The organism is Pseudomonas sp. v388, from assembly GCF_003935425.1.
Lineage (GTDB): Bacteria > Pseudomonadota > Gammaproteobacteria > Pseudomonadales > Pseudomonadaceae > Aquipseudomonas.
Map to the genome: position 1 here is coordinate 389186 of NZ_RHQN01000005.1, position 45822 is coordinate 435007.

At 62.3% G+C, this 45822-nt stretch carries 35 protein-coding genes and 1 tRNA gene (1 of these 36 running past the window's edge); 17 read left to right on the forward strand and 19 right to left on the reverse strand.

The window, feature by feature from the left end; genetic code table 11:
* The 3 genes from EGJ27_RS14640 to EGJ27_RS14650 form a co-directional block, all read left to right on the forward strand.
* A protein-coding gene (locus EGJ27_RS14640; protein ID WP_125831465.1) for a nucleoside-diphosphate sugar epimerase/dehydratase crosses the window boundary here: on the forward strand, positions 1 to 322 show its 3' portion. 1673 nt of this gene lie to the left of the window's left edge; 322 of the gene's 1995 nt are visible here — the last part of the coding sequence; its start codon lies beyond the left edge, outside the window; the stop codon is at positions 320 to 322.
* 161 nt (positions 323 to 483) lie between these two features.
* Positions 484 to 816 carry a helix-hairpin-helix domain-containing protein gene (locus EGJ27_RS14645; RefSeq protein WP_125831466.1) on the forward strand — a complete coding sequence of 111 codons (333 nt, stop codon included), beginning with the start codon at positions 484 to 486 and terminating at the stop codon, positions 814 to 816.
* Between the two features lie 289 nt (positions 817 to 1105).
* The gene (locus tag EGJ27_RS14650) at positions 1106 to 2383 is read left to right on the forward strand and encodes an aromatic amino acid transport family protein (protein WP_125831467.1); all 1278 of its coding nucleotides are present in this window, start codon (positions 1106 to 1108) and stop codon (positions 2381 to 2383) included.
* A 100-nt stretch (positions 2384 to 2483) separates the two neighbouring features.
* Here the strand turns inward: EGJ27_RS14650 and EGJ27_RS14655 are convergent, their stop codons facing one another.
* From EGJ27_RS14655 to EGJ27_RS14665, 3 genes are all read right to left on the reverse strand, one after another.
* Positions 2484 to 2690, reverse strand: coding sequence for a hypothetical protein (locus tag EGJ27_RS14655; protein WP_125831468.1), 207 nt, complete (start codon positions 2688 to 2690; stop codon positions 2484 to 2486).
* 131 nt (positions 2691 to 2821) lie between these two features.
* Positions 2822 to 3304: a GreA/GreB family elongation factor gene (locus tag EGJ27_RS14660; RefSeq protein ID WP_125831504.1), complete on the reverse strand. Its 483-nt coding sequence runs from the start codon at positions 3302 to 3304 to the stop codon at positions 2822 to 2824.
* 1 nt (position 3305) lies between these two features.
* Positions 3306 to 3710, reverse strand: a complete 405-nt coding sequence (locus EGJ27_RS14665) for a hypothetical protein (protein WP_125831469.1) — start codon at positions 3708 to 3710, stop codon at positions 3306 to 3308.
* A 130-nt stretch (positions 3711 to 3840) separates the two neighbouring features.
* Between EGJ27_RS14665 and earP the strand changes: the two genes are divergently transcribed.
* Together earP and EGJ27_RS14675 are read left to right on the forward strand one after the other, a co-directional pair.
* A complete protein-coding gene (earP, locus tag EGJ27_RS14670; protein ID WP_125831470.1) occupies positions 3841 to 4983 on the forward strand; it encodes an elongation factor P maturation arginine rhamnosyltransferase EarP in 1143 nt (380 codons plus the stop codon).
* Positions 4984 to 5088: 105 nt separating this feature from the next.
* Complete coding sequence (locus EGJ27_RS14675) at positions 5089 to 5658, forward strand: elongation factor P (protein ID WP_049858924.1); 570 nt, start codon at positions 5089 to 5091, stop codon at positions 5656 to 5658.
* Between the two features lie 79 nt (positions 5659 to 5737).
* Here EGJ27_RS14675 and EGJ27_RS14680 read toward each other — a convergent pair whose 3' ends face one another.
* Together EGJ27_RS14680 and EGJ27_RS14685 are read right to left on the reverse strand one after the other, a co-directional pair.
* The gene (locus EGJ27_RS14680; RefSeq protein ID WP_125831471.1) at positions 5738 to 6157 is read right to left on the reverse strand and encodes an organic hydroperoxide resistance protein; all 420 of its coding nucleotides are present in this window, start codon (positions 6155 to 6157) and stop codon (positions 5738 to 5740) included.
* Between the two features lie 161 nt (positions 6158 to 6318).
* Positions 6319 to 6792 (reverse strand): MarR family winged helix-turn-helix transcriptional regulator, encoded by a 474-nt coding sequence (locus EGJ27_RS14685; protein WP_125831472.1) that lies wholly within the window; start codon positions 6790 to 6792, stop codon positions 6319 to 6321.
* A 269-nt stretch (positions 6793 to 7061) separates the two neighbouring features.
* On the opposite strand from EGJ27_RS14685, the gene EGJ27_RS14690 reads away from it, so the two are divergent.
* Positions 7062 to 7808: a sulfite exporter TauE/SafE family protein gene (locus EGJ27_RS14690; protein ID WP_177523027.1), complete on the forward strand. Its 747-nt coding sequence runs from the start codon at positions 7062 to 7064 to the stop codon at positions 7806 to 7808.
* 1 nt (position 7809) lies between these two features.
* On the opposite strand, the gene EGJ27_RS14695 is transcribed toward EGJ27_RS14690, so the two are convergent.
* Entirely contained in the window at positions 7810 to 8664 is an 855-nt protein-coding gene (locus tag EGJ27_RS14695) for a LysR substrate-binding domain-containing protein (protein WP_125831473.1), read from the reverse strand.
* Positions 8665 to 8758: 94 nt separating this feature from the next.
* On the opposite strand from EGJ27_RS14695, the gene EGJ27_RS14700 reads away from it, so the two are divergent.
* A complete protein-coding gene (locus EGJ27_RS14700) occupies positions 8759 to 8992 on the forward strand; it encodes a DUF1127 domain-containing protein (RefSeq protein WP_125831474.1) in 234 nt (77 codons plus the stop codon).
* Between the two features lie 146 nt (positions 8993 to 9138).
* A complete protein-coding gene (locus EGJ27_RS14705; RefSeq protein WP_125831475.1) occupies positions 9139 to 10350 on the forward strand; it encodes a winged helix-turn-helix domain-containing protein in 1212 nt (403 codons plus the stop codon).
* Here the strand turns inward: EGJ27_RS14705 and EGJ27_RS14710 are convergent.
* Positions 10340 to 11686, reverse strand: coding sequence for a class II 3-deoxy-7-phosphoheptulonate synthase (locus tag EGJ27_RS14710; RefSeq protein WP_125831476.1), 1347 nt, complete (start codon positions 11684 to 11686; stop codon positions 10340 to 10342). The two genes, EGJ27_RS14705 and EGJ27_RS14710, sit on opposite strands and share 11 nt — an antisense overlap.
* Before the next feature lie 286 nt (positions 11687 to 11972).
* On the opposite strand from EGJ27_RS14710, the gene EGJ27_RS14715 reads away from it, so the two are divergent.
* Positions 11973 to 12644: a trypsin-like peptidase domain-containing protein gene (locus EGJ27_RS14715; protein ID WP_371920857.1), complete on the forward strand. Its 672-nt coding sequence runs from the start codon at positions 11973 to 11975 to the stop codon at positions 12642 to 12644.
* Between the two features lie 4 nt (positions 12645 to 12648).
* On the opposite strand, the gene EGJ27_RS14720 is transcribed toward EGJ27_RS14715, so the two are convergent.
* The 4 genes from EGJ27_RS14720 to EGJ27_RS14735 form a co-directional block, all read right to left on the reverse strand.
* Positions 12649 to 13827, reverse strand: a complete 1179-nt coding sequence (locus EGJ27_RS14720) for an HlyD family type I secretion periplasmic adaptor subunit (protein WP_371920858.1) — start codon at positions 13825 to 13827, stop codon at positions 12649 to 12651.
* A gap of 20 nt (positions 13828 to 13847) precedes the next feature.
* The gene (locus EGJ27_RS14725) at positions 13848 to 16007 is read right to left on the reverse strand and encodes a type I secretion system permease/ATPase (RefSeq protein WP_125831478.1); all 2160 of its coding nucleotides are present in this window, start codon (positions 16005 to 16007) and stop codon (positions 13848 to 13850) included.
* Positions 16004 to 17446, reverse strand: coding sequence for a TolC family outer membrane protein (locus tag EGJ27_RS14730; protein WP_256672846.1), 1443 nt, complete (start codon positions 17444 to 17446; stop codon positions 16004 to 16006). Before EGJ27_RS14730 ends, EGJ27_RS14725 begins: the two co-directional genes overlap by 4 nt.
* Before the next feature lie 124 nt (positions 17447 to 17570).
* Entirely contained in the window at positions 17571 to 30353 is a 12783-nt protein-coding gene (locus EGJ27_RS14735; RefSeq protein WP_125831479.1) for a BapA/Bap/LapF family large adhesin, read from the reverse strand.
* A 482-nt stretch (positions 30354 to 30835) separates the two neighbouring features.
* Here EGJ27_RS14735 and EGJ27_RS14740 point away from each other — a divergent pair, with 482 nt between their 5' ends.
* Positions 30836 to 31597, forward strand: a complete 762-nt coding sequence (locus tag EGJ27_RS14740) for a spermidine synthase (protein WP_125831480.1) — start codon at positions 30836 to 30838, stop codon at positions 31595 to 31597.
* Between the two features lie 522 nt (positions 31598 to 32119).
* Positions 32120 to 33823 (forward strand): DEAD/DEAH box helicase, encoded by a 1704-nt coding sequence (locus tag EGJ27_RS14750; protein ID WP_177523028.1) that lies wholly within the window; start codon positions 32120 to 32122, stop codon positions 33821 to 33823.
* A gap of 87 nt (positions 33824 to 33910) precedes the next feature.
* Here the strand turns inward: EGJ27_RS14750 and EGJ27_RS14755 are convergent, their stop codons facing one another.
* The 4 genes from EGJ27_RS14755 to EGJ27_RS14770 form a co-directional block, all read right to left on the reverse strand.
* Positions 33911 to 34168, reverse strand: coding sequence for a pyocin S6 family toxin immunity protein (locus tag EGJ27_RS14755; protein WP_256672847.1), 258 nt, complete (start codon positions 34166 to 34168; stop codon positions 33911 to 33913).
* 28 nt (positions 34169 to 34196) lie between these two features.
* Positions 34197 to 34436, reverse strand: a complete 240-nt coding sequence (locus EGJ27_RS14760; protein WP_125831482.1) for a pyocin S6 family toxin immunity protein — start codon at positions 34434 to 34436, stop codon at positions 34197 to 34199.
* A gap of 14 nt (positions 34437 to 34450) precedes the next feature.
* Positions 34451 to 35569 carry a colicin E3/pyocin S6 family cytotoxin gene (locus EGJ27_RS14765; RefSeq protein WP_125831483.1) on the reverse strand — a complete coding sequence of 373 codons (1119 nt, stop codon included), beginning with the start codon at positions 35567 to 35569 and terminating at the stop codon, positions 34451 to 34453.
* A 136-nt stretch (positions 35570 to 35705) separates the two neighbouring features.
* Positions 35706 to 36473: a class III extradiol ring-cleavage dioxygenase gene (locus tag EGJ27_RS14770; protein WP_125831484.1), complete on the reverse strand. Its 768-nt coding sequence runs from the start codon at positions 36471 to 36473 to the stop codon at positions 35706 to 35708.
* A 103-nt stretch (positions 36474 to 36576) separates the two neighbouring features.
* Between EGJ27_RS14770 and EGJ27_RS14775 the strand changes: the two genes are divergently transcribed.
* Positions 36577 to 37236, forward strand: a complete 660-nt coding sequence (locus EGJ27_RS14775; RefSeq protein ID WP_125831485.1) for a thiopurine S-methyltransferase — start codon at positions 36577 to 36579, stop codon at positions 37234 to 37236.
* Between the two features lie 101 nt (positions 37237 to 37337).
* Here EGJ27_RS14775 and htpX read toward each other — a convergent pair whose 3' ends face one another.
* The gene (gene htpX, locus EGJ27_RS14780) at positions 37338 to 38225 is read right to left on the reverse strand and encodes a protease HtpX (RefSeq protein ID WP_125831486.1); all 888 of its coding nucleotides are present in this window, start codon (positions 38223 to 38225) and stop codon (positions 37338 to 37340) included.
* 266 nt (positions 38226 to 38491) lie between these two features.
* Positions 38492 to 39703: a pyridoxal phosphate-dependent aminotransferase gene (locus tag EGJ27_RS14785; protein ID WP_125831487.1), complete on the reverse strand. Its 1212-nt coding sequence runs from the start codon at positions 39701 to 39703 to the stop codon at positions 38492 to 38494.
* 193 nt (positions 39704 to 39896) lie between these two features.
* Here EGJ27_RS14785 and msrB point away from each other — a divergent pair, with 193 nt between their 5' ends.
* Positions 39897 to 40298 (forward strand): peptide-methionine (R)-S-oxide reductase MsrB, encoded by a 402-nt coding sequence (gene msrB / locus EGJ27_RS14790; protein WP_125831488.1) that lies wholly within the window; start codon positions 39897 to 39899, stop codon positions 40296 to 40298.
* Between the two features lie 49 nt (positions 40299 to 40347).
* Entirely contained in the window at positions 40348 to 40833 is a 486-nt protein-coding gene (locus EGJ27_RS14795) for a glutathione peroxidase (protein WP_125831489.1), read from the forward strand.
* A 6-nt stretch (positions 40834 to 40839) separates the two neighbouring features.
* Here EGJ27_RS14795 and EGJ27_RS14800 read toward each other — a convergent pair whose 3' ends face one another.
* Positions 40840 to 43191: an ATP-binding protein gene (locus EGJ27_RS14800; RefSeq protein WP_125831490.1), complete on the reverse strand. Its 2352-nt coding sequence runs from the start codon at positions 43189 to 43191 to the stop codon at positions 40840 to 40842.
* Between the two features lie 89 nt (positions 43192 to 43280).
* Between EGJ27_RS14800 and EGJ27_RS14805 the strand changes: the two genes are divergently transcribed.
* Positions 43281 to 44171, forward strand: coding sequence for an ATP-binding protein (locus EGJ27_RS14805; RefSeq protein WP_125831491.1), 891 nt, complete (start codon positions 43281 to 43283; stop codon positions 44169 to 44171).
* The gene (locus tag EGJ27_RS14810) at positions 44168 to 44650 is read left to right on the forward strand and encodes a GAF domain-containing protein (protein WP_125831492.1); all 483 of its coding nucleotides are present in this window, start codon (positions 44168 to 44170) and stop codon (positions 44648 to 44650) included. Before EGJ27_RS14805 ends, EGJ27_RS14810 begins: the two co-directional genes overlap by 4 nt.
* A gap of 54 nt (positions 44651 to 44704) precedes the next feature.
* Here the strand turns inward: EGJ27_RS14810 and EGJ27_RS14815 are convergent, their stop codons facing one another.
* Positions 44705 to 45463 carry a hypothetical protein gene (locus EGJ27_RS14815; protein ID WP_125831509.1) on the reverse strand — a complete coding sequence of 253 codons (759 nt, stop codon included), beginning with the start codon at positions 45461 to 45463 and terminating at the stop codon, positions 44705 to 44707.
* A gap of 284 nt (positions 45464 to 45747) precedes the next feature.
* Between EGJ27_RS14815 and EGJ27_RS14820 the strand changes: the two genes are divergently transcribed.
* Positions 45748 to 45820, forward strand: a tRNA-Glu gene (locus EGJ27_RS14820).
* Positions 45821 to 45822: the final 2 nt, after the last annotated feature.

A 45822-nucleotide genomic window follows, 5' to 3' on the forward strand; every position in this document is an offset into this window, starting at 1 on the left:
GGGGCTGAGCATTCGTTCCGAGAAAAATCCTCATGGTGACATCTCGATCGAATTCACCGGGCTGCGGCCGGGTGAGAAGCTCTATGAAGAGCTGTTGATCGGCGACAACGTCGTGGCGACCGAACATCCCATGATCATGAGCGCCACCGAGGACTACCTGCCGTGGGACCGCCTGAAAATATGCCTGAGCCGCCTGCTCGATGCGGTGGACAATGATGATTACACAGCGGTGCGCCAGCTGCTTCGCGAGACCGTGAATGGCTACGCACCCGAAGGCGATATCGTCGACTGGATGTACCAGGAGCGGCGTCACGAGCCGTGATCCCGCCAGGCCGGCAAGGCACCTGAATGGTGTTACGGACACGCGCGGATACGGCTGGATATAAACCGATACGCTCGTTTTTTTGACAGATGGGTACGCTGAGTTAGTTTTGAGTCACGGCACTTGGAGTGCCGCTTGAAAATGACTACGGAGCTTGACTCATGCGATCCACACTCTTTTCCTCTTTGCTGTTTGCCCTGCTGACCAGTGCCTCGGTGGCCGTTACCGCAGCGCCTGCGGATAATTCCGGCAGCATGATGGCGCCAGCTGCGATGCAGGCCCAGACCCACATGGCAGGCAGGGTCAATCTCAACAGCGCCGATGCGGCCACCTTGCAAAAGGAGCTGGCCGGTATTGGCAAGAGCAAGGCAGAAGCCATCGTTGCTCATCGGGAATCCAACGGCGCTTTTACCTCGATCGATGAGTTGGTCGAAGTAAAAGGCATCGGCAAAGCCCTGCTGGACAAGAACCGTGATCGCCTGTCGCTTGAATAGTGATTGACTGATACACGCTGAGGAAGACCGGCCTTGCAGGCCATGTGAACCGCGGTTTACATGGCTCGCCTGACCGGTCTTTCTCCCGGACACACCGACTTCCGCCTCATGCATCTCGCTCTCCTCATACCGGCAACGCAGGCATCCCCAACCGGCTGGTCTGATATCTCTTTGATTTCCTTGCTCAATCCCGGACAATTGCGCCCCTGTTTTTGGGGTGGCGCCGACTGCCGAGTTTTTTGACGCGCTGCTCCTTTCTTGAAGCAACCCGGCATGGAGACCAGACCGGATGAATGATCAGGCCAATGGCGTCGTAGAACGTCTGGATGTAGCTCCCGCGAGCCTCGCCTCGTGGAACCGTAACGACACCACCTGGATGCTCGGCTTGTTCGGCACCGCTATCGGTGCGGGCACGCTGTTCTTGCCGATCAATGCCGGCATTGGCGGCTTCTGGCCGTTGCTGGCATTGGCGCTGCTGGCATTCCCGATGACGTTTTACGCGCACCGCGGGCTGACTCGGTTCGTGCTGTCCGGTCGCAACGGCGGGGACATCACCGAAGTGGTCGAAGAGCATTTCGGTAAAGGCGCCGGTGCGATGATTACCCTGCTGTATTTCTTCGCGATCTTTCCGATCCTGCTGATCTACAGCGTGGCATTGACCAACACCGTCACCAACTTTGTCGAGCACCAGTTGCACCTGAACGCGCCGCCTCGCGCCTTGCTGGCGTTTCTGCTGATTGCGGGTCTGATGGTGGTGGTGAGCCTGGGCGAGCGACTGATCGTCAAGGCCATGAGCCTGATGGTGTATCCCTTCATCGTTGCGCTGCTGTTTCTGGCCGTGTTTCTCATTCCGCACTGGACCGGCGGCATTCTGGAGACGGCGACCACGTTGCCCGAGCCTTCGAGCTTCCTGCCGACGCTCTGGCTGGCCATTCCAGTCATGGTGTTTTCGTTCAACCACACCCCGATCATTTCGGCGTTCGCGGTCGATCAGAAGCGCCAATACGGGGCAAACGCTGAACAGCGCAGTTCGCAGATTCTGGCGCGAGCCCACGGCCTTATGGTGGTCATGGTGCTGTTCTTCGTATTCAGCTGCGTATTAACGCTATCGCCTGCGCAACTGGCTGAAGCCAAGGTGCAGAACGTTTCGGTGCTGACTTACCTGGCCAACCATTTCAACAACCCGACCATCGCGTTCGTGGCCCCGTTGATAGCCTTCATCGCTATCGCCAAGTCGTTCCTGGGCCATTACATCGGTGCCAGCGAAGGCTTGAAAGGTCTGGTCGTGAAGACCGGTCGCCAGCCGGGTCCACGTATGTTGAATGTGCTCACTTCCGGTTTCATGCTGGTCGTATGCTGGATCGTGGCGACGCTTAACCCCAGCATTCTGGGAATGATCGAAACGCTGGGTGGCCCTGTGATTTCGGCATTATTGTTCCTGATGCCGATGTACGCGATCCGCAAAGTGCCCGCCATGCGTCAGTACGCGGGCAAGCTCTCCAACGTGTTTGTGGTGATCGCCGGGGTGGTCGCGATTTCCGCGCTGGTCTATTCGCTGATGCGTTAAGCGCACACAGCCAATGGCAGGCCGGCGTCTAACGCCGGCCTTTTTGTATGCGCGTTTGCTTGGGTGCCGCACAGACATACGCCATGCCAAGAGCGGCGGATCAATCCACAGGGTCAGGAAACAGCGGGCGGGAAAGCAGCATGATGCTCGCGTAGTCGTACACATACTGACGACCTGCGTGGCTGGTCGCGCGCAGTTGGTCGATCAGCATACGTTCCTTCTGGTTCAGATACCTCAACGCCGGATCTCCACTGGACTTCAGGCGATCACGTTCATGGGCGTCAGGGAAAGCAATGACGTTCGTCATGAAATATCTCCTTGGGTTGAGTCCTTGCGTGTTGCGATGCAGCCCCGTTTGCGGTGCAGGAAGTGAGGCCTCACCTTACCCATAAAAACTTCATGCGATCAACCCTGATCCCCCGGAAGGTGACGGACGCCTCAAAGCGCTCGCACTACCTCGAACGTTTCCCGGGTGCCGTTGATGACCATTTCGACCTCATCGCCCTCCAGTTTGCCCAGCAGGCTTTGCCCTAGCGGAGCGCGGGCGGTGATGACTGTCACCGCTTCATCGCCTGCCTGCACTTTCAAACCGGCAGCGTCCGGGCCAAGAAAGAAGTAGCGAACCCGCCCTGAGGCAGATTCAAGGGTAATGAGATCACCAGTCTGAATACCACGAGATTCATCGGCTGGTTTGAGCTGCCATGCTCGATACAGCGCCAGGGATTGCCGGATTTCTTCGACACGCCGTGCCTGACCGGCTGCCAGGTAAGATGCCTCCAGCCCGAGGGTGTCGTACTTGTTCTCGGCGATGTTTTCTTCGTGGGTCGCCGTTTCATAAGCGGTCTGCGCCGCCCGCCGGGCGATGTCCAGATCGGCTTCAAGCTTGAGCACGATCAGGTCGAGGACGTGCTGTTTGTTCATTTCAACCACAGTATTCATTGATATTGGCCCGACTCTTTTCGCTGGGCGCGGTCCGGTCCTGTTGCATCCAGAAATCGCATTTGGACCGGCTGTAATTGCGCTGCTGTTGTTCCTGCACCTGTTCGCGAGCCTGACGTGCTTCGCTCTCGCGCAGGCTCTGTTCGTATTTGCGGAACATCGCGGTTTGCGGGTCGTCCGCAGGTAACGGTTGCGCAGCCGGGGAGTGCGGCCTGACCAGTTCGGCGGCGGCCTGCTCCAGCACCTGGGTCTGCGCGGGTGGCAGCTGCTTGTAGAACAGCATGCCGGTGACGGCCACGGCCATGGCGCCCAGCCAGATGCCCAGGGCGATACAGAGGATCAGTTTCAAGGACACGTAGAGTTCGCGACGGCGGGCGCTGGAGGACATGGCTGGATTCCTTTCAGGACGAGTGCTGTGATTGTGCCACGCCTGGTGACCCGCAGGCAGTGCGCACTGGTACAGGCACGCGGTTCTGACGGACAATCCACGTTTTTGACCCATCTGCTCAGGAGCTGGAATGAAAGCCGCAGGCGCGAAAGCTTCTTGGGACATCTTCTGCAACGTCGTCGACAATTTTGGCGACGTCGGCGTGACCTGGCGCCTGGCGCGACAGTTGGTTGCCGAACATCAGCTCGACGTGCGGCTGTGGATCGACGACCTTGGCGCGTTTGCCAGGCTGTGCCCCGACGCCGATCCCCTGGCGGATCAACAATGGCAGGCGGGTGTGAACGTCTGTCGCTGGCCTGCGCCTTGGCAGGACACCCCTTTGCCAGACGTGGTTCTGGAGGCTTTCGCGTGCCGGCTTCCTGAGGCTTATATAGAGGCCATGCTGCGCAGCTCGCCGCGACCGGTGTGGCTGAATCTGGATTACCTCAGCGCCGAAGACTGGGTTGCCGGTTGCCATGGCTTGCCCTCGATGCAGTCCAACGGGCTTAAAAAGACATTCTTCTTTCCCGGCTTCGAACCAGGAACCGGCGGGCTGTTGCGCGAACGAGACCTGCTCGAACGGCGCCGGGCGTTGCAGGGAGATGCGGCGGCGCGTCGTGAAGCGTTGCAGGCGTTCGGCGTGCGGCCGGCCGGCGACGCACGATTGATCTCGCTGTTCGCCTACGAAAACCCGGGCCTGGGCAGCTGGCTGGACACGCTGGAAGAGGCTGAGCGCCCGACGCATGTGCTGGTGCCTGAAGGCCGGGTGCTGGGTGATGTGCAGGCCTGGCTGGGCATGCAGGCGCTGGCCGCAGGCGCGGTGCAGGTGCGAGGTGCCTTGACCGTGCAGGTTCTGCCGTTCGTCAGGCAGGAGCAGTACGACACGCTGCTGTGGAGCTGCGATTTCAACGTGGTTCGCGGCGAGGATTCATTCGTCCGCGCGCAGTGGGCGGCGCGGCCAATGCTCTGGCACATCTATCAGCAGGAAGACCAGGCGCATCTGCCCAAGCTGGAAGCCTTCCTGCAGCTGTACGCGGCAGGGCTCTCGCCGGCGGCTGCCCGGGATCTCAGGCAATGCTGGCTGGCCTGGAACGCGGGTGGCGATCTCAAGACAGCCTGGCATGCGCTCGATGCACATTGGCCCGAACTCGAGCGTCACGCGCAGGACTGGTGCCGGCAGCAGGCTGCACAGACCGATCTCGCAACGGCGCTAGTACAGTTTTGCCGAAATTAGCTATGATACGCGGCCTTGATGTAAGGCTCTGTACGAAAAGTGCCTGCGCAGGCTATTTCTCGTACAGAGCCTTTGGTTATCTCCATCCAAATTCGGATATATGCAATGAAAACTGGTAAAGAGCTGAAACCCGGTACCGTGATCCGTATCGACAACGATCCTTGGTTGGTCCAGAAGGCTGAGTTCACCAAGTCGGGCCGTAACAGCGCGATCATGAAGACCAAGCTGAAGAACCTGCTGACCGGTTACAAGACCGAAACCGTTTACAGCGCCGATGACAAGCTGGACGACGTGATCCTGGACCGCAAGGAAGCCACCCTGTCTTTCATCAGCGGTGACTCCTACACGTTCATGGACACCACTGACTACACCATGTACGAGCTGAACGCTGAAGACATCGAAGCCGTTCTGCCATTCGTCGAAGAAGGCATGACCGACGTTTGCGAAGCCGTGTTCTTCGAAGAGCGTCTGGTTTCCGTAGAACTGCCGACCACTATCGTGCGTCAGGTTGACTACACCGAAGGTTCCGCTCGCGGCGACACATCGGGCAAGGTCATGAAGCCTGCCAAGCTGAAGAACGGCACCGAGCTGTCGGTGGCTGACTTCATCGAAATCGGCGACATGATCGAGATCGATACCCGTGAAGGCGGTTCCTACAAAGGCCGTGCTAAATAAGCAGGGTGTTTTAACCCCGTTACGCAAAAAGCCCGCAGCGATGCGGGCTTTTTTGTGCCTGTGTGTCAGGTGTCGCGGGTCATACGGTCACGTGCAGGCGGACATCGACATTGCCGCGGGTAGCGTTGGAGTACGGGCAGACCTGGTGAGCGGCGTCCACCAGTTGTTGAGCGTCCGCCTGCTCCAGGCCCGGCAGGCTGATGTGCAGGTCGATATCCAGACCGAAACCGCCGGGGATCTGGCCAATGCCGACGTGGGCAGTGATCGAGGCGTCTGCGGGAATGCTGCGCTTGCTCTGGCCAGCGACGAATTTCAGGGCGCCGATGAAGCAGGCCGAATAGCCGGCGGCAAACAGTTGCTCGGGGTTGGTCGCTTCGCCGCCCGCACCGCCAAGCTCTTTTGGCGTGGCGAGTTTTACATCGAGAATCTTGTCGCTGGAAACGGCGCGGCCATCACGGCCACCGGTAGCGGTTGCAACAGCGGTATAGAGCGGAGTCATGACATTACCCTCTTCGGTATCGAATGATTGCGCAAAATATTTGCGCGCTAAGTAATTGCACGGCCAATGTAACTGCAAGATAGTTAGTGCGCAAGCTAATATTTTGAGTGCGCTTCGATACTGCCTGAACCGAGAAGCAGAACGGTCGACGACCGACCTGGTTACAGGCTGTCGTGCAGGGCGCTGCGCAACTGCACCAGCGAGTCTTGCAGTTCGCGAAGTTTTTCCAGATTCAGGCGGCTGGCCGAGAAGATGCAGCCGGGCACATTCAGAGCTTTTTGCTGCAAGGCGCGGCCTTGTGCGGTGAGGTGCAGCAGCACCACGCGTTCATCATCCTTGCTGCGCGTGCGACTGATGAAGCCTTCCCCCTCAAGCCGTTTTAGCAGCGGCGTCAGGGAACCGGGGTCGGTCAACAGGCGCGTGCTGACCTCCCCAACCGTCAGGCCTTCCTGCTCCCAGAGCACCATCATCGCCAGGTATTGCGGATAAGTCAGGCCCAGCGCCTGGAGCAGCGGTTTGTAGACCTTGGTCATCGCCAGCGACGTCGAATACAGCGCGAAGCACAGCTGGTTATCCAGCAATAGTTCGTCGCAGCCGGCAGCAGCGTCGGAAGTCGGGCGGTCGTCGGCGCTCATGGGCGGGCCTCGTGCAGGGAAAGAGGGTTAATTTAGTGCCCGTACCTTTAATGCGCCAGATAAATCCGCGCTACAAGGGCCGAAGGCTCAGGGCAAGAGCGCGCTTGCCCGCGACAACAGGCGCCCGGACGCCAGGCAGGCGGCCGATGGCTGAGCGGGTTGCGGCCAAGCACGCTTCTGCACAGGGGCAGCCATGACATTTCAAGTAACAGTTCTCCTCACGCCCAAGACTGCGTAGCATTCGGCCATTCGTTGAGCGGGGGCGCGGTGTGATCGAAGTGGTGATGTATGTGTTGCTGGGTGCGGCAATGGGCACCTTGGGGGGCTTGTTCGGAATTGGCGGCGGGTTGGTGGCGATTCCCGCGCTGGGTGTGTTGTTCGGCCTCGAACAGCAACTGGCGCAGGGCACGGCCTTGCTGATGGTGCTACCTAACGTGCTGTTGGCGCTGTGGCGTTACAACCAGCGCAACCGGGTGTCGCTGCGCAATGCGCTGATGCTGATCGTGCCCAGTTTCTGCTTTGCATGGCTGACATCGCTTTGGGCCGTGAGCCTCGACCCGCAGGCCATGCGCCTGGGCTTCGTCGGATTCCTGATTGTGCTGACGGTGTTCAACCTGGCGCAGATGTACTGGCGCAAGGAGCCAGTCGGCACCGAACTGCGTCGCGGCCAGTGGTTGTGGCTGCTGGGTGTAGGCTCCGGGATCACCGGCGGCCTGTTCGGCGTCGGCGGCGGCGTGGTGGCCACGCCGATCCTGACCAGCATTTTCGGCGCAACCCAGGTGGTGGCCCAAGGGCTGGCGCTGGCCTTGGCTGCGCCGAGCACCGGGATCACGCTGCTGACCTACGCCCTGCATGATCACGTCGACTGGGCCATGGGAATTCCGCTGGCCATCGGCGGCCTGGCGAGCATCAGTTGGGGTGTGAAACTGGCCCATTCGATGCGCGAACGCACTTTGCGGGCCTGGTTCTGTGTGTTCCTGATGTTTTGCGCCGCGATCCTCATGTTCAAGCTCTGACTCAAACCTTGAAGCCCTCGGCGATGTAGTCGGCCATGCATTCGGTGATCGGCGAGGGCGTCTTGGGGTTGCGCAACAGCACAATGCTGGCGGTCGGCAGTAGCGGCAGTCGTTCGGCGTCACCCAGAACGCGCAGCTCCGGTGTGATCAGACTTTCCAGCTGAGCGGTGACTGCCAGCCCGGCGCTTACCACGGCCATGATTGCCGCCATGCTGGCGCTGCTGTAGGCGATGCGATAGTCGCGTTCCATGGCCTCCAGCGCATTGCAGGCCCAGTCGCGGCAGAAGCAGGTGGTGTTGAACATCGCCAGTGGCAGAGGCGTCTGGTCATGGGGAGCAAAACCGATGGCCTCGGTCCAGACCAGCCGCTCCTGGCGCAAAAGTTGGCCGATTTCAGTGCCGGGCCGGCGCGTGACGATGGTCAGGTCCAAGTCCTGACGCAGCAGCAGTAGCTCGGACGGTTCGCAATGCACTTCCACTTGAATCAGCGGGTAGGCACGGGCGAACTGCGAAAGGATGCCCGGCAGAAAGCGCATGACATAGTCGTCAGGCGAGCCGATTTTCACCACCCCGACCATATGCGGTTCGCGCAGCGTGTTGAACACCTCGCTGTGCAGTTTCAGGATGCGTCGCGCATAGCCCAGCAACACCTGGCCTTCGACGGTCAGGTTGAGCATGCGCCCCTCGCGCTGGAACAGCGGGCGTTGCACCACGTCTTCTTCGAGCCGCTTCATCTGCATGCTGACCGCCGACTGGGTACGGTTCACCACTTCGCCGGCGCGGGTAAAACCGCCGTGATCGGCAATCGCCACGAACGTGCGCAGCAGCTCGGTATCAATACTTGGGTAGTTGGCCATCCATCAATCTCCCAGATGCACCACATAAGAAACATTCGTTGGATTGATCCTACGCCAGGCGCGAGACTTTAGTCATCCCCACCTGGAGGGCAAGATGATGAAAGGTCAAAAAGGGTATGTACTGGCCGGGCAACCAACAGCCGTGGCGTTTTCTTCCGGTCTCTGGACCGGTTTGAAATATCACTTCAACCGCTGGATGGAGCTGCACCGTCAACGCCGCTTGCTGGCGCAACTGAGTGATGAGGCCTTGCGTGACCTGGGCCTGAGCCGGGCCGATATCATGCAGGAGTCGGAGCGGCCGTTCTGGGATGATCCGCTCAAGCATTGAGATGCTACTTGTGGGAGCGGACCGCTCGGTCGCACAACTTCGGCGCTGCACATGCCGGAGCGCGCTTGGTCACGACACAGGCGATGACGGGACTGACAGACCCTCACCAATCGGATAGCGTTACCGTCTCACGCCCCGAGACTGGAATGCCCATGGAGTTGTCCATCAAGCAAGCACGCAGGCTGGCGCTCGCCGCTCAAGGGTTTCGCGGACGCCAGCCGCCTGCGTTGATCAAGGCCGGCCACGTCACCCGGATGATCGAGCGCTTGGGCGTGTTGCAGATCGACTCGGTCAACGCGCTGGTTCGTTCCCACTATCTGCCGCTGTTTTCAAGGTTGGGCAATTATTCGCCAACCTTGCTGGATCAAGCCGCCTGGAGTCAGGGGCGGCATCGGCGGTTGTTCGAATACTGGGGCCATGAAGCCTCGTTGCTGCCCATCGAGTTGTATCCGCTGATGGTCTGGCGGATGCGTCGGGCGGCGCAGGGCGAAGGCATCTATCAAGGGCTGTCCAGATTCGGCCGTGAACAACGGCCGGCCATCGAACGGGTGCTGCAAGCCGTGCGTGAGCAGGGCGCGCTTGGCGCAGGCAGCCTGAGCACCCGCCAGGAACGCGCCGGGCCCTGGTGGGACTGGAGCCAGGAAAAGCTGGCGCTGGAATGGTTGTTCGCCGCCGGCGAAGTCACGGTCGCCGGCCGACGCGGATTCGAGCGGCTGTACGACCTTCCCGAACGCGTGTTGCCTGCGGCCGTGCTCGACCACCCCGAGGTCAGCGAAGCCGATGCCCAGCGCGGCCTGTTGCTGCATGCGGTCCGCGCCCTTGGGGTCGGCACTGAAAAGGATTTGCGCGACTATTTCCGACAAGACCCGCTGCCCAGTCGTACGGCGCTTGCCGAACTGGTCGAAGCCGGTCAGCTGCGCCACGTTCAGGTACAAGGCTGGAAGCAGGCTGCATTCTGCCTGCCCGACAGCAAGCCGCCGGGCAAAGTCTCGGCCAGTGCCTTGTTATCGCCTTTCGATTCACTGATCTGGGAGCGGGCGCGCACCGAGCGGCTGTTCGATTTTCGCTATCGGCTGGAAATCTACACGCCGCAACACAAGCGGATTTACGGCTATTACGTGCTGCCTTTCCTGCACAACGAACGCATCGCCGCACGCGTCGACCTGCGTGCCGAACGTGCGGCCGGACGGCTGGCGGTGCATGCCGTGCATGAGGAACAACGCGGTCTGGACGAAGAGGGCATGCAGGCGCTGGGCCGGAATCTGCGCCGGCTGGCCGACTGGCTCGGGCTGGAGCAGATTCAGATCAACTGTCAGCGGCCCGGCGCCGCGCGCTTGCTGCAAGCCCTTAGCGTTTGACCTGCTTGAGGGTCTCGGCGATCAGGAACGCCAGCTCCAGGGACTGATCGGCGTTCATGCGCGGGTCGCAATGGGTGTGGTAACGGTCCGACAATCCGTCTTCGGTGATCGGGCGAGCGCCGCCGATGCATTCGGTGACGTTCTGTCCGGTCATCTCGATATGAATGCCGCCTGCGTAGGTCCCCTCGGCCTGGTGCACCTGGAAGAACTGCTTCACCTCGCCCAGGATCTGCGCGAAGTCGCGAGTCTTGTAGCCGCTGCTGGCCTTGATGGTGTTGCCGTGCATGGGGTCCGAACTCCACAGCACCTTGCGACCTTCGCGTTCCACCGCACGAATGAGCTGCGGCAAATGCTCGCCGACCTTGTTGGCACCCATGCGCGCGATCAGGTTCAGGCGACCGGGATCGTTGTCCGGGTTGAGCGTATCGATCAGGCGAATCAGGTCGTCGGTGTTCATGCTCGGGCCGACCTTGACGCCAATCGGGTTGTTCACCCCGCGCAGAAACTCTACGTGCGCACCGTCCAGCTGGCGGGTGCGGTCGCCGATCCACAACATGTGTGCCGAGCAATCGTAGAAGTCGTTGGTCAGGCTGTCACGCCGCACGAAAGCTTCTTCGTAGTTCAGCAGCAGCGCTTCGTGGGCGGTGAAGAAACTGGTTTCGCGCAGTTGCGGCGAGCCGTCCATGCCGCAGGCGCGCATGAATGCCAGGGTTTCGTCGATGCGGTCGGCCAGCTGGCTGTATTTTTCACCCAGCGCCGAGTTGGAGATGAAATCCAGGTTCCACTGATGCACCTGGTGCAGATCGGCGAAACCGCCCTGGGCGAAGGCGCGCAGCAGGTTCAGGGTGGCGGTGGACTGGTGATACGCCTGCAACAGGCGATCCGGGTCCGGCACGCGGCTTTTTTCGTCGAAACCGATGCCGTTGACGATATCGCCCCGGTACGCCGGAAAGGTCACGCCCTCGATGGTTTCGTCATTGGCCGAACGCGGCTTGGCGAACTGCCCGGCCATGCGCCCGACCTTGACCACCGGGCAACCGGCGGCAAAGGTCATGACCACGGCCATCTGCAGCAGCACCTTGAAGGTGTCGCGGATCTTGGAAGCGGAAAACTCCATGAAGCTTTCCGCGCAGTCGCCGCCCTGCAGCAGGAACGCACGGCCCTGGGTGACTTCGGCGAACTGGCGGCGCAGTTCCCGTGCTTCCCCGGCAAATACCAATGGCGGATAGCCGGCCAGCGTCTGTTCGACCTTGCTCAGGTGTTCCGCATCCGGATACTGCGGCTGCTGCTGAATGGGCAATGCCCGCCAGCTATCGGGGCTCCAGGGTTGGCTCATGGTGGCACTCTTGATGGTCATGAGAATCGGGTTCGGCATGTTAACAGTTCGCCGTACAGCCGGCGGACTATGAAGATGATTGAAAAACTTGATGGCCAAGTGACTCATGGAAAAAGAGCCCTTGCCGATGTGTAGATACTGCCAATGAGCCTGATTTTAATCCGATCAGATGGATTGTCAGACAAAAACAATCACTACGAATACTCGATGGCTGGTCCTGATGGCATATTGCTTTCATGATGTCACGATGACATATTGCGTCGACTCAAATTACCCCGTGAGCCAAATGAAATCCCTCAAGTCACTTCTGGCAGCCTGTGTGCTGATCAGCGGGTGCAATGGAATGTCCACCGCGTTTGTAAAGGATCCTGTCAAAAACCAAGCTTTTCTCGTCTACTCCGGAGCACCACTGCCCATGATGCTCATGGGAACCGCCGTGCAATGGAACGAGGATTACGCGGTAACGGTCAAGCATCTTCCCTACGTATCAGGGTCGGTGTTCGAAGGCAGGGGAGACGTGCAGTTCTTCCGTCACAAGGCGGCGCAAGCCCCACAGTGGCGTCAGTATCAGCCTGGCGAAAACGTCACGGCGATCGGCTTCAATACCTTTTATATACCGACCCAGGGCCAGGGCCAGACCCTCAAGGCCATGGTGCGTCTGGATGCCAAAGACGGCGGCGTCATGTACGGCACTCATACCGGTTCCACCGTCAAGGGTATGTCCGGCGGACCGGTGTTTGCCGAGGATGGCGACGCAGTGGGCATCAGCGTCGCCTATCTGGACAAGAGCCGCCTGCAGGATCTCAAGCGTGCCGATCTCTCCAGCCAGGCGCAGGTCAGCATTTTCCTGCCTTATGCCGAGATCAACCGCGAGTGGCAGCGCTTTACCGCGCAGATGCAGGCCACCGAAAAGCGCAAGCCTGCGCCGGTCGGCTTGTCGGTGGCGGCCTCGCAGTGAGTGACTAGCGTTCGCGCAGCGCTTCCTTGGCTCGGTTCAGCGGTTTGATCAGGTAATCGAGAACGGTCTTTTCCCCGGTGCGGATGTCTACAGTAGCCACCATGCCGGGGACGATCGCGAACGACTTGCCGGCCTTGTTCTGCAGCGTATCCGCATCGGTGCGAATGAACACCCGGTAGTAGAAGACTTCCGGTTTGGCCTCATCCTGGATCGTGTCCGGGGAAATGGTCACCACCTTGCCATCCAGGCTGCCGTAGATCGAGTAGTCATAGGCGGTGATTTTCACCTTGGCCTGCTGGTCCGGATGAATGAAGGCGATGTCGCGCGGCGCGATGCGGGTTTCGATCAGCAATTGCTCATCCTGCGGCACGATCTGCATCAACTGCCCGTTGGGTGGGATGACCCCGCCGATGGTGGTCACCTCGATATCCTTGACGATACCGCGTACCGGCGAACGCAAGGTCAGGCGTGACAGCGAATCGGCACGCCCGCGCACCACCTCCGCCAGCGAGTCGGCTTCGGCGCTGGCCTTGGACAGGTCCTGGCGGGCTTCGACCAGATAGTCCGAGCGTGCCTCGGTGGCCTTGAGTTCCAGCTCGGAGCGCTGGCGATTGAGACGGATCACCTCGACCCGGCTCGACGCGCCGATCTTCGCCAGGTTTTCCGTGATCGCCAGTTCGCTGCGCACCAGCTTCAACGACGACTCGATCCCGGCCAGGGTTTCCCGCAGGCCGCGCTGGCGTGTGTTGTACAACCCGGTTTCGGCACGCACCAGATCCGGCCAGGCGTCCAGCGCCGGTGGAAACTTCAGCGCCTCACCGCTGGCCTCGGCTTGCAGGCGGCTGACACTGGCCAGCGCGGCGCGGTACTTGGCTTCGCTTTCACCGACATTGGAGCGCGTCTTGATCGGGTCCAGCTGGGCGAGGATCTCGCCGCGCTCCACCAGGTCTCCTTCGCTGACATTCATCTGCGTGACGATGCCGCCCTCCAGAGACTGGATCACCTGTTCGCGGGAGCTGGGAATCACCTTGCCCGTGCCGTTGGACACCTCGACCACCTCGAACCACGCCGCCCACGCCAGAAAGCAGGCCAGCATCAGCGCACACATCCAGACCACACGGCTGGCGCGCACCACGGCGGACTCATCGGCGCCGTCCAGATAGGATGCCGGCGCCTTGGGCATGCGGATCGCAACATCGCCGCTCATGATTGTGCTCCTTTAGGCTGCCGAAGTTGCGCCAGCGCCGCCTCGCGTGGCGCATCGATGACGATGTGGCCGTTGTCGACCACGATGATTCGCCCGACCCGCTGCAATACGCTGAGCCGGTGAGTGGCAATGACCAGGGTGCGGCCTTCGCTCCAGAGCATCAGGTCGTCGAGCAGTTTGCGCTCGGTGACGTCGTCCAGCGATGCGGTGGGCTCGTCGAGCAGCAACACTTGCGGCTGGCGCAGCAGCAGGCGCGACAGCAGCAGGCTTTGCCGCTGGCCGCCGGACAGTCCCAGCCCACCTTCGAGAATCAGGTGATCCAGGCCCTTGGGCAATTTGCGAATGAAATCCAGCGCGCCGCTGATCGACAGGGCCGCCACCAGCTCCTGGTCACTGGCGCGCCCGGCACCAAGGGCGAGGTTGTCGCGCAAGGTGCCGTGAAACAGGCGCGCATGTTGTTGCAACAGACCGACGTCGCGGCGCAGGTCGGCGGGATCGATGTGCGCCAGGGCGATGCCATCCAGCGCCAGCTCGCCGGTGGCCAGATCCATGGCGCCGGCCAGCCCTTGCAACAGGGTGGATTTGCCGGCGCCGTTGCGGCCCAGGACAGCGATATGTTCACCGCGCCGGATGCGCAACTCGCTGACGTCCAGCACCGAAGGCGTTTCCGCGCTGTAGCGGAAACTCGCGTTCTTGAAGTGATAGTCGCCATGGATAACCGGCAGGTGCACACGCTTGCTGCCTTCAGGGTGATCCACCGGCAATTGCATCAGACGGTTGAGGCCCTGCAGCGCCACCTTGGCCTGTTGCCAGCGGGTCAGCACGTGATTGAGCTGGGCCATCGGCGCCATCATGCGTGACGCCAGCATCGACGCGGCCACCAGGCTGCCGGTGGTCAGGTCGCCGGCGATCACCATCGGCGTGCCGAACACGATCACCACCGCGAACACCGCGCTCTGCACGTTCTGGGTCCAGCTCACCAGGCCGTTGGTCAGGGTGCGCAGTTGCAGGGCGGTGTCGGCCGACGTGGCGTTGTAGTGGTTCCACTGTTCCTGGAAACGCTGTTCGGCCTGCAACGACTTGATGTCGTCCAGGCCCTGGATGCTTTCCACCAGCATGGCATTGCGCAGCGCCGACTCGCGCATGTTGGCGTTCGCCAGGCGCGCGAGCTTGCGCTGATAGAGCAGGCCGGGCAGCAGCATGACGATCAACGCCACGACAGGGATGGCCACCAGTGCTCCACCGATCAGGTAAAACACCAGCAGGAACAGGAAGAAGAACGGCAAGTCCGCCAGCGCCGTGGCGGTACTGGAAGTGATCAGGTCGCGGATCTGTTCCAGCTCGCGCAACTGAGCGATGAACGAGCCGGTGGACTTGGGGCGCACCGAATTGCGCAGGCGCAGCGCATGGCCGTAGACCAGATCCGAGACTCGCAAGTCGGCACGTTTGCCCAGCAGGTCGGTGATTTTCAGGCGCATGATGCGCATCACGAAATCGAACACCAGCGCCAGCAGCACGCCGCCGAACAGCACATACAGGGTGGGCAGTGACTCGGCCGGAATCACTCGGTCGTAGACCTGCATGGAAAACAGCACACCGGCCATGCCCAACAGGTTGGCGACCAGCGAGGCGAGCATCACGTGGGAATACGGCTTGAGGTCGCGCAGCACGATGCGCCGGAACCAGTTCTCGTCATACGGCTGAACGTAGTCGTCGGTGCGCACATCGCTCATGGGCCGCGAAGGACGCATGATCACGGTACGCCGCAGGCGCTCGCCGAGCGCCTGCAAGGGCGTGCGGTTCTGCAAACCCTGATCGCCGCTCAAGGCAATGCCGATTTCTTCGCCGTCGATGCTTTGCACCACGCCGACCTGACCATCGTGCAGCTCCACCACCAAGGGTGTGCGCCAGTGACTCAAGTCCCCGGGCACATGGCCTGCGAACTTGACGGTCAGCCCGGCCTGGCGAGCCATCTGCCGGACCACATCTTCCAGATCGCGGTCCGCGCGCTGGGAGGCGATGCGCACGGTTTCCTCGGACACCTCCAGTCGGTAATGACGGGCCACCAGCAACACGGCTTCCATCCACTGGCTGTAGTCGGGGGGCAGGGCACCTTCGTTGTTGCCGGTGCTGGGAATGATCACGGCGTCGTTCATGGCAGTATCCTCACACCTTGTAACGTACGATCTTCAAGGGCGAAGGCGCGCCGCAGGCCGCCGCTGTTGTAGAGACAGTCAATTTGCAGACGGCGCAGGTCCGCCTGAGTCGTAGCCAGATCGAAGTGCGACTGATGGATTTCCTGTTCAGCATTGAGCAGGTCCAGCAGCGGGCGGGTGCCCAGCTCCAGATATTGTCGGCCATACAGCGAGCGCGCTTCGCTGATGCTGGTCTGGCGCTGCTGCAATGCATCCAGGCGTCGCGTCAGGCCAGAGGTCTGGACCCGCGCTTCGGCCAGGCCGCGGGTGGCTTCCAGGCGAGCAGTGTCTTCGGCGGCATCGGCAGCGCTCAACGCGTACCCGGCGGCCCGGCTGCGGGCATTGGTCGCGCCGCCCTGATAAATCGGCACTTCGACATTCACATAAATGCCGGCCTGGGTGCGGTCCATGGCTGGGTTGTTATCGTTATAGCCGCTGTCCAGGTAGTGATTGACCGACGGTTCCAGGGAAATTGTCGGGTAGCCTTCGGATTTGGCGCGGGCCAGTTCCGCCTGGGCTTCGCTGCGCTGGGCGAGGGCCACCAGCACCGCGGGCAACGCCTCGATTGAGGGCTCGGGACTTGCGCAGGCCTGCGCGGTCGAGGCCGGGATGTCATCCGCCACGTCAGCGGTGGTGGCACGCCCCATCAAGGTACTCAATGCCGCTTGCCAGCGAGCGTACTGGGATTTGTACTCCTGCAGCGTCGCCACTGCACCTTCGGCACGCGATTGGGCCTGAACCACATCCGAACGGGTACTGGCGCCCATGTCGCTGCGTTGTCTGGCCAGCTCGACGATTTCCCCGACACCCTGGATCTGCTGGCGGGCAATTTCGATCAGGTTGCGATAACGCTGCACTTCAAGCCATGCGTAAGCAGTGTCCCGAGCGGTTTGGTCGACGGACAGAAGAATCTGCGCCTGGCTGCGAGCGACTTTGGCCCGGGCCGACTCGACTGCGTTGGAGACCTTGCCGAAGTCGTAGAGCATCTGCTTGAGCGAGATGCTCAGCGCCTGGGTGCTGCGATCACCCCCGTAGCCAGTGTCCAGCCCCGACTTGATCCCGCCGCTGATTTGCGGGTAGTAGCCGGCTTCGGCGACATTGATGCCTTCGGCCTGTTGATACAGCGTGCCAACCGATTGCGCGATGCTGGGGTGCCAGGCCACGGCTTGCTGCACAGCCTGATCAAGGGTCAGCGTCGGCGATGGATTCGCGGCTGCGTTCGGTGTCCGCGCCGGCTTGTCGCTGCGCTGTTGATTCTGACCCGGACGTCGGGAGCCGGGATTGGTCTTTTTCAGGTCGGTGGGACTGAGGTTGCGTAATTCGGCGGCAATAGGCTCATCGGCACCCGCTGCCGGATGGCTGACGAGCAGTACGGCCATCGCCAACAGTGCGACGGACATTTGCCTTGTGACACAGGCGTGAGCTGACTTCACTAGAATCCCTTACTGAAAAGTCCCCAGGCGATGAGAAATACCGTTACACGTACCCGGTCTCACATCGCCTGCGGCAGAGCTGTTTTCTGACTCAAACCACTTGTATGCCGGTTTGTACCCACAGATGGTGGGTCGGATCCTCCTGAGGGGTGTATTGGGTGTATTCCAGGCCGTCGGCGAGCTGGATGCCTTCGGCCGACCATTGGCCGGTCATGTGTACGCTGTCCTGCTCATTACCTTTGATAAACAGGGTGCTTTGGTCGGATTCGGTCACTGCCAGCAGATCGGACAGGCTCAGGGTCAGTTGCACCGAGCTGGTGTCGTTGAGATCGATCACTTCGATATTGCTCAACCGATCCTGCAAGTTGCCCAGGTCGATAGCGGCATCACCACCGGCCCACAGCAGGGTGTCGGAGCCCGTGCCGCCGTCGACGGACACAAAGTCCTGATCGCTGATGATCAGGGTGTCGTTTCCGGCGCCCCCTTCCAGCGTTACCGCGCCACCCTGGGAACCGTCCAGTGTGTCGTTGCCGTCACTGCCGGTGATGGTTTCGTCACCGGTACTGGCCGCGAGAGTACTGAATAACGAGCTGTCGTCGTCAACGCTGGCGATAGAGGCGCGTGCAGCGCTTGCCGGGTCGAGGTCGATGGTCAGGGTCGCGTTGTCGGTGGTGCCGTTGGGGTGCGTCAGTTGATAGTTGAAAACATCTTCCTGGCCCACCACTGCGGCAGTCAGCCCGGCTTTGAGGGTGTAGGTGTAGCTGCCGTCGGCCTTGACCAGCAAGGTCCCGTAAGTGCCTGTAATGCTGGTGCCGTTGTAGCCCGGCTGTACGTAAACCCCGGCAGCGGCCATCACGCTGAGCACGGTCAATGTCGAGCCCAGCACATCCGCGCCGCTCCCCGCAGTGCCGGTCAACAGGTTGCCGGAGACCGGTGTATAGCTGTTGACCACCTGCTGATCGGTGTGGGTCGCCGAGTTGATCAGGCCCACCGTGACACTGGTCACCAGGGCCACGCCGCCAATGGTCAGGTTGACCCGGTAAGTGCCGGGTGTCTGGTCATCGACCGTGGCGCCATAGGCTCCACCGCCCAGACTGAGCAGCGTCCCGCCCGCCCAGTTTTTCACCAGCACGTACTGATTGGTCGCAGTGTTGAGTTTGTACAGACCCAGGTTGAGCGAACCCAACAGCGACAACAGGCTGCTGGAGGACAAGGTCAGGGTCAGGTCGCTGATGTTGTTCGCGTCGACATTGAAGAAGTACGTCCCGCTGGCGCCCAGCCCCAGCAACGTATTCACGGTGCCCAGTGTCGAGGTGTTGCTGGTGACCAGATTGCCCAGCGTGATGTTGGTGCTGGCCAGATCGTTGGTCGCATCGACCACAAAGGCGGGCGCTGCCAGATTGGTCTCGCTCCAGACTTCCGTAGCTTGCGGGCTGTCGATCCGCACGTAGAGCGTGGCGGTGTCGCTCTTACCGTTGGCATGGATCAACTGATAGTTGAAGACATCCACCTTGCCCACGCTGCTGGCACTGCCATTGGCCTGGTAGGTGTAATTGCCCTGGCCGTCGATGGTCAATGTGCCATACAGACCTTGCACCGTGGTGCCCGTTCCGGCATTGACGTAGCCCGAACCGCCGTTCTGCACCCGCAATACCGCGCCATTGTCGGGACCGGTGATATCGACTGTGCCATCGGTGCCGATATCGTTGATCACGTTGCCGGTCACCGCCGCCCCGGCCGCGCTGTTGAACTGGGTGAGGCTGGTGGTGTTCAGTTGCAGGTTGCTGTTGATGGTGGTCAGCAGCGACAGGCTGTTGCTGGAGAACACGATGCGGTAATCAGCGGCCTGCAGTGCGCCGATGTCCACGCGGATGCCGGTGCCCGCCAGTACTTGCAGATTGAGCAGGCCGCCGGCGCCCGCAGTGCCCACTGTCACCCAGTTGCCGCCGGCGTCCTTGGCCTGCAGTGCGTAGGTGGCGCCGGTGTTCAGGTTCAGCAAGCCTCCGTCGGTCAGTGTCAGGCTTGAGGTGGCGGTGGTGCCGCTGGCGACGGTGAAGTTGAACGTGTGGGTGAAGCCCACGCCGAGCAGGGTCGGGAACGAGTCGAGAATGTTACGCGTGCTGGTCACCGGCGACAGGGTGACAGTGGCGCTCGTCAGGTTGTCGCTGGCCACCACTGCGCGGTCGACGTCGACGTCGGGCGCAATGAGGCTGGCGGTTGTCGACACATTGCCGCGAGGGTCCGTGACGCTGACGTTCAACGTCTCGCCGTTGATCTGCGGGCTGGACAGGTTGACGCTGAACGAGCCGTCGCCCAATGCCTGCGTGCTGCCCAGAACCGTGCCCGCAGCGTTCTTCACGGTCACCGTCGCCCCGGCTTCGGCCGAACCGCTCAGGTTGCTGCCGTTGGTACTGAGCAGCAGGGCGCTGGCCGGTACCGGCGCGGTGAGATCCGGCGCGGTGATCGGCAACGCCTGGGACACATTGCCCGCTGCATCGAGTTGAGTGACGCTCAGGGCCTGATTGTCGATCTGCGCCGGGCTGAGGGTTGCCGCCCAGGTGCCATCGATGCCTACCACCGCCGCGCCTAACTGCGTACCGGCGGCATTGCGAACCACGATTCGGCTGCCGGCAAGCCCGGTGCCGGTCATCAGCGTCCCTGCCGGGTTGATCAACGCCGTGGCGGGCGCGATGGGCGCGGTGGTGTCGGGCGCGGTTACGTTGGCCGGTAGCGACACGTTGTCGGCCGCGTCCGTGAGCCGGACGTTAAGCGCCTGACCGTCGTTCTGTACCGCATCGAGATTCACCGTGAACAAGCCGTCGGTGCCTACCAGGGCAGTGCCCAGCAGTGTTCCGGCCGCGTTATAGACGCGCGCCGTGGTGCCGGCTTCACCCGTGCCGCTGAGGGTAGTGCCGTTGGCCGCCACGCTCAGGTTGGTGGCAATCAGCGGGGCGGTGGTGTCCGGCGCGCTGGTTTCCAGAACCGGCGAAGGATTGCCCGCTGCGTCAGTCTGGATGACCCGCAGCACCTGGCCGTTGAGCTGTGGCGAAGCGAGCTGCACCGTGAACGCACCGCCGATGCCGACCACAGCCGTGCCCAGGGTTACGCCCGCCGCGTCGGTGACCTGGACGGTCGCGCCGACTTCACCGGTGCCGTTCAATTGCAGGCCGCTGGCGGCCACCACCAGATTCGCCGGAGCGATGGGAGCGGTGGTGTCTCCTGCAGTCAGCGTGGCCGCTGCGGAAATGTTCAGCGCGGCATCCTGCAGCGTGACGTTGAGTACCTGTCCGTTGGTTTGCGCCGGACTCAGGCTCAGGCTGAAGGTGCCATCGCCGTTGACGCTGCCCGTGCCCAGTACCGTGCCGCCAGCCGTGGTTACCGAGATCAAGGCACCGACTTCACCCGTGCCGGTCAGAGTTGTGCCCAGCGCGTCCAGAACCAGATTGGTCGCCAGCAGCGGTGCAGTGCTGTCCAGCGCCGTGACCTGACTGACCGGCGAGACGTTGCCGGCCGGGTCGGTCTGCACCGCGTCGAGCACCTGGCCGTTGGTCTGGGCGCTGCTCAGGGTTACGCTGAAACTGCCGTTGCTCGCCACCACTGTGCTGCCCAATGCCTGGCCCGCAGCGTTGCGGATCACCACCGTGGCGCCGGCTTCGCCGGTCCCGGTCACCAGAGTGCCGCCGTCGGTGATACTCAGGTTGGCCAATGGATCAGGATCGGTGCCGTCGGGCGCGATCACGACCACGGGCGCCGAGGTGCCTCCGGTCACGGTCGTCGCAGTTACCAGATACGTCTCACCGTTGTTCTGCGCGGGTGTCAGGGTCAGTGTGAACGTGCCACCAGGCGTTGCGGTGGTAGTCCCCAGCGAAGCCCCACCCGGCGCACGCACTTCAACCGTACTGCCGGCGACCGCCAGGCCGCTGAGGGTTGCGCCGTCGTCGGTGAGCACCAGGCCGGTGGGCGAGGCGGTTGGCGGATTGATCGGCACAATCAGCGAAGCGGTGTCGGAGACGTTGCCGCTGGCGTCGGTCTGCACCACCACCAGCTCATCGTTGGCAGCCACCACGGCTGTCAGGCTGATGGTAAACGTGCCGTTGGCTGCAACTTGCGCGCTGCCTAGAACGGTTACACCGGAGGTCACCGTGACCGTCGCTCCCGGTTCGCCGACGCCGGATACTGCATCCAGGCCGGCATTGATGGACAGCTCGGTGACTGCGAGCGGATCGGTGGTGTCCAGCGCTGTGAAAGGCAGTGCCGGCGAAGCATTGCCGGACGCATCGCTGGCGATAGCCGACAATGGTGCGCCGGTGTCCTGCGCCGGGCTCAAGGTGACGGTGTAGACGCCAAGCCCATTGGCGAGCGCGCTGCCCAGCAAGGTTCCGTCGGCCGCTCTGATGGTGACCGTGCTGCCGGCTTCGGCGGTCCCGGAAACCGCGGTTGCGGTCAGTGTGGTGGTATCGACCGTCGGCGTTCCTGGCGCCGTGACGTCGGCGGCCAGGTAAGGCGCTGGCGTCGAGGGAATGCCCGAGGCATCGGTCTGTGTCACGTCCAACTGCTGGCCATTGAGTTGCGCAGTATCGAGGGCCACAGAGAACGAGCCGTCAGCGGCGACCGTTACGATTGCGCTGCTCACGGGAACGCCACCGCTGGTCACGGTGATGGACGCGCCGGGTTGCCCGATGCCGGTGAGGGTCAGGCCGTCGGCGGTCAGCGCGAGGCTGGTCACCGGCGCCGCAGCAGTGGCGTCCGGAACCTGATACGTCGCATCGGGCGACGCATTGCCGGCCGCGTCCAGCTGGCGGATGCTCAAGGTTTGCGCGTTGAGCTGGGCGGCGTTCAGGCCGATGCTGAACGTGCCGTCCGGTGCGACGATTCCGGTCCCGAGAATGCCCTGGTTGCCATTGCGCACTTGCACGATGGCACCCGGCTCGCCGGTGCCGGTTAGGGTCAGGCCTGCGTCGACCAGCGCGAAACCGGCCGGCGCGCCAGGGATCGTGGTGTCAGGTGCGGTGACCGACGCCGACACCGACGGATTGCCTGCGGTATCGGTTTGAACGACGGTCAGTGCCTGGCCGTTCAATTGTGCCGACGTCAAGGTAATGCTGAAGGTGCCGTCTTCGGCCACCGTTTCCGTTCCCAGCGGAGTGCCGCCCACGCTGACAGTTACCGTTGCGCCCGGTTCGCCGGTGCCGGTCAGGACATCACCCAGCGGGCTGACCACCAGGTTGGCCACTTGCGCCGGCGCGGTAATGTCCGGTGCCAGGATGCTGCCGGCGTCCGAGACGTTCAGTGCAGTGTCCACCAGCACCACCCGCAGGTCCGCGCCATTGGCGCTGGGCGGTGTGATTGTCACCGCAAAGGTGCCGTCGGGGTTGACGGTGGAAGAGCCGATCAGGCTGCCGTCGGCCAGGGTGACCCTGACCTGCGTGCCCGCTTCGCCCAGTCCGGTCAACTGATCACCGGAGGCGCTGATGGCCAGGCTGGTGGGTACGGCAGGCGGAGTCAGGTCCGGCGCGATGACACCGGCCGCGTCACCGACGTTGCCTTGCTGATCGGTTTGCTGGACGGTCAGGGCCTGCAGGTTGATCTGCGCAGGGGCAAGGGCGACGGTAAAGGTGCCGTCGGCCAGGATCTGAGCGGTGCCGACTGATTCGCCGGCGCTGTTGAGCACATTCAACAGCGCGCCGGGTTCGCCGGTGCCGGTGATCAACGTACCGGTGGCATTGATCGCCACCCCCTGCAACGGTGCAGGAGGTGTCGAGTCCGGAGCGGTCAGGCTGGCAGGCAGCGACTCGTTGGTGCCCGCGTCGGTCTGGGTCAGGCTCAGCAGCTCGGCATTGGTTTGCGCCGTGTTCAAGGTCAGGGTGAATGCACCGGTGGCGTCCACGGCACCCGTGCCGATAATCGCGCCGCCGCTGTCGCGCACGGTGATCGCAGCGCCAGGTTCGCCGCGTCCGGTGACGGTCAGGCCGTCGCCGGCGATGGCAAGATCGCTCAGCGGCAATGGCGCCGTGGTGTCGGCGGCAATCAGCGGAGACGGTGCAGAGGCGTTGCCGGCCGCGTCGGTCAAGGTAACTGCCAGCTGCTGGCCGTTGAGCTGCGAGGCGGACAAATCGATCTGGAACGTGCCATCGACCCGCACCACGCCGCTGCCCAGCACCGCGCCGCTCGCATCGCGAACGGTCACGCTGGCACCGGCCTCACCCGTGCCGGACACCACCAGGCCGCTGGCATCGAGAGCCAGGCCCGCAGCCGGTGACGGTGCCAGGCGGTCCGGCGCGGTCAGGCCGACCGCGGCCGATTCGTTGCCGGCGGCATCGGTCTGAATCAAGCTCAGCTGCTGCCCGCCGATCTGGGCCGGGTTCAAGGTCGCTGCGAAGGTTCCGTCGCCGGCCACCTGCGCGGTGCCCAGCTCGACCCCGTCCTGATTCGTGACCTGCACCGTCGCGCCGGCTTCACCACGCCCGGTCAGGGTAACGCCATCACTGGCCAGCCGATATTCGAGCAGGGCCAGCGGTGCCGAGCTGTCGGCGGCGGTGATCGGCGCAGGCAGCGAGCTGAGCCCGTCACTGAAGGCGGCGCTGACGGACAACGACTCGCCGTTGACCTGTGCGCTGCTCAGCGCGACGCTGAAATTGCCGTCATCGCCGACCTGGGCGGTACCCAGTAGCGCGCCGTTGAAGCGGCGCACAGTGATAAATGAACGTGCCGTGCCGACGCCGGTCAGGGTCAGGCCATCGGCCGACAGTGCCAGGCTGGTCGGCGTATCCGGCGCAAGACTGCCGGGCGCGGTGACGGAGGCCGGCGGTGAGGCGTTGCCGGCCAGGTCAGTCTGTACCACGTTCAACACGGTGTTCGACTGCGCGGCGGGAGTGAGGCCCAGGTTGAACGTTCCGTCACCGGCGACAGTGGTGCTGCCCAGCACCACGCCATCGGCACGCGTGACGCTGATCACCGCGCCAGCTTCACCCAGTCCGGTCAGGGTCGCGCCATCGGCACTGACCGCCAGCCCGGTTACCGCAGTCGGTGCGGTACTGTCCAGCGCCGTCAGGGAGCCGGACGCGGACACATTGCCCGCTGCATCACGGGAAATGACGCTCAGCTGCTGGCCGTTGAGCTGGGCTTCGCTCAGTGTCACCTGGAACGTGCCATTGGCCGCGACCACGCCGCTGCCCAGTACACGGCCGCTGCCGTCGCTGACGGTAACCGTGCTGCCGGCTTCACCGCTGCCGGTCACCTGCAGGCCGGACGCGTTGAGCGCCAGGTCATCCGGCACCACAGGAGCCACGAGGTCGGGCGCCGTCAGGCTGACCGAAGGCCCTTCATTGCCCGGTGGGTCTTCCTGATTGATGGTCAGCAGTTGCGCATTGGTCTGCGCAGGCGTGAGGGTCACGCTGAACGCACCGTTGGCCGCCACCAGCCCGCTACCCAGGACATTGCCGTCGACGTCACGCACAAATACCGTCGCGCTCGGTTCGCCCTGACCAGTGACGGTCAGGCCGTTGCCGTTAATCACCACATTGCTCAACGCCGCCGGCGGGCTGAGGTCCTGGGCCGACAGGTTGACGTTGCTGGAAACATTCCCGGCAGGGTCCAGCTGGACGACGCCCAGGGTTTCGCCATTGGTCGGTGCCGGAGCGAGGGTGGCGACGAACTGGCCATTGCTGGCGACCAGTGCGGTGCCGAGCAGGGTGCCGGTGGCATCGCGGACTTGCACGGTAGCTCCGGCTTCACCGCGACCGACCAGGGTCACACCGTCGGGACTCAGGTTCAGCGCGCTGACCGCTGCCGGCGGCGTGCGATCGAGCGTCGGCAGGCTGGTGGCCGTCGACGTGTTGCCGGCGCCATCGGTCAGTTCCACTTGCAGCGGCGCACCGGTGAGCTGTGGCTGGGGCAGGGCGGCCTGGAAGTTGCCGCTCGGGTCCACGATCACGCCTGTGACCAGGACCTGGCCCGCGCTGTCACGAACCGTGACCGTCGCACCCGCCTCACCCGTGCCGGTGACCACGGTGCCTGCCGGGTTGATGCTCAACTGGGCGGGCGCAACCGGAGCCTGCAGGTCAGGCGCGATGAGCGTGGCATCGGGTGAAGTGTTGTTGCCCAGGTCGGTCTGATTGATGGACAGCGTCTGAGCGTTCAGTTGGGCCGGGTTCAGGGTGATGACGAACAGGCCGGTGCTGCCGGCCGTGGCACTGCCCAGCAGATCGCCGGCGGCATTTCTGACCGCAACGTTCGCGCCGGCTTCGGCCCGTCCGCTCAGGGTGCTGCCGTCGCTGCTGAGCACCAGCTCGGTCGGGGCGACCGGCACGGTGGTGTCGGCGACGACGAGGGTGCCAGGCACCGATTGCTGAACGCCGTCGGAAGCGGTGGCATGCAGGGTTTCGCCGTTGAGCTGGGCGCTGGACAGCGGCACGCTGAAGGTGCCGTCGGCGGCCGCAGGCGCGGAGGTCCCCAGAATCTGGCCGGTGGCGCCGGTTATGGTCACGATCGAGTTCGGGGTCGCGGTGCCGCTCAGGATCAGGCCGTCGGCGGAAACCACCAGATTGCTCGGGGTCAGCAGCTCGGTACCGTCAGGGCCGGACACCGTGGCATTGGGCGATGGGTTGCCAGCCGGATCGGTCAGCACCACATTCAGTGTGTCGCCGTTGATCGCCGCGGCGGACAGCGCCACCACAAAGATACCGTCGGCTCCCACGATCGCCGAGCCGAGCGGCAACCCGTTACGAGTGACGGTGACCGTCGTACCGGCTTCGCCTGTTCCGGAAACGGTCAGCCCGTCCGGACTGACCTGAAGGTTGTCGGCCGCTGCCGGGTCCAGATTGTCGGGCACGGTGTACGGCAATGGAATCGACGTACGCCCGCCATCGATGGCCACCAGCTCCACCGACTCGCCATTGAGCTGAGCGGGAGACAGGGTAATGTTGAAGTCGCCATTGGTACCGACCGGTCCTGTGCCCAGCAGCGTGCCGTCGGCAGCGCGCACTTCGATCGTGGTGCCAGGTTGCGCCGTACCGGTGAGCGTCGTGCCGGTCGCATCCACCGCCAGGTTCGCCGGTTGAGCCAGTGTGCTCAGGTCAGGAGCCGTCACCGGCACTGCCGGGGAAACATTGGTGCCATCCGATTGGCTGACGCTCAGGGCCTGGCCATTGATTTGCGCCGGGTTGAGGGCGACGGAAAAGACCCCGTTGGTATCCACCAGAGCCGTGCCGAGCACCGCGCTGCCAGGGCCGGTGACGGTGACCGTAGTGCCTGCTTCGCCGGTGCCGGTGAGGGTGGCGCCATTGGGCGTGATGACCAGATTGTCCACCGCGGCCGGAATCGTACTGTCCGGCGCGGTGAGCAGACCTGCGGCAGACGCGTTGAGCGCACCATCGGTCTGGACGACTTCCAGCGCCTCGCCGTTGAGCTGCGCCGCAGTGAGCTGCAGGCTGAAGGTTCCGTCCGCATTGACCTGGCCGGTGCCCAGCAGGTTACCGCCGGCGCCGAAGACTTCCAGGGTCGCCAGGGGTTCGCCGGTGCCGGTCAGCGTCAGGCCGTCGCCGGCCAGCGCCAGGTCGGCCGGTGCCGTCGGGGCCTGGATGTCCGGGGCGAGGAGGGGGGAAACCGGTGAGACGTTACCGCTCGCATCAGCCTGACTCACGGCCAGCGCTTGTCCGTTGGCCTGGGCAGGCGTGAGCGTGATCTCGAAGCGGCCATTGCTGCCGACAAGGCCATTGCCGATGGGGCTGCCCGTATCGTCGAAGACGGTGACGGTCGCGCCTTGTTCACCATTGCCCGATACCACCGAGCCGTTGGCGGAAATCATCACATTGGTCAGCGGGTCCGGGTTCTGTACATCCGGGGCGCTGGTGGTGACCGGGCTGGAAATATTGCCCGCCGGGTCGGTCTGCACCACTTGCAGCGTCTGGTCGGCGGTCGGTGTCGGAACCAGGGGCACGACAAACGCGCCGCTGCCATCGACCGTCGCGGCGCCGATAATCACCCCGCTGCCGTCGCGCACGGTGACCTGCGCGCCGGCTTCCCCGGTGCCGCTCAGTTGGCTGCGGTCAGCGCTGAGCGACAGGTTGGCGACCGCGTCCGGTGCCTGGGTGTCCTGGCCTGTGAACGTCACCGGTGCCGACGTTTCGCCCGAAGCGTTGACGGCGGTCACTTGCAGCGACTGCCCGTTATTCTGAGCGCTGCTCAACGGCACGTTGAACGTGCCATCGGCGCCGACCTGCGCGGAGCCCAGTACCGCGCCCGAGGCATCGGTGACGGTCACGGTGGAGCCGATCTGCCCGGTTCCGCTCAGCGTGGTGCCGGTGGAATCCAGCGCAATGTTGTCAGGCTGCAGCGCGCCGACGGGGTTGGGCGCCGTGACAGTGGCAGGCAGCGAAATATTGCCGGCCGCATCGGTAAGGGTGACTTGCAGTGCCTGGCCCTGGTTCTGGGGCGAGCCGAAGGCCACCGAGAATGTTCCGGCAGCGCTGACGACGGCGGTCCCCAGCACCGTGCCCTGGGCATCACTGACGATGACGCTCGCGCCAGGTTCACCCCGGCCGGTCAGCACCAGGCCATTGGGATTGATCAGCAGCTCGTCCGCCGGCAACGGTGCGGTGCCGTCGGTAGTGGGCAGTGGGGTTGGAACCGATTCGGTGCCGTCGGGCGCGACGGCGACCACGTCAAGCACCTGGCCGTCGATCTGCGGACTGGTCAGCGGTACGCTGAAATTGCCTTGCGGATCGACCACGGCACTGCCAAGCACGTTGCCGTTGGCGTCACGGACCTCGATGGTGGTACCGGGCGTGCCGGTGCCGGTCACAAGGGTGCCTGTCGGGTCCAGTGCCACTTGCCCTGGTGCGACCGGCCCGCTGGCATCCGGGACTGTGATGGTTTCGGCCACTGAGGACAGGCCGGAGCCATCCGCCTGGGTCACGGACAGCACGTCGCCTTCAGGCACGGCCGGGGCGAGGGTCAGAATGAAGGTGCCGTTGGCGGCCACCAGACCACTGGCCAGTACTTGCCCCGCCGCGTCGCGCACCGTGACCGTCGCGCCAGGCTGGCCTTTGCCGGCGAGGGTTGCGCCGTCCGGGCTGACCACCAGTTCACTGACGCTGGCCGGCGCCACGTTGTCCGGCGCGGTGACCTGCGCCGCTCCTGTGCTGTTGCCGGCGGCATCGATGGCGCTGACATCGAGCAGCTCACCGTTGAGCTGAGCCGGGCTCAACGCGACGCTGAACAGGCCGTCCGCGCCGACTCGCGCCTCGCCCAGGGACACGCCTGAAGCGCTGCGCACAAAAATCCTCAGGCCGGGAAAGGCTCTGCCGGTCAGCACCAGCCCATCCGCCGATACCACCAGGTCAGTGGGCGCATCGGGCTGGATATCGGGCGCTGTCACACCCGTGCCGCTCGACACATTGCCGGCCGCGTCGGTCAGGGTCACGTTCAGCGACTGCCCATCCACCTGCGCCGGGCTGAGCGTGACGGTGAACAGCCCGTCGGCGTCCACCACGGCCGTGCCGAGCAATGCGCCCGTTCCATCGAACACTTGCACACGGGCGCCGACTTCGCCGCTGCCGCTGAGCAGTGTGCCGTCGGCGCTGACGGTCAGGCCGGCAGGTGCCGCAGGCGGCGTGGTGTCGACAGGCGGGTCGATATCCGGTGCCGTCAGGCTGGCAGGCGCGGAGACATTGCCGGCCGCATCGGTCTGTTGCAGCGACAGCAACTGACCATCGACCTGCGCGCTGCTCAGGCTGACCGCGAAGGTCCCGTCCGCCGCAACCACCGCAGTGCCCAGTACATTGCCATTGGCATCACGTACCGCCACCGTTGCCCCGGCCTCGCCGGTGCCGCTCACGGTCAGGCCATCGGCGCTGATCTGCAGGTTGGCCGGGGCAGTTGGCGGGGTGACATCCGGTGAATCGACATCAGGGGCGGTGACGGGGCTTGTTGCAGAAACATTGCCTGCAGCGTCCGTCTGCTGGACCGTCAAGGCCTGGCCATCGACTTGTGGGCTGCTCAAAGTGACCGCGAAAGTGCCGTCCGCCGCCACGACTGCCGTGCCGAGCACGGTACCGTTGGCATCGCGCACGGAAACGGTCGAACCCGGCTCGCCGCTGCCGCTGAGCGTCAGGCCGTCGGTGCTCACTTGCAGGTTGGCCGGCGCTTGAGGTGCGACGACATCGGGCGCAGTAATCGGAGTAGGGGCCGACGTGTTGCCGGCTGCGTCAGTCTGATCGACGACCAGCGCCTGACCATTGTTCTGCGGCGTGTTCAGCGGGACGTTGAACCGGCCGTCTGCGCCGACCACCGCCGAACCCAGCAGATTGCCGTTGGCATCCCGGACATTGATCGTCGATCCGGCGATGCCGCTGCCCTGCAGGCTCAGCCCATCGCTGGACAGCACCAGGTCCGCCGGTGCGCTGGGCGCGGGTGCGCCGCCACCGCCGCCACCTCCACCGCCACCTCCGCCGCCCGCTGCGGCTGCGGCACCGCCCGCGCCCAACAGCCCGAGGCCGGCGAAGGCAAAGGTCTGGGTCGCGTTATCGATGACGCCGGCGTCGGCCAGCAGTGTGTCAATGGAGGCGACTTCTTCGAACGTGAACCCATTGAAGGACTCACTGCTGTACTGGGCCTGCCAGAGCGTACCGTCATCACCCTGGAAAACGATGTCACTGCGTACGTCGTCCGCGCCTGGGGTGAAGAAATTCCCGACCGTGACGCGCTCACCGGACTTGAGATTGACGATCAGGTCCTGACCGCTTCGATTTACTGAGGCCACCTGCGACGGCGCAACGGGCATCTGCACCACACCTGGCCCGGAAAGCTGAAAGTTACCCCATTCCTTGGCAGTAATTTCGGATGAAGCTTTGTCGGCGACTACGATATTGTCCATAACTACTCCTGCCGGTTCTCGGTCTCTCGCCGATAGCCTGAAGCCTGTAAAAGCTTCGTATCCGCCGCTCGGAAAGAGTAATACCTGCTCCTGAACTAACGACCGTTTGGATAGGGTCGGTATTCATTCGGATCACTTGGGTATAGCAAAGATCTGATTCAGCGCTGGCCGGCTGCGGAGGCAGGACGCCTGCATCGGGTGTGGTAAAGCGGTTGAAACAACAGCCGCTTGGCATTTGGCCTTGCAAATAAGGGGGCATAACGCCATTAGCTAGGAAAGTTACCATTCGTCGGGTAAGGAATTTCCTACGTTGGAAGTTTGGGGTGAATCGATAAAGGAACTTTTCGCTGTTTAAGCTTCCCGTCGCGCGTCTTCGACGCCCGTATGTAAGCGCTGGTGAAAGGTTGATAAGTGTGACAAAGCGGCGTTCATGAATGACAATTCGCGCTTTGCGCTCGGCGCAGGCGCAACCAGGACAGGTAATGACGGAAGAGCGAGAGCGGGTAGAGCGGATTCTGGCGGAGGTGCACGATGAGTTCGGCATGATTCGCGTGCTGGAAGTGGACGACTACCGCTTTCTGGAATTCGGCGACGCCATCGAGCAGAGCTGCACGTTCACCGCTGACCCCAGCTGGCTGGAGTACGACTACACCCGCGCCATGCTGATCGGCGCCCTGTGTCATGAAGCGCCGGAAACCGCGTTGTTCCTCGGGCTGGGCGCCGGCACCCTGACCCAGGCGTGCATGAAGTTCCTGCCGCTGGATGACGTCGAAGTGATCGAACTGCGCCCGGATGTACCTCGCCTGGCAATGGAGTACCTGGGGCTGGATGACGATCCGCGTCTTTACATACGCATTGGCGACGCCCTTGAATTGCTCGACAGCGCCGAGCCGGCCGACCTGATCTTCGTCGACCTCTACACCGATGTAGGCCCGGGCGTTGGGCACCTGGCCTGGAATTTTCTGCAGGGTTGCCAGCAGCGGCTCAATCCCGGCGGCTGGCTGGTGATCAACCAGTGGGCGTCGGACGACGGCAAGCCGCTGGGCGCGGCGTTGCTGCGCGGGCTTTACCATCGCCATTACTGGGAGCTGCCGGTCAAGGAAGGCAATGTGATCCTGTTGGTACCTGCCGATCTGGAGCAGGCGCTGTCGCTGGATAAGCTGGCCGAACGTGCGCACGAGCTGGCACCCAGGCTTGGCTATTCGTTGCAGACGCTGATCAACGACATCCGTCCGGCAACCTGAGTTCTTCATGGCCTGGAAGCGAGCCATCGCCAGCAAGCTGACTCCTACATGACTCAACGCAGGCCCGGAGCCAGTTCGCAGGCGAAAGGGCCGGTACAGTCGCAACTCGCACACCACCGGTCGTCCGAATCTGTTGATGAGTCATTTGGTCGCATCCCTCGCCGCGCTGGCGCGAGTCCAGGCGCGGATTAGTGAAACGTTTAAGCTAAAGTCCCGTCGACACGGGGCCAGCCGGGGTTCGGGTTCTCTCGAAGCACGCCTCAAGCGCCCGAAACCCGTGGACCCTGCGCATAGCTTTCGAGCAAAAAAAAGACTCACTTGCGCGTGCAATTCCGGTATAGTGCGCGCCGGCCTTAACACGGCCCTCGTCCAGGATTGCAATCTCCCGAAGCCAGCTTCGGCTGCTCGTTCGCTCTGCGAACTATCCTTGGCGATCCATTCATCAAACGTTTTCGCAAATCCCCGCCGACAAAGCAGCCAGGGTGACCTCAAGGTCGTACACGGCACGCGCAGCTTTGAAGCATGGGTCTTTGCGGATGCACTAGAGGCAGACCCATGACCCAGGAAACCGGCGGCTTCGCCGCTCTCGAACTTCATCCCAATATCGTTGCAGCTGTCGTCGCCACAGGCTACGAAGAGCCATCGGCTATCCAGCAGCAATCGATCCCGATCATCCTCGCCGGTCACGACATGATCGGCCAGGCGCAGACCGGTACCGGCAAAACCGCCGCGTTCGCTCTGCCGATCCTGCATCGTATCGACCCGAGCAAGCGCGAGCCGCAAGCCCTTATTCTGGCCCCGACCCGTGAGCTGGCGCTGCAAGTCGCCACCGCGTTCGAGACCTACGCCAAGCAAATGCCGGGCGTAACCGTTGTTGCTGTCTACGGCGGCGCGCCTATGGGCCCGCAGCTGAAAGCCATCCGCAACGGCGCACAAATCGTCGTCGCCACTCCGGGTCGTCTGTGTGACCACCTGCGTCGTGACGAGAAAGTCCTGGCGACCGTGAACCACCTGGTTCTCGACGAAGCGGACGAAATGCTGAAGCTGGGCTTCATGGACGACCTTGAAGTGATCTTCAAGGCCATGCCTGAAACCCGCCAGACCGTTCTGTTCTCGGCGACGCTGCCGCAGTCGATCCGTGCCATCGCCGAGCGCCATCTGCGTGATCCGAAGCACGTCAAGATCCAGACCAAGACCCAGACCGTCACCAAGATCGAGCAGGCTCACCTGCTGGTTCATGCTGACCAGAAGACCTCGGCTGTATTGAGCCTGCTGGAAGTCGAAGATTTCGACGCCCTGATCATGTTCGTCCGCACCAAGCAGGCGACCCTGGATCTGGCAAGCGCCCTTGAAGCGCGTGGCTACAAGGCCGCTGCGCTGAACGGCGACATCGCCCAGAACCAGCGTGAGCGCGTGATCGAGTCCCTCAAGGACGGTCGCCTGGACATCGTGGTGGCAACCGACGTTGCTGCTCGTGGCCTGGACGTTCCGCGCATCACTCACGTGTTCAACGTTGACATGCCTTACGATCCTGAGTCCTACGTTCACCGTATCGGCCGTACCGGTCGTGCGGGCCGCGAAGGTCGCGCACTGCTGCTGGTCACCCCGCGTGAGCGCCGCATGCTGCAAGTGATCGAGCGCGTAACCGGTCAGAAGGTTGCCGAAGTTCGCCTGCCGGATGCTCAGGCCGTTCTGGATGCCCGCATCAAGAAACTGACCAACAGCCTGTCGCCGCTGGTTGCCGATGCCGAATCGACTCACGGTGATCTGCTGGATCGTCTGACCGCCGACATCGGTTGCACCCCGCGTGCCCTGGCCGCTGCTCTGCTGCGCAAAGCTACCAACGGTCAGGCCCTGACCCTGGCAGCCATCGAACGCGAGCGCCCACTGGTTCCGAACAACGCCCCGCGTGGCGACCGTCCGGATCGTGGCGAGCGTGGTGATCGTCCAGAGCGTGAGCGTCGTGCTCCGGTTCCACTGGCCGAAGGTCGTGCACGCTGCCGCACCGCGCTGGGCGCGCGTGACGGTATCGCCGCCAAGAACCTGCTGGGCGCGATCCTCAACGAAGGCGGCCTGGCCCGCGAAGCCATTGGCCGCATCCAGGTCCGTGACAGCTTCAGCCTGGTCGAACTGCCGGAAGATGGCCTTGAACGTCTGCTGACCAAACTCAAGGACACCCGCGTTGCAGGCAAGCAGCTGAAACTGCGTCGCTACCGCGAAGACTGATCAACGCCTGAGTTGATCGTCTGAATAAAAAATCCCCGACTGGTTCGGGGATTTTTTTGCTTGTGTGTTGGCTTTACGAGCTGATCTTCACTGATGCGATACTTCAACCCCGATGAATAATTTCAGGTCTTTCGGAAGCTGGTAGCCGATCAGTGCCGACAACCTTTCTGCCTGCTCTACAGTCAGCGGCCATTCGCACTCGGCCAGTGTGTTCAGATTTTTATGACCAAGGAGTCGTACAACTTGCTCGTTGAGAGATTGGTTCAGATCCAACTCAAACCTGAGCGAGTCGTCGTCACTGTCGGTTAGGAATCCGCTAATGCACAGGTGCAATAAACTTCTCATCCCCGATAGGTCTCTTCCCGTTTCTCCATTACGACCGAACGCCGATGAACAGGTCCAGGTCGCGCGGCAGCAGCTCATCAATCACCGACGATATTTTTTCCGCTTGAGCGACCGTCAGCTGAAGATCGCCAGCGATTTCAGCCTCCAGGCTCTTCCAGCCCAAAACGTCCATAACGCGTGGCTCATTTTCGGGGCTTATATCGAGCGAGAACTTAATAAAGTCGTCTTCGTTGTCTGGGGGTAGGAACCCCGTGATTTCCAAGAACATCATCTTCCCCTGTATTACTTTGGTGTTGTGCGACCTGGCTCGGCATCCTTGGTTCGTTCGCCCGAGTTGGGATCAAACTCGCCTAAGTGCTTGCCCTGTTTGTCGTATAGCTCAACTCTGCCATTTTCATAGTCCCACTCGTAGATACGGCCTTTGGGATCTTTCCATCGACTGCGTTTTTTGCCGCCGCCTTTCACACTCGACATCTTTCTCGTAGGAAGCGCATCCGGAAAAGCTGTAAGCGCCTTCGGCGCCGGGTAATAACTATGGTCGCCCCCTACCGGTCGAGCAAACACCAGATAAAGCGACTTCAACCCGGAACCGGCCGGAAACACCACAATGCAGTCTTCGATTGTGATGTCGTCACCGGGAAGACCATCGATCTGGCTGTCTGTGTTTTCCGGGATCGGATGTACGAGGATCGTGGCCAGTTCGTCGCTCTTTTCCGGGTAGGTCAGAGGCGGCAATCCTAAAGGCCCTTCTCGGGGAGTCCAGATGATGCTTATATCGTTCAGCTTCGCTTCCAGGACGGTTTTTCTTTCATTCCATACGGCTTGCACCGTACGCACTGAGTCATCGCCTTTTGCGGTGGTGTGTATGCCATAGACCCTAAGTTCGCCTTCGGGGTCGAGACGAAACTGAAAGCGTACCCGTGTAGAAGCGTGGCTCAACCGGCGCAGTTGATCATCGGTGTAATGGGTGTCGTCGGCCAGCCTGGTGGGAAGCATACCTAGCACGAAGGCGCCTGCCGGACCTTTTGCCCCTCGTATGCCCCAGCTAAGACCTTTCTGCATGATGCCGCCGCCGGCCATGCGCCCAAGTCCAAGGTGGACTCCCAAGGCTGTTGCGATGGCGGTCTCTGCCGAGGGCATGAGCATGGCGCCAGCGATCATGACGGCGCCGAAATTTGTCGCAGGCTCTATAGCGGTGCCTGCATGGGTTTCGCGCCAATTCCCGGGAGTACCGGATTTGGCGAATATCAGATCTGTACGAGGTTTTGGCGTCGGCCATTTTTCCTTTTTAGGGAGAACCGGCGCCTTTTCGGCGGGTTTGTTCCAGGCTGCCCATGAAAAGCCCATTTGGGGCGGCTCGACATTCGAGAACCAGTCGTCTTCAGAATCGTTCCACTCCATTGAAATTCCCTGTAGTCAGTGTCCGGAACGGAGCTTGGCGACCTCGTATTTCAGGATCAACTGTAACCGGTTAGCAAAAATGACCGGGTGTAACCTGATTTGTATATCAGGACGCGCATTGCCGATAACCTGTCCATTACCCAAAGCGGTAAATATCCATCCCCAGCGCCCCCAATGTAAAACCCTGATGCTCAACCGAGAACTCGCCTCCGGCGCCGCGGGCGAAATACAGCGGTAGCAGGTGTTCATCGCTGGGATGGTTGCGTACTGCGTCGGGGGCGAGGTGGCGATAGTCGTGCAAGGCGGTGGTGTCGTCGGCCTGCAGGTTGTCGAGCATCCAGTCGCGAAAGCGCTTCGCCCATGGCTCGACACGCTCGGGACCGGCGTGCCAGTCCAGTTCCCGCAGGTTGTGGGTAATGCTGCCGGAGCCGATGATCAGCACGCCCTGGTCGCGCAACGTGGCGAGCGCCTGGCCGACGCGAGTCTGCAGCGCCGGGCCTTGCTGGCTGGGCAGCGAGACCTGGACCACAGGAATGTCGGCTTGTGGGTACATCAGCGACAGTGGCACCCACACGCCGTGATCGAAGGGCCGTCGGCTGTCGAGGGTTGCGGGCAGGCCTGCGGCGGCAAGCAGCTCGGCAATTTGACGGGACAACTCAGGCGCGCCGGGGGCCGGGTATTGCACGTCGAACAGTGCCTGTGGAAACCCGCCGAAGTCATGCCAGGTTTCCGGAAGCGGATTGGCGTTGACCAGCAGCGCCTTGCTTTCCCAATGGGCAGAGACGATCACGATGGCGCGGGGCTTGGGCAGCTCGGCAGCCAGGCGACGCAGGGCCGGGCCGCTTTCGCCAGGCTCCAGCGCCAGCATGGGCGAACCGTGAGAGATAAACAGGCTGGGGAACATGGTGGTGCTCCTGAAGAAATAAGATGACGTATCTTCAGCCAGATCATTGATCTGAATCTAATATAAGTTTTTCCATGTTTTGATCGAATTATCAGGAGGTTTCATGCAGGCGGAGTTTTGGCAGCAGCGTTGGGACGCGGGGCAGATCGGTTTCAACCAGACTCAGGTCAACGGTCTGCTGCAAGCGTTCTGGCCGACGCTGACGCTTGCCCAGGGCGCTCGCGTGCTGGTGCCACTGTGTGGCAAGAGCGTGGACATGGCCTGGCTGGCGGCGCAGGGCTTTGCTGTGGTGGGCGTGGAGTTGTCGCAGAAAGCGGTGGAGAGTTACTTTGCCGAGCAATCCCTGGAACCGACAATCGTGCAGCGCGGCAGCTTCAAGGTATACAGCGGCGAGCGGGTGGAAATCTGGTGTGGCGACTTCTTCGCGCTGACCGCCCAGGACATTGGCCAGTGTGATGCCTTGTACGACAGGGCGGCACTGATCGCATTGCCCGGGCCGATGCGCGAGCGCTACGTGGCGCACCTCGACTCACTGATGCTTGAAACCAGCACAGGCTTGCTCATCACGCTGGATTACGATCAAGCAAAAATGGATGGCCCGCCGTTCTCGGTACCGCCGGAGTGGGTGAACGCGCATATGTCGGCGGCCTGGGAAGTCAGTGAGCTGGCAGTGGAAGATGCATTGCCCAGCACCCCCAAAGCGTCGGGCGCCGGTTTGTCTCGTGTGGACGAAAGGGTATACCGCCTGACGCGCAGGCGCTGATCGGCACCTGCCCGGTTCTCCCTCCCGCACAATGCCGCGTGAAATTGTGCTTCAAAAAAAAAGGGCGACTCACGTCGCCCTCATTGGTTGCGGTGCAGCTATCAACCGCGGTTACGCAGCGCCTCGATACGGACTTCCAGCGGCGGGTGGCTCATGAACAAGCCGGCCAGACCGTGCTTGAGACCGCCGTTGATACCGAACGCGGTCAGGCTGTCGGGCATGTTGACCGGCACGCCCTGCTCGGAACGCAGGCGTTGCAGCGCACTGATCATGGCCGATGTACCCGCCAGACGCGCGCCGGCTTCGTCCGCGCGGAATTCGCGCTTGCGAGAAAACCACATCACGATGGCGCTCGCCAGGAAACCCAGTACCAGTTCGGCGAAGATGGTAGTGATGTAGTAGGCAACGCCCTGGCCGTTCTCAGTCTTGAAAATCACCTTGTCGACGAAATTGCCGATGATGCGGGCAAAGAACATGACGAAGGTGTTTACCACGCCCTGCACCAGCGCCAGGGTCACCATGTCGCCATTGGCCACGTGGCCGATTTCATGGGCCAGCACGGCCTTGACTTCATCGGGCGAAAAACGCTCCAGCAGGCCCTGGCTGACGGCGACCAGCGCGTCGTTCTTGTTCCAGCCGGTGGCGAAGGCGTTGGCTTCATAGGCCGGGAAAATACCGACTTCGGGCATCTTGATTCCCGCGTCCCGGGACAGTTGCTCCACGGTCTGCAGCAGCCATTGCTCATGCCGGGTACGCGGCTGAGTGATGATCTGAGTGCCGGTACTCATCTTCGCCATCCATTTGGAGATGAACAGTGAGAACAGCGAGCCGGCGAACCCGAACACGGCGCAGAAGACCAGCAGCTGATTGAGGTTGAGATCAACCCCGTTGGCCGCCATGAACCCATTGAAGCCAAAAAGGCTCAAGGTGATGCTGGCAATCAGCACGACCGCAAGGTTAGTGGCCAGAAACAGCAAAATGCGCATCATGGTCGAAACGTTCTCCTCGGAGTAAATGTGTAACCGGATGCGGGGTATATAAGGTGATGCCCGCCGCTATTCAACCGAGGGACTATTTCAAACTATGTCGTTTCGGTTGATGTGATCATGGACCGCAGCAGCTGAACGGGACCTGAGCCAACCGGGTGTGCGTGTGGCGGCCCGCAGGCCCGCCCTCGCGGGTGACGAGCGGTCCTGAAAATAAACGACCCCGACCGGAGTCGGGGCCGTGGGCAAGGCAGGTACCGGTGCCGGGATTACTGGCGGTAGCCCTTGACGAAGCTGCCGATCCGGCCGATGGCCTGTTCCAGATCGTCGACCCGTGGCAGGGTCACGACGCGGAAGTGATCCGGCCACGGCCAGTTGAACGCCGTGCCCTGAACGACCAGCAGTTTTTCCGACAACAGCAGGTCGAGCACGAATTTCTCGTCGTTGTGGATCGGACAGACTTTGGGGTCGATACGCGGGAATGCATACAGCGCACCCATCGGCTTGACGCAGCTGACGCCCGGGATGTCGTTGAGCAGTTCCCACGTCCGGTTACGCTGCTCCAGCAGGCGGCCTTGCGGCAGCACCAGGTCGTTGATGCTCTGGTAGCCGCCCAGCGCGGTCTGGATGGCATGCTGGCTCGGCACGTTGGCGCACAGGCGCATGTTGGCGAGAATATCGATGCCTTCGATGTAGCTCTGGGCGTTGTGCTTGGGTCCGGAGATGGCGATCCAGCCGGAACGGAAACCGGCCACCCGATAGGATTTGGACAGGCCGTTGAAGGTCAGGCACAGCAGGTCCGGCGCCAGCGAGGCGGTGCAGATGTGCACGGCATCGTCGTACAGGATCTTGTCGTAGATTTCGTCGGAGAACACCACCAGGTTGTGCTGGCGAGCCAGCTCCAGCATGCCCAGCAGAACTTCCTTGGAATACACCGCGCCGGTGGGGTTGTTCGGGTTGATGATGACCATGGCCTTGGTGTTCGGCGTGATCTTGGCCTTGATGTCCTGCAGGTCGGGCCACCAGTTGGCCTGTTCGTCGCACAGGTAATGCACCGGGTTGCCGCCGGCCAGGCTGACGGCCGCCGTCCACAGCGGGTAGTCCGGAGCCGGGATCAGCACCTCGTCACCGTTGTTGAGCAGCGCCTGCATCGACATCACGATCAGCTCGGAAACGCCGTTGCCCAGGTAGATGTCTTCGATACCGACACCCTCGACCTGCTTTTGCTGGTAGTACTGCATGACCGCCTTGCGGGCGCTGAACAGCCCTTTGGAGTCACTGTAGCCCTGTGCGGTCGGCAGATTGCGGATCACGTCCTGCAGAATCTCGTCCGGCGCTTCGAAACCAAACGGTGCCGGATTGCCGATATTCAGCTTGAGGATGCGATGGCCTTCCTCTTCCAGGCGTTTGGCGTGCTTGAGCACCGGCCCGCGAATGTCATAACAGACGTTAGCGAGCTTGTTCGATTTGCTGAACTGCATGGTGATTGATCCCGAAAATGGTCGTGCTGTTGCCGGCTTGCAATGAAGGTCGCAGGACCAAACGCCGTGAAAATGGGTTTGTGTGCGACAAACGCGGGTGCCAGACTGATGCCCGGCAAAGGCGCAATCATACGTGCCACCTGTTCTGCGGAAAAGACACAGATCAGGCTTTTTCAGATTCGGAGGTGTACCTGTGGACAAGCTCAACAAGACGCTCGAAGAGTGGAAGCAGATGCTCGACCCCGAGCAATACAACGTCTGTCGCCTGAAAGCGACCGAACGTCCTTTCACCGGCCAGTACAACAGCACCAAGACCGCAGGCGTCTACCATTGCGTCTGCTGCGACGAGCCGCTGTTCGACTCGCAGACCAAGTTCGACTCCGGATGCGGCTGGCCCAGTTTCTATGCGCCGATCGAAGGCAGTGCGGTGGTCGAGGTGCGCGATGTCAGCCACGGCATGATCCGCACCGAGGTGGTATGCGCCAAATGCGACGCGCATCTGGGCCATGTTTTTCCTGACGGTCCGCCGCCCACCGGCCTGCGTTATTGCATCAACTCGGTGTGCCTGAACCTGGTGCCACGGGACGCGGCGTGACGGTGGCGTGGTTACATCAAGGCTTTCTGTTCACTGCGAGGACGCTGTCATGAGCGAACCATTGCTGGGCATTCCGTGCACGACCATCAAGGGCGAGCAGAAAACGCTCTCCGACTTTGCCGGCAAAGCGGTGCTGGTGGTCAATACCGCCAGCAAGTGCGGTTTCACCCCCCAGTACAAAGGGCTGGAACAGCTCTGGCAGACCTACAAGGATCAGGGGCTGGTGGTGCTGGGTTTTCCCTGCAACCAGTTCGGCAAGCAGGAGCCGGGCAACGAGGGTGCCATCGCCGAGTTCTGCGAGGTCAACTACGGCGTCACGTTTCCGCTGTTCAAGAAGATCGATGTCAACGGCAGCGGCGCTCACCCTTTGTTCGTGCAGCTCAAGAAGCAGGCGCCGGGGCTATTGGGCTCCGAGTGGATCAAGTGGAATTTCACCAAGTTCCTGATCGGCAAGGACGGCCGGCTGGTGAAGCGTTTCTCGCCACTGACCAAACCGCAGGAGCTCGAGGGCGAGATCGAGTCGTTGCTCAAGTGACCGGTGTCAGCTGTCCTGTGTGACCGGTATCCACTGTTCCAGCACGTTCAGCAATTCCGCACGGCGGAACGGCTTTGCCAGATAGTCGTTCATGCCCGCAGCCCGGCAGCGTTCCCGTTCCTCGGGCATGGCGTTGGCGGTCAGTGCCACGATCGGCAACTGGGGCCAGCGCCCGCTGCTACGGATCTGTCGACTGGCCTCATAGCCATCCATGACCGGCATGTTGCAGTCCATCAGGATCAGGTCGAACCGACTGCGCTCCAGCTCTTGCAGGGCTTCGCCGCCATGCCCGCTGATGATGACGTCGCAGCCCAGCTTGCTGAGCATCCCCTTGGCAACCAGTTGATTGACCGGATTGTCCTCCACCAACAGGATTCTTACCGGGCGCAGGGCGGCCAGCTCTTCGCTGGGCGGCACGGCGGCGCCTGTGTCTTCGTGATGCAGCGCACGGCGCAGGGTCTGATAAAGCGCACCGCGCGCCAACGGGCGGGCCTGCTGTTGCAGCGGGGCGAGGGCGGCAACCTGTTCGCCGGGCATGAAATTGCCATAGGCCGTCACCAGCAGGATCGGCGCCGGCGTGGCCGGGCGGATGCTGAACAGGCATTCGGGGCAGTCGGTGATCACCAGGTCGGCGGCGGTGTCGTGGCCCAGATTGATGATTTTTTCATCGGTTCCCAGCCGTTTGAACGTAATGCCCCAGGCGGGCAGCAGATTGCCCAACAACTCCACCAGACCGCTACCTGCGGTGCTGACCACCGTCACCCGGCCTTTGAGTGGGCCGGGAACAATGGCAGGCAGGTGGACGGGAAGCGGCAGCTCGGCGACGAACACACTGCCGAAACCTGACTGGGACTGAATGCTCAGACGCCCGCTCATGGCTTCGCACAGGTTGTGGGTCAGCGCCAGGCCCAATCCGGTGCCGCCGAACTGGCGGGTGATTGCCGCTTCGGCCTGGGTGAATGGCTGGAAGATCCTGGCCTGGGCGTCCGTGGCGATGCCGATGCCGGTGTCACGCACTTCGATCCTGACGCGATTTTCCCGGGTATCCGCGTCGACAGTGCTGGTCAGGCGTACATCCACCCGGCCGAAGCGGGTGAACTTCAACGCATTGGACAGCAGGTTGCTGACCACCTGGCGCACTCGGGTCGGATCGCCGATGACCATGGCGGGAAAGTCCGGCGGTATCAGGCACGTCAGTTCCACGCTCGGGGCGGCATTCTGTGACAGCAGGCTGGCTGTATCTTCGACCAGATTGCCCAGGTCGAACGGAATGCGCTCGATCTCCAGGTGCCCGGCGTTGAACTTGGACAGGTCGAGAATATCGTTGAGCAGCTCCACCAGGACCTTGCCGGAGTCATGGGCGATCATCAGTTGCTGGCGTTGCTCGGCGCTCAGTGGCCCGTCCATCGACAGCGCCAACATGCCCAGCAGACCGTTGAGCGGCGTACGTATCTCGTGGCTCATGTTGGCGAGGAAGGCCGAGCGGGCCTGGGCCATGTCCATGGCGGTACTGCGTGCCAGTTGCAGCTCTTCGTTGGACTGACTCAGGCGCAGGTTACTGGCCTTGAGCTCATTGGTGCGCGCCGAGACGATATCTTCCAGCTCGTTGAGGTGATCGGTCAGACGGTTTTCCGCCTCCAGGCGCCTGGAGAATTCAGTGGACATGGATTCGATCTGGCGGTTGAACGCTTCGACCAATACGCCGATCTCGTCCTGCTCATGATGAGGCGGGCAAGTGATCTTCTGCCGGGTCGGGCTGCGCGGGTCGTGACTGATCAGGTCGCGAATGACCCGCACCAGCGGTTTGGTCAGTGTCGTGTAGAACAGAATGGTCAGGATGCCGGCCAGCGCCAGGCTGCGCACGAAACCGTTGAGCAGCGTGATCTCTGCGCGCTGCAGGAAATGACTGCCGAAGGCGAAGGTGTCGACTTCCAGGTACAGCGTGCCGATGTTTTCGCCGGGCAGATGATCCAGATCCAGGATTTCTGCGAACCGCCGGTTCTCGCCGAACAGCCAGTCGCTGAGCACGCGGTAGCGTCCACTGGCAGGCGGGCGCTCGACGCTGGAGAGCACCATATTGTTGTTGTCGGTGAGGCGGGCGCCGATCACGGCCGGCGATTGCAAAAGGCCCAGGGTCAGTTCCTGGGCCAGCTCGGCATCGATGTTGTAGGCGATACGCGAAGCGGGGTTGTGGCTGATTTCCAGCAGCGAGTTAATTTCACGATCGATGGAGGCATCTTCGCTGGCATAATCGAGGGCAATCTGCAGCAGGCTGAGCAAGGTTCCCAGGACAAAGCCGATCAGGACCGCCAGGCGAGCCTGTTTGAATGACAGCCGGTTGGTGAGCGGAATGTCCATGAATGCCTACTGCCATGTCGAATGCCCAATGCCGGCCAAGCATAGCCGATAGCGCTTGCCGGTTAATCAGTTAAATATGAGGAGAAACCGTGGATTCTCGGTTGAACGCTTTTCTGGAGAGGGCCGACGCTGTGCTGGCCCGGCTGGAACCGTTGCTCCCCGCGCTGCGCGAATCGGTCGATTGGTCGCAGGCGCTGGCTGCACGATGGGTGAGGGAAGGGCGCAGCGGGTACCTGATGCCGCTCGAGGTCAGCCTCGATATGCGCATGAGCGACCTGATCGGCGTCGATCTGCAACGCGACCAGTTGGCGCGCAACACGCGCCAGTTCCTCGACGGCCTGCCCGCCAACCATGCCTTGATGTGGGGTTCGCGTGGCACCGGCAAATCTTCGCTGGTTCGCGCATTGCTGGCAGAGTACGCCGGTGCCGGCCTGCGCCTGATCGAGATCGAACGCGATCATCTGGGTGATCTGCCGCGGGTGGTCGAACAGTTGCAAAAGCTGCCGCAACGTTTCGTGCTGTTCTGTGACGACCTGTCGTTCGAATCCGGCGAAGGCGACTATCGCGTGCTCAAGAGCGTGCTCGACGGCTCACTGGAACAGGCGCCGGACAACGTTTTGTTGTATGCCACTTCCAACCGGCGCCACCTGGTGCCCGAGAAGGAAAGCGATAACGCCAACTGGCAACAGGTGGACGGCGAGCTGCACCCCAGTGAGGCGGTGGAGGACAAGATCGCACTGTCCGATCGCTTCGGACTGTGGCTGTCGTTCTATCCATTTACCCAGGAGCATTACCTCAATGTCGTGGAGCACTGGATTACCCAGCTGGCCGAGAAGGCCGGGCTGGGCTGGCAGCGCGACGAGGAACTGGACAAGGCCGCCGTCCGCTGGGCGACCGGCCGCGGCAACCGCAACGGCCGCTGCGCTTATCAATTCGCCCGTTACTGGGTAGGTCTCAAATTGCTGGAGCAACACCCATGATCGATCTGCAACACACCGGCGCCGGGCTTGACGGCTACCGTCTGCTCGCTGCCCAGCTGGAAGCACTGCTGGCCGACGAGCGCGATTTCATCGCCAACGCGGCACAGTTTTCTGCCTTCCTCTATACCCAGCTCGATGATCTGAACTGGGCCGGCTTTTATCTCAACCGCGATGAAGAACTGGTGCTCGGGCCGTTCCAGGGTCAGATCGCCTGTGTGCGTATTCCCTTCGGCCGGGGTGTGTGTGGCGCCGCGGCGCAGAGCCGGCAGACCCAGCGGGTCGAAGACGTGCACGCGTTTCCCGGCCACATCGCCTGCGACAGTGCGTCGAACAGTGAACTGGTGGTGCCGTTGGTCAAGGAGGGGCGCCTGATTGGCGTGCTGGACCTGGACAGTCCGAGCCTCAAGCGTTTCACAGAAGTGGATCAGGAAGGGATCGAGCGTCTGGCGCAGATCTTTCTCGCGGCTACCGACTGCTGAGTCGGTGCGCGGCCGCTGTGCATGGGCGGGCCATGCGCAGCGGCGGGGCGGTCATCAATCGTAGATGACTTTCTTCTTCCATTCCGATTCGGTGTCGTCAGCCTTCAGGCCTTCGGTCAGGGCGTTGTCGTCATCATCGGTCGGTGCGATGTTGGTCAGTACCATCGAGTTGGCGCGTGCCAGTTGTTTCTCCATTGCCTGCAGCTGCTGCTGATAGGTAACCGGGTCCGGCTGGTTGCGCAGATACTGCACGCCACGCTCGAATGCCAGGCGCGCCTGACCCGGCTGCTCCTGAGCCAAGGCTGCCTGCCCCAGGTTATTGAAGAACTCGATGTGCAGGCTGACCAGAATGGTGCGGATCTCGCGGATCCAGTGCTTGGCTTCGCTGGTCGGCAGGAAACCGTCGTGGGCCGCGCGGGTCACCTGACCGTGCAAGGCTTCGAGCAGGAAGCGCACGTCCTTGGCCTTGGCCTCGGTCTGGATCGGGCTGACCGGATTGGTCACCGGAATGCGGTCACCCAGGTTGACCAGCTCTTCCAGTTCGGCAACGCGCTGCTTGAGCTGCGCGTTGTTCTTTTCCAGCGCGAGCATACGCTGTACCACGTTGAGTTCCAGGCGCGCCAGCAACAGCTTGAGCGCGGGAGACATCAACTGGCCAGGGAAGGTCTCGTTGATCTCGGCGCAGCGGCGTAGCCGGTCACCCAGTTCGACCTTGCTGCGGGCCTTGTCCAGTTTGCTGTTTTCAGCGACGTGATTGAGGTAGCCGATCGCGATCAGCAGCGCGATGCCTGCTACTACCATCAGCGTGATCATGAGTGGTGTCACTGCGCAAACCTCATTTATTCAAGTAATTTTCACGCGAGTGTAGTGGCTAACCACTATCGCGCATAGACATGCTCGTCGGACTTCGCACGCATCGCTTCTTTATACGTGTTGTATATCGGCCGCCGAATGAAAGCCTGAAGAGGCGTGAAGTCATTGATTTCAATAAATTTTCATTAGGGGGTTGACGACCTCCAAAACCATCCATAGAATGCGCGCCACTTACAGCGTAAAGCACACAGCGAAGCGCAGTAAGTAGTGAATGTTGTACGTGTGTCCCCTTCGTCTAGTGGCCTAGGACACCGCCCTTTCACGGCGGTAACAGGGGTTCGAGTCCCCTAGGGGACGCC

Excerpts from the sequence above, each read along its gene's own strand:
- EGJ27_RS14700 (WP_125831474.1), top strand. The coding sequence starts at position 8,759 with ATGATGAAAGGTCAAAAAGGGTATGTACTGGCCGGGCAACCAACAGCC.
- EGJ27_RS14815 (WP_125831509.1), bottom strand. The coding sequence starts at position 45,463 with ATGATCACGCTGATGGTAGTAGCAGGCATCGCGCTGCTGATCGCGATC.
- EGJ27_RS14810 (WP_125831492.1), top strand. The coding sequence starts at position 44,168 with ATGATCGATCTGCAACACACCGGCGCCGGGCTTGACGGCTACCGTCTG.
- EGJ27_RS14650 (WP_125831467.1), top strand. The coding sequence starts at position 1,106 with ATGAATGATCAGGCCAATGGCGTCGTAGAACGTCTGGATGTAGCTCCC.
- EGJ27_RS14685 (WP_125831472.1), bottom strand. The coding sequence starts at position 6,792 with ATGAGCGCCGACGACCGCCCGACTTCCGACGCTGCTGCCGGCTGCGAC.
- EGJ27_RS14655 (WP_125831468.1), bottom strand. The coding sequence starts at position 2,690 with ATGACGAACGTCATTGCTTTCCCTGACGCCCATGAACGTGATCGCCTG.
- earP (WP_125831470.1), top strand. The coding sequence starts at position 3,841 with ATGAAAGCCGCAGGCGCGAAAGCTTCTTGGGACATCTTCTGCAACGTC.
- EGJ27_RS14730 (WP_256672846.1), bottom strand. The coding sequence starts at position 17,446 with ATGTCCGTCGCACTGTTGGCGATGGCCGTACTGCTCGTCAGCCATCCG.
- EGJ27_RS14775 (WP_125831485.1), top strand. The coding sequence starts at position 36,577 with ATGCAGGCGGAGTTTTGGCAGCAGCGTTGGGACGCGGGGCAGATCGGT.
- EGJ27_RS14705 (WP_125831475.1), top strand. The coding sequence starts at position 9,139 with ATGCCCATGGAGTTGTCCATCAAGCAAGCACGCAGGCTGGCGCTCGCC.
- EGJ27_RS14660 (WP_125831504.1), bottom strand. The coding sequence starts at position 3,304 with ATGAACAAACAGCACGTCCTCGACCTGATCGTGCTCAAGCTTGAAGCC.
- EGJ27_RS14645 (WP_125831466.1), top strand. The coding sequence starts at position 484 with ATGCGATCCACACTCTTTTCCTCTTTGCTGTTTGCCCTGCTGACCAGT.
- EGJ27_RS14665 (WP_125831469.1), bottom strand. The coding sequence starts at position 3,710 with ATGTCCTCCAGCGCCCGCCGTCGCGAACTCTACGTGTCCTTGAAACTG.
- EGJ27_RS14715 (WP_371920857.1), top strand. The coding sequence starts at position 11,973 with ATGAAATCCCTCAAGTCACTTCTGGCAGCCTGTGTGCTGATCAGCGGG.
- EGJ27_RS14770 (WP_125831484.1), bottom strand. The coding sequence starts at position 36,473 with ATGTTCCCCAGCCTGTTTATCTCTCACGGTTCGCCCATGCTGGCGCTG.
- EGJ27_RS14710 (WP_125831476.1), bottom strand. The coding sequence starts at position 11,686 with ATGAGCCAACCCTGGAGCCCCGATAGCTGGCGGGCATTGCCCATTCAG.
- EGJ27_RS14725 (WP_125831478.1), bottom strand. The coding sequence starts at position 16,007 with ATGAACGACGCCGTGATCATTCCCAGCACCGGCAACAACGAAGGTGCC.
- EGJ27_RS14735 (WP_125831479.1), bottom strand. The coding sequence starts at position 30,353 with ATGGACAATATCGTAGTCGCCGACAAAGCTTCATCCGAAATTACTGCC.
- EGJ27_RS14750 (WP_177523028.1), top strand. The coding sequence starts at position 32,120 with ATGGGTCTTTGCGGATGCACTAGAGGCAGACCCATGACCCAGGAAACC.
- htpX (WP_125831486.1), bottom strand. The coding sequence starts at position 38,225 with ATGATGCGCATTTTGCTGTTTCTGGCCACTAACCTTGCGGTCGTGCTG.
- EGJ27_RS14740 (WP_125831480.1), top strand. The coding sequence starts at position 30,836 with ATGACGGAAGAGCGAGAGCGGGTAGAGCGGATTCTGGCGGAGGTGCAC.
- EGJ27_RS14785 (WP_125831487.1), bottom strand. The coding sequence starts at position 39,703 with ATGCAGTTCAGCAAATCGAACAAGCTCGCTAACGTCTGTTATGACATT.
- EGJ27_RS14720 (WP_371920858.1), bottom strand. The coding sequence starts at position 13,827 with ATGCCCAAGGCGCCGGCATCCTATCTGGACGGCGCCGATGAGTCCGCC.
- EGJ27_RS14680 (WP_125831471.1), bottom strand. The coding sequence starts at position 6,157 with ATGACTCCGCTCTATACCGCTGTTGCAACCGCTACCGGTGGCCGTGAT.
- EGJ27_RS14765 (WP_125831483.1), bottom strand. The coding sequence starts at position 35,569 with ATGGAGTGGAACGATTCTGAAGACGACTGGTTCTCGAATGTCGAGCCG.
- EGJ27_RS14795 (WP_125831489.1), top strand. The coding sequence starts at position 40,348 with ATGAGCGAACCATTGCTGGGCATTCCGTGCACGACCATCAAGGGCGAG.
- EGJ27_RS14695 (WP_125831473.1), bottom strand. The coding sequence starts at position 8,664 with ATGGCCAACTACCCAAGTATTGATACCGAGCTGCTGCGCACGTTCGTG.
- EGJ27_RS14675 (WP_049858924.1), top strand. The coding sequence starts at position 5,089 with ATGAAAACTGGTAAAGAGCTGAAACCCGGTACCGTGATCCGTATCGAC.
- EGJ27_RS14755 (WP_256672847.1), bottom strand. The coding sequence starts at position 34,168 with ATGAGAAGTTTATTGCACCTGTGCATTAGCGGATTCCTAACCGACAGT.
- EGJ27_RS14800 (WP_125831490.1), bottom strand. The coding sequence starts at position 43,191 with ATGGACATTCCGCTCACCAACCGGCTGTCATTCAAACAGGCTCGCCTG.
- EGJ27_RS14760 (WP_125831482.1), bottom strand. The coding sequence starts at position 34,436 with ATGTTCTTGGAAATCACGGGGTTCCTACCCCCAGACAACGAAGACGAC.